A 57671-nucleotide genomic window follows, 5' to 3' on the forward strand; every position below is an offset into this window, starting at 1 on the left:
GTGCCCGATGAACCAGGGCAGGAAGGTCTCCCACGGGACCACATGCTGCGAGGCGCCGGTCCCCAGCCGCACCTGCGGTGCGTCCAGCGTCACCGAGCCGCCGGTGACCTTCACGGGGCCGGAACCGGCGCTGATCTCCACAGAGCCGTCGGCGGTCACCGTCACCCTGCCGCCGGACGCGGTGCGCACCACCACCGAGCTGCCCGCGTCGTCCAGTTCGATGCGGTGCCCGGCGGACGACGTGAGCCGTACGGCTTCGTTGCCGGAGCTGTCGTCGAGAACCAGTTCGTGGCCGTGCTTGGTCCGCAGCAGCTTTTCGTCCCGGCCGCTCGCCCGGTGTGTGGGCGGCTTGTCCACGCCGTTGTAGAGACTGCCGATGACGACGGGGAACCGCATGTCCCCCTGGTCGAAGGCGACGAGCACCTCGTCGCCCAGCTCCGGCACGAAGCTCGTGCCGTATCCGTTGCCCGCGTAGGGCTGTGCCACCCGGCACCACTCGGTGATCGTGGCGCTGTCGAACCACGGCAGTCTCAACCGCACCCGGCACTCCTTCTCCGGGTCGTCCTCCACTCGCTCCACGACACCCGTGGCCACACCGAAATACCGCTTGTCCGCGGTCGATCCCGGCATCCCCGTCATAACTTCGTCACCGCCCCTCGGAAGTACGCCGTGCCTCGAACGAGGTCAGGAATCCGGATGAGTTGAAGGAGTGCGTCACCTTGGTCGTGTAGTAGGTGCCGCCGAACCTGCTCCCCACCCCGCCGATCCGGAGCGAGTCGCTCGGCACCAGGTCGGGGAGGCCGGCCAACTGGCCCGCACAGGTGACGAATTCATACGACTTGCCGCGCAGCACGCTCACCGCCAGCGCCCGCGCCTCCTGCTCCGAGCTCACCGGGCGGTCCACGATGACCTCTTCCCTCTCGCCCATCTCCTGTGCGGCGGCCGCGGGACCGCTGCGACCGGCGTCGCGCTCCGCCTGCAGATCCGCCTGTGTCGCACTGCCGACGATCGCCTGCTTCGTCCGGGGATCCCAGCCGCGCACCGTCACTTTGGCGACCTGCCCCGACAGGGTCAGGGTCGGGCGGAACGAGATCAGGTTGGGTGCGGGGGAGGTCCCGGAGGCCTCGCCCTGTTCCGGGCGTCCGGAGCGGGCGCCGCGGGCCAGTACCGCGTACCAGAGGTCGAAGGTGCGCGGCCGGCGGGCCGTCGAACCCGCCCTGCCGTCGGCGGGGGAGACGAAGTACAGCTGCTCCACCCCGCTCTTCGGGTCGGGCGCCACGTAGCACTCCCGGTCGACGCCTTTCGCCCGTTCCAGCAGGAAGGCGACATCGTCCTGGTTCTTCTGCATCACCAGCGGATGCACCACGCCCTCCTTCTCGGCCACCAGCTCCAGCCCGTGCCGCTCCGCGACCTTCTGCGCGATCTGCCAGTCGGCGAGGTCCAGATACTTCTTCACCTCGTCGGCCCGTGGCTTACGGGCCTTCATCTGAGCCGTGCGGTCCTGGCAGGAGATCTGCAGCGTCGGCGGCCCCGACGAGGGGAAGTCCGGCTGGATCGTGGTGATCTGGCCCTTGGCCACTACCGGCGGCCGGGGCTGTGAGGTGTAGCCGAGCCGGACCTCCACCACCTGGCCGGGGGCGAAGTGCTTCGGGTCGTCGAAACGCAGCCGCAGATTCAGCTCGTCCCAGTTGCTCAGCGCCAGCGAGAACGTGCCGGTCTTGTCCAGCTCACGGACCACCTGGATGTCGAGAACGCAACTGCGCATCTGCTCGGCGATCTCGGATCCGTCCAGGGCGACCTCGAAACACGGGGCGTAGATATCGGCCGGCAGCGGTGTCACGGTCGTGTTCCCCAGGAGCGCCATCACACCTCACCCCCGGTCCAGCGCGGGGACGACGAGCGCCATCCCCGGGGCGAGCGCCCGCGGATCGGCGAGGGCGTTGGCGGCCGCCAGTTCCCGCCAGCGCCCGGAGTCCCGGTACACCGCGGCGGCGATGGAGGAGAGCGTGTCGCCGCGCCGCACCGTCCAGACCTTCTGCACGGTCGGTGAACTCAAGGGCGTGGTGAGCTTCTGCTCCTCCGCCGTCCTGAACTCCTTGAGCGACAGCGACACTTTGGCCCGGGTCGGTGTGCCGTCCCGGTCGAAGAGCACGTAGGTGATGGAGAGGCTGTCCACCACACCGGTGAACGACGGATTGGCGCCCCAGGCGAAGGTCACCACCGGCGGTGCGTGGGTGGTGCCTTGACGGACCGTCAGGAACTGGAAGTCATCGAGCCACCGCTTCTGTACATCGCGGCGCCCGCGCACCGGCTCCTCGGCCGCGTCGACCAGCGCGTCCAGCTTGAGGGTCCGCGCGCCGCCCCGTACGAACTGCAGCGGGGGCGCGTCCAGGCCCGGGACGCCGATCTCGGCGAACGTCACCGCTTTGGAGACGGCGTACTCCGTCGGATTGACCGGCAGCGTCAGCAGCGGGGTCACCGGCCCCGACACGGAACCGGGCGGGTGCACGCTCAGGGTCGCCTGCGTCGCGGCGGCGTCCCGTCCCGAGAGGCCGGGCAGCGGAAGCATCAGGCACCCCCGAAGCAGCCGGCCGCGGACCCGCCGGAAGGGTCCTGGCCCGGTTCGCAACCGGTCAGGGAGGCTTCCCTGGCCAGCAGTCGGCCGCGGGCCCTGGCATCCTCCTGCCGCTGCGACCACTCCCGGATGTGCTGTGCGAACAGCCGGGCGAAGACCGCCGTGTCATCGCCGCCGACCTCGAAGTCGACTGAAAGGTGATGGATCGTCAGCATTGTTCTCTCCCGAACCGTGATCACGACATGCGGTGCTTTTCCCTACGGCCGTTGCCGCGTGCGTCAGCCCAGCCCCGGCACCGCCTGCTCCACCGCCACGAGACCCTCGTGCGCGATCTCCAGCTGCTCCACGGCCACTTCGCTGCGTTCCGCGTGCAGATCGGGGCCTGTCCACTTCGAGGCCAGGCCGCCCCGGAAGGCCCACACCGCGCCGGGCACACCGGCTCCGTCCAGCAGCAGCACCGCCCCGCTGCGGCGCGCGCCCAGCGGATTGCCGAGCCCGGCCTGGTACCAGGACCACAGGCCCGTGCCCCGGGCCACCCCGCGATGCAGCACAATCCGGTTCCAGGAGTGGCGTACCGGGAACTGCCGGACCCGGTCGTTGACTCCGCCCTCCGGATACGAGGTGACCTCCAGTTGCGCGCCGAGTCCGGTGATCTGCTGGAAGGCGCCCTGGGCGGTGAGCGGCAGCAACGCCGTCTGCGCGGGTGGCAGATGGGCGGCGGCCGGGCCGAGCACGACCAGGAACCGGTATTTCGGCAGCGGCTCGGCGAAGAACTCCAGCGCCTGCTCGGTCATCCCTCCACCACCTCCAGCCGGTCCCGTCCGCCCATCAGCAGCCGGATCGCGATGAATTCCATGGGGGCGGCCGGAGCAACCTCCACCTGGCAGACCACCTGCCCGAGCGCCGCCTGCTCCGGAGGGTTCAGTCCTTCGTCGCACCGCACCCGGAAGGCCTCCGCGGGCCGGTCCCCGGCCAGCGCGCCTGCCTCGAACAGGCCGAGCAGTACTTCGGTCAGCCCCTGGACGAGCAGCAGCCGCAGACCGGGTGTGTCGGGCTCGAAGAGCAGCGGCCCGGCCACCTCGCGGGACGCCCGCACCAGCCGGTGGACGAGCCTGCGGTGGGCGATGAACCAGCCGTCGCCCACCCCTTGCGCCTGCGATTGCGGCACCGCTGTACGACCGCCCCACACGAGGGGGCCTCTGCCGGGCGGGCAGCGCAGCAGATTGGCGCCCGATCCGTAGACCGACACCTCCTGATCGGAGCGCAGTACGTGGGCGAGGTCGACGACATCCTCGAGCGAGGCGTTGGCCGGGGTCGCGAACACGCCTCGCTCGCGGTCCAGCCGCGCCGCCACTCCGGCGACATGGCCGGAGGCGGGCACCGTACGCAGCGCCGGGAGCGCGGTCGCCAGTGGGTCGGGCACCCGCAGCGGTGGCCAGTGGACGGCGCACGCCTGCAGGCGCGGTATGTCATGCCGCCGGCGCAGTTCTTCCATCCAGCCGGTGACCTGCCGGGTGGCGGCGGCGGGGTCGGAGGTCCTTGCGCCCGTGAGCGGAGGGTCGAGCAGGGCGAGCCGGTCGAGCGCGTCCGCGCACCCCTCGATCAGCAGATCGGCCAGCTCGTCGCGGTGGGTCTCGCCGACCCCGCCGCGGTCCAGGTCGGGCAGCGACAGCAGGGCGGGCTCCGGTAGTTCCACCATGGCCCGTACGGCGTCGGCGTAGGCGTCGGCGAGTGTCCCGGTGTCATCGGGACTGCCGGGGGCGGGAGTTCCTCCGCCCAGGGTGGCCGTGTGCGTTCCCGCGTGGGCGCCCGGTGCCCGGCCGGTGGGCGCGGGGCCGTCGGGGATCAGCCGGATGAGCCGGGAGACGGCTGCTACGGCGTCGGGGAGTTCGGTGGGGCGCAGCCAGCCGAAGGACTCGGGGGACTCGCCGGGGGCATCGACCCGCACCAGCACCTGGGGGTGCCCGGCGGATCCCGTCAGACGATGACGGACCGTCACCCGGGTGCCGTCGGCCCAGCCGCCCGGGGACACTGCATCGATCCGGCAGCCCGCCGCGGGTGCGAAGGGTGAGGGTGCCCCGGCGGGCCAGGCGGCCGTGGCGGCGGTTGTGCCCGCCGGTTCTGTCCGCAGGACCCACAGAGCGGTGCCGCCGTTGGCGAAGAATCCGCGGACCGCGTAGGGCAGATCGAGTGCGGCATCCAGGCCGCCGAAGGCTGCGGTGTAGGCCGCCCAGTCCGTAACGCGAACCGGGGTGGCCACCGGGCCGCGCCGGGTGCGCCCCGCGAAGCAGGCCACATCGGTGCGCAGCGGCTGGACGGGATCCGCCGCCGCGGCTGCCGTCGCGGTCAGTCCCGGCAGCAACGGTTCGGCGGGCAGGGGTGGTTCGAGGGCGGATGCGGACACGGCGGTCTCCCGGTCACACGTCGATCTGGAGGTCTTCGACGCAGAGTTCGAGCGTCTCCATCGCGATCTCGTTCTTGGTCGCGCCGAGCGAGGGGCCGGTGTACTTCACCGGCCAGCCGCGGTCGAAGTTCCAGCGCATGACCTCCTGGCGGTTCTCGTCGAGGAGGAGGATCGCCCCCGGAGCGCGCTGGGTCTGGCCGTTCATCGACTTCTTGATCCAGTTCCAGAACTCCGGATGGCCGGTGATGCCGCGTTTCAGCGTCAGGTTGGAGAATTTCTTGAGGCCGGGGATCTTGCGCACCCGGATGTCCTCGCTGCCGTTGCGGTAGTCGATCGGCTGGATGTCCACGGTGAGCCCGGAGACCTCGGTGAAGGACGCCTGGACGTCCTGGCCGTTGGCGGCGACGCCGGTGACCTGCACGAGGAAGTTATAGGCGCCGTACGGATCGTCACGCTGAACGGGTGGCACAGCCGTCCCCTTTCTTTTGCGGCGGTTGAAGCGTCGTGATTGGTCGCTGCGGTGTGGGTGTTCAGGACGTGTTCGACTCGCGGGTCGCCTGCTGGATCCGCACGATCACGAACTCGGCGGGAAAGACGGGGGCGACCCCGACCTGGCAGACCAGGCGGCCCTGCGCGAGGTCGTCCTCGGTCATCGTGGACCGGTCGCAGACGACGTAGAACGCTTCTTCCGGTGTGGTGCCGGCCAGCGCGCCGGCCCGCCAGACCTCGGTCAGGAAGCTGCTGATGCTCTGCCGGACCGAGGCCCACAGCTGCTCGGCGTTGGGCTCGAAGACGACCCACTGCAACCCCTCGTCAAGCGACTCCTCGATGAAGAGGAAGAGCCGCCGGACGTTGACGTACCGCCACCGGGTGTCGTCCGACAGGGTCCGCGCGCCCCACACCCGCTGGCCCAGATTGGGGAAGGCCCGCAGCACGTTGATCCCGACGGGATTGAGGGTGTCCTGCTCGCGCCGGGTGACGTCGGAGGCCAGACCGGCGCCGGGGACGATGCCGCGCAGTACCGTGTTGGCCGGTGCCTTGTGGACCCCCCGCTCCACGTCGGTACGGGCGTAGACGCCGATCATGTGCCCCGACGGGGGCGCCTTCGCGGTGCCGGCGCCCGCCGGATGCGGCACCTGGAGCCAGGGGTAGTACAGAGCCGCCCGGTCGGTGGACAGCGGCTGGCGGAAGTCCCTGATGCCTTCGAGATCGGCGGTGGGAGGCCCGTCGAACACGGCGAACCGGTCGCCGAGGATCTCGCAGTGCGTGGTGAGGCCGTCGAGGACGGTCGGCTCCCAGACGCCGGGCACCGCGCAGATCGCCACCTCGTCGATGTCCTCGAGGGCCTGGATGCCCGTACGGTTCCCGCTGCCTCCGTCCACGCCGATGTAGTCGGCGGGCGTGAGACCTCCCCCGCCGCTGACGCCGCCGACCAGATCGAGTGTGGCGAGCGGCCGGCCAGGGTCGGTCCTGGAGATGCCCCTGCCCAGGAACGGCAGCGGATCGGCGCCGATCGTGAGCGAGAGGAGCGCGTCCGGGTCCGATCCGACGGCTGTGGCGAGCATCCCCAGGTCGGCGGCAGGCGGGTTGGGCGCCGAGGGGATCGTCCGGGTCTGCCTCGCGACGCCGGGCGGCGCGTCGATGATGTCCAGCCGGAAGCCGGCCAGGACGAGAGTGTCACCTGCGACGGCCGCGGCTGCGGGCGGGCGGTCCAGGGTGAGCGTGTGGTTGACGCCGTCGGGGGCGTGGCTCAAGACCGTGTGCAGACTGGGCTGCTGCGTACGGTCGGCGGGGACGAGGATGACCGTGCTGCCGTCTTCGATCGCGCCCAGGCCGGCGATCGTCACGGCGGCCGGGGGGTCGCCCGCGGGCGGGGCTGCCGGCGCCACCACGGTGAAGGTGGCGGAGCGCGCGATCCGGAGCACGGCATGCAGGCTGTTGCCTCCCTCGCCCGCCTGCGCGGCCTGCGCACTGAGGACCGGTACCGGCGGGGTGGCATCGTCCAGCAGCGTCGCGGAAGCCGCGGTGCTTGCCACGGCCGGGGGCACGATCCGCTTCACGTAGAGCCGTTGCCCGCCGTTGTCGAAGAATCCCTTCACCGCCAGCGGCAGCAGCCACCACCGGATGCCGTTCGTGTCGGCCGTGGCCACGTCGGCGTCGCTCGGCCGGGGCAGAAAGCCGCCGAAAAGCCGGTGGAAGTCCAACAGGCTGGTCACCAGCTTGGGTTTGCCCGAGTCAGGACCCCGGGCGGTCACTCCGACCATGCCGGCGGTGCTGGTGGCCACCCCGGTGATCGGCCTCGGGCCGGTGGAGATCTCCTCGACAAAAACGCCTGGGCTGAGATATTCGGGCATCGGGGCTTCCTCCGCTACGGGATCTCGATGAGCTGCTCGGTACCGCGAATGTCCTGCGCGGTCAGATGGATCGACGCCTCGGGGCCGCCGGCCCGGCCGGGCTCGGCGAGCGCCGTGACCGTGAACCACTCGGCCTCGGGCACGGCGGGATCCGGTGCGGGCAGTGGCGGCTTGCTGCCGGGCCGCCGCAGCGGCAGCCGGAAGGCGCCGTCCCATGCCGTCGCCGCGTACTCCACCCACTCGGCGACCCGCGGCACAGAGCCCGCGTCCGCACGTGCCCGGCCGCTGACCGCCGCTCCGGCCACCGCCGCACCGGCGGGCCCGCCACGCCGCACCCGCCCGCGCAGCAGCCGGGTTCCGGGCGGGAACGGATAGGCGGGCAACGGATACAGCCGTACGCGCGTCACCGCGGGTGCCGTCGACGCCGGGGCGTCGAACTCCACGCCGCCCGGATGCTCCGCGTCCAGCAGGTACGGCGAGACGAGCCGGATACGCAGCCGCTGCACGGCGCCCGGCACGGGAGCCGGATGCGCACTCGCCAGGGAAGGCAACACGATCGCGCCGCCCGGAGTCGTCACCACCGGTACGTCGTCCTCGGCAGCCCACTGCCCGCCGGCCAGCCGCCGCTCGACCACAGCGGTGACCTGCAGGACGGGCGCGCGTCCGGTGAAGGCATCCAGCGGCAGCAGGCAGACCGGTCCCGGTGCGATCCGTACGGTGTCCACCGCCGCGCCGCCGGCCGTCACGTGCGGGCTCCCACGCGCTGTCCGACGCCGACGCCGCCACCGGTTACGGCCGTTTCAGCGGTGATGTCGCGGGAGGCCAGATTGACCACCCGCACCTCGTAGTTGAGGGAGAGCCGGTACGGCTGCGAGATCGCCCACCACACCTTCGCCCGCTCGTCGAGCGACAGCGGGGCCAGGCGCAGCTTCAGCGACTCCCCGGCCTCGGCCACGCTGTTGCTCTCCGCGGCCGGCACCAGCAACGGACCCTGCAGGATGGCGTCGTCGTACAGCGCCCGCATCGCCCGGCCGAGCATTCGCTGCTGGGCGTCCGGGGTCCCGCCGGTCGGGACGAGCAGATAGCGCAGCAACAGGGCCATGTCGGCCCTGCGGAGCTCTTGCCGGACCACGCCGGTGACCGGGTCCTCCACCACGGTGTGGCGGGGGCCGCGGTTGCGTGCGCTGGGGTCCTCGGCGACCTCGTAGAGGAAGAGCTCAAGACCGAGCCCGGCGTTGCCGCCCTGCTGCTGACCGATGAGGTCGACGAGACGCACCTGGGCCTGGGAGCCGGACTCGCGCACGGCGGCGGCGAGTACCTTCAGCAGGATGTCGGACACATCGGCGATCACATCGGGACTGCCCACTGCGATCACCCCCTGATCGTGCGGATACGGCGCGGACGCTGCCCGACAGTTGTGTGCCGGACTGGTCAACACCTGTGAGGCTAGGGCCGGGTGACGCCCCGGGGCTTCCGGGAAATCCCTGGTTCCCTCCCTGGATCCGCACGCCGCTGCCAGGCCGGGCGGGAACGCCTGGTTTCGGCTTCGCCGACCGGAGTGCTCCTACTGACCTGTGCGGAGCGTTGGCCCCGGGCGCCGAAGCGTTGGCCGGGGCGGGCGCCACAGTCGGTGATCCTGTTCGAGACGCGCGGGCGAAGCCGTCTCACCCCGGCGGGTGATGACCGCCGTGCACATCACCAGGGCACTACGCCGGCGTCCTCGAAGAATTTGCCGGTCGGGCCGTCGTCGGGCAGGGTCGCGAGTGTGATGGCGATGCCCGCGCCCTGTTCGGGGGTGCGCACCCCGCGGAAGCCGTTGAGGTCGGTCGCGACGTATCCGGGGCAGCCGGCGTTGATCAGGATGTTCGTGCCGCTCAACTCCCGGGCGTACTGAAGGGTGACGGCGTTCAGGAACGTCTTCGACGGCGCGTACGCCACGGCCACCGGACCCGTCGTCTGCTCAGCAGCGGTTCCTGACTGCCGGGTGAGGGAGCCGACACTGCTGGACATGTTCACGATCCGCGGCGAGGCGGAGCGGCGCAGCAGTGGCAACATCGCGTTGGTGACGCGTATGACGCCGATCACGTTGGTCTCCACGACCGTCCGGATGGTGGCGGGATCGACCCGGGTGGGTTCCTGCGGCATGCCACCGGAGATGCCGGCGTTGTTGACGAGCACGTCGAGGTGCCCGGCCTGCTCCTCGATCAGCCGTGCGGCGGCGGTCGCGCTCGCGTCGTCGGTCACGTCCAGCGGTACACCGAACGCGTCGACGCCGGCCGCGCGCAGCTTCTCCACCGCGGCCGTACGGCGCTGATCGTCGCGGGCGCCGACGCCGACGCTCCAGCCGAGGGCTCCCAGGCCCGCCGCGATCTCGTACCCGATTCCCTTGTTCGCGCCGGTGACCAGCGCAATCGTTCGTTCACTCATAGGGACAATGCTGGCCCGGACCCTGGCGAGGGGTCCAACACTGATCGGGTGGGCAACGATACCTCCCAGGTATTGATCCGGGGATACGATGGCTGCGTGGAGACCCGAGAACTGCGATATTTCGTCGCTGTCGCTGAGGAGCTGCACTTCGGGCGCGCCGCGCAGCGGCTCGGCATCGCACAGCCGCCTTTGTCACGGGCGATCCAGCAGCTCGAACGCCGGCTCGGGGCAGCGCTGCTGGACCGGACCAGCCGCACCGTCACGCTGACCGAGGCCGGCTCGGTGCTCCTGGCCGAGGGCCGGGCGGCCCTCGACGCGGTCGACGCCGCCGACCGCCGGACCCGCCGCGCCGCCCTCGCCGCGACCGGCCGTCCCGGCCTGGTCCTGGTCACGAAAGCCGGCGCGTCCAGCGAACTGCTGGCGAAACTGCTCGACGCCTACGCCGCCGAACCCGGCGCGGTCCCCGTCGACGTCACCCTGTGCGGGCCGGGCGAGCAGGAACGACACCTGCGCGAGGGCCGGGCCGACGTGGCGCTGCTGCACCGGCCGTTCGACTCGACGGCCGGGTTCGACACCGAAGAGCTCAGCACGGAGAGCCAGGTTGTGGTCCTGCCGGCCGGGCATCCGCTCGCCGGCCGGGCCCACGTGCACATGGCCGACATCACCGCGCTGCCAGGCCTGCCCCTGCCACGCTGGCCCGACCGCGACGGCACCTACCCGCCCGGCCCCGGCCCGCAGGTCCGCGACCACACGCAGTTGCTACAGCTGATCGCGCTCGGCCGCGCTTGCGCGATCTCACCGGAGTCGAGCCGAGCCCAACTGCACGGTGACCTCGCCGCCGTGCCCGTGCTGGACGCGCCGACAGTCACCACCGTGATCGCCTGGCCACCGCACAGCCGGTCCAGAGCCGTCGCCGACCTCATCCGGACTGCGACACGTCTCTAGCCCCCCGCGCGCCGCGGTGATGACCAACCGGCCGTCGACTGCCGCGACCAACTCGACTACCACGAGCCTGAGTCGAGCGGGCGGAGTTCGGACCTGACCTGTCCGAGCCGCTCGTAGCCGGTCACGAAACCCCGCCCAGATAGGCCTCGGCCACGCGGGGGTCGGCGGACAGTTCGGCCGCCGTCCCCTCAAGTACCGTTTCACCGTTCTCGATCACATACGCACGGTGCGCGATCTTCAGCGCCCCGTTGGCGTTCTGTTCGACGAGGAGAACGGCCGTGCCCCCGCGGTTGATGTCCCGGATCACCTCCATCACGGCGGCGACCATGAGCGGGGCCAGGCCCATCGACGGTTCGTCGAGCATCAGCAGGCGGGGGCGGGCGACGAGGGCCCTGCCCATGGCGAGCATCTGCTGCTCGCCGCCGGACAGCGTCCCGCCGTGCTGGGTCCGCCGTTCGGCCAGCCGGGGCAGCAGTTCGTACACCTCGTCGACCCGTCGGGACAGTTCTGCGCCGTCGCGCACCAGATAACCGCCGATCAGCAGGTTCTCGTGCACCGTCAGCGTGCTGAAGATCCGCCGCCCTTCGGGGACATGCACCACCCCGCGTGCGACGATCTTCGGCGGAGCCGTCCTGATGATGTCCTCGCCCTCGTGCACGATCCGGCCCGCAGCGGGTCTGACCAGACCTGACACGGCGGACAGCGTCGTGGTCTTGCCGGCGCCGTTGTTGCCGAGCAGGGCGACGGTCTCCCCTTCGCCGACGGTGAGGTCGAGCCCGCGCAGCGCCTGCACTCCTCCGTAGCTGACTTCAAGGCCGTGGATCTCAAGCATTCTGTGCTCCGTCCCCCACGAGTTCCGCGCGAGCGGCGTGTACCTCGTCGTCGTCGGCATCCCGGCCGAGGTAGGCCTCGATGACTTCCGGGTTGCGTCGCACGTCGTCCGGACGGCCGTCCGCGATCTCCTTACCGAAGTTCAGGACGACCACCCGCTCGGACACCTCCATGACCAGGCCCATGTCGTGTTCGATCAGGGCGATCGCCATGCCCAGTTCCTGGATCCGGCGGATCAGGGTGAGCAGTTCGGCCTTCTCGCCGTGGTTGAGCCCCGCGGCCGGCTCGTCGAGCAGCAGCAGCTTCGGCCGCCGGGCAAGGGCGCGGGCGATCTCCACGCGGCGCTGCTCGCCGTACGGCAGGTTACGTACGAGACCGGCACGGTCGCCGCGCAGCTCGACGAAGTCGAGCCACCTGTGGGCCTCGTGGGTGGCCTCGCGCTCGCTGCGGCGGTAGCGGGGGGTGTGCAGCAACGCGTCGACGGCTCTCTGCTTCAGCCAGAGGTGAGTGCCCGCCCGTACGTTGTCCAGCACCGACAGCTCGCCGAACAGCCTCAGGTTCTGGAAGGTACGGGCGAGGCCACAGGCGGCGATCGCCGACGGGCGCCGGCCCGTCAGGTCCTTACCGGCCAGCCGGACGGTACCCCCGGTCGGCTTGTAGAACCCGCTGACGCAGTTGAACGCGGACGTCTTCCCCGCACCATTGGGGCCGATGACCGAGACGATCTCACTCTCGCCGACCGAGAAGGTGAGGCCGTCGACAGCGCGGACTCCTCCGAAGGCCAGCCGCAGATCATTGACTTCGAGCATCATTCGTCTTCCTTCGCCGACAGTGCTGTCGCTGGTACGCCGGGCGTGCCGCGGGCCGCCGTCTCGTCAGGTTCGCCCGCGCGGTGCGGCCACAGGCCCTGGGGGCGGAGCAGCATGACGACGATGAGGAGCATGCCGAACACGAAGAACCGGTAGTCCGCCAGGTCCCGCAGCAGTTCGGGGAGCAGGCTGATGACAACGGCGCCGACCACGACACCGCGGGTGGAGCCCATGCCTCCGAGTACGACCGCCATCAGGACGAGGGCGGACTGCAGGAACGTGAAGCTGGCCGGGGAGACCGCCGACAACTGGGCGGAGAACAGGACGCCCGAGAGACCTCCCCAGACCGCGCCCGCGACATAGGCCGCCAGCTTGACCCGGTACGTATTGACTCCGCTGGCTTCGGCCGCATCCTCGTCCTCCCGGACGAACCGCCAGGCACGGCCGATACGGGAGCGGCCGAGCCGGGCGGCGAACAGCACCGCGACCGAGACGATCACCACGGTCGTGTAGTAGAAGACGACCGGATCGGAGAGCGTGTTGCCGAGCAGCCCTGGTATGCCGTAGATCCCCGAAGGGCCGCCGGTGATGTCCAGGTTGTTGGCGACGATCCGGATGATCTCCCCGAAGCCGAGGGTGACGATCGCCAGATAGTCGCTGCGCAGCCGTAGCGTCGGGCCTCCGATCACCACTCCGGCCACCACCGTCACCACAACGACGACCGGCACGGTGGCCAGCAGCGGGACGTTCAGCCGCGTCGCGAGTATGCCGCCGGTGTACGCGCCGACGGCGAGGAAGGCGGCGAAACCGAGGTCGAGCAGGCCGCAGTAGCCGACGACGATGTTCAGACCGACGGCGAGCATCACGAAGACCGCCGCGCTGGTCATCACGTTCAGGGCATAGGGGGTGGCGGTCACGAACGGGGCCAGCAGGCCGATCGCGAGCCCGGCCCAGCCGAGCCTGCGGCTTTCGAGCAGCCGCGTGATGACCGAGGGGCCGCGGCCCTTCGGCTTGGCCGGTGGGTTCTGGTTCTGGACGGCGGTCATCACACTCGCTCCGTCACACGCGCGCCGAGCAGGCCGGTGGGCCGCACGGTCAAGAAGAGGATGAGGAACCCGAAGGCGAACACATCGCGCCATTCGCCTCCGAACCAGTCGGTGCTGAAGGACTCCAGCAGACCGAGGACGAGGCCGCCGAGCATCGTGCCCTTCAGATTCCCGATACCGCCGATGACGGCCGCGGTGAACGCCTTGAGCCCGATGATGAAGCCCATCAGGAAGTCGATCTTCCCGTAGTAGGCGCCCGCCATGACTCCGGCCGCTCCGGCAAGGGCCGAACCGATGAAGAACGTACGGGAGATGACCGCATCGACGTCGATGCCCATCATCAGACTGCCTTTCGGGTCCAGCGCGATGGCGCGCATCGCCCGGCCCTGGCGACTGCGCATGACGAGCGCGTTGAGCGTCACCATGAGACCGAGGGCGACCACCATGAGGACGAGCTGCTGAACAGTGATCCTGGCGCCGAGCACCGACACGGCGGTGCCGTCGAGGCGTACCGGATACACCCGCGGGTTCGGCCCCGCGATGATGCGGACCCCGTACTCCAGCGCGAACGACGCACCCACCGCGGTGATGAGCAGGGACAGCCGCGGTGCCCCCCGCAGCGGCCGGTAGGCCACCCGCTCGAGCGCGACGCCGCTCAGGCCGGTCACCAGCATCGTCAGCACGAGCACCACGAACAGGGCGGCCAACGAACCACCGGGGACGGCGCCGAGCGTGCCGAGCAGCGCGAATCCCGAGAACGCTCCGAGCATGTAGAGGTCGCCGTGGGCGAAGTTGAGCAGCTTGATGATCCCGTAGACCATGCTGTAGCCGAGGGCGACCAGGGCGTAGAACGAGCCGACGAACAGCCCGTTCCAGATGAGCTGTGGCATGCGAACCCCTCCGGTTACTTGAGGGAGTCCTGCAGGACGAACTTGCCGTTCCTGACGCCCAGGATCACGAATCCGCCGTTGCTCAGGGTGTGGTCATCGGTGAACTTCAGCGGGCCGGAGAACATGTCGAAGCCGTTCAGGCCCTCGAGCGCCTTGATGATCTTGTCGCCGTCGGTGCTGCCGGCCTTCTTGATGGCCTCGGCCGCCACCCGCACGGCGTCGTAGGACTGCGTCGAGTACGGGCCGGGTTCCGAGCCGAACTTCTTCTTGTAGGAGGCGATCCAGCTCTCGGCGCCCGGAGTTGTTTCGGGGGTCTGGGTCATGGTCGCGTAGACGCCCTTGCCGTTCGCGGCGCCCGCGATCTCGACGAGCTTCGCGTCGACCGAGCCGTCGCCGACGAGGAACTTGCCCTTGTAGCCGGCCTGGCGGAACTGACGGATCAGCAGGCCGCCCTCCTGGTAGTAGCCGGTCCAGTAGATGTAGTCGGGGTTCGACTTCAGCACGCTGGTGACATTCGGGCTGTAGTCGCTCTCACCGGGGTTGACCGAATCCTCACCCGCCCTGGCCGGAGCGCCGCCCACGCCCAGCTTGACCGAGGTGAGGTCGGCGATGTCCTTGGAGTAACTGGTGTTGTCGTCCATGACGGCGACCTTCTTGGCCCCGTCCTTGGTCAGCCACTTGACGGCTGCGTCCGCCTGCTGGCTGCCGGTGCCGTTGATGAGAAAGACGTGATCCTGTTGCTGCGCGACCAGTTCGTTGGAGTTGGCCGCCGGAATGATCATGGGGATCTTCTGCTTGCCGAAGACCGGCAGTGTGGGCAGCGTGGCGCCCGAGCAGTAGCCGCCGACCGAGACGACCGTGCCTGCCGCAAGCAGCTTGTTGGCCGCCGCGACCGCGGTCTTCGGGTCGCAGGCGTCATCCTCGGCCTGCAGTTTCAGCTTCCGGCCGAGCACACCGCCCTTGGCGTTGATCTCGTCGATCGCAAGCTGCGCGCCGTTCTTCATGTACGGGCCGATGTCCGCGCTGCTGCCGGACATCGGGATGTCCATCCCGAGCACGATGGGGCCCTTGTTGTCACCCTCGGAGCTGGAGCCGACCAGTCCGTTGCAGCCCGTGGTGGACAGTGCGGCCACCGTGAGGAGCGAGGTCAGCGCCACGACGCGGGACGTGGTGCGGGCGGTTGAGGGCAGGACGGGGCTGGTGGGTCTCTTCACGGGGGGACGCTCCTCTGCGAGGCAATGCGGACGGTCGGGTGGGAGGACCTGGGGCGGATCGGTCACGGGTGCGAGGACCTGGGGGATCCGTCAGCGGGCGACACGGTGAGTCGCAGCCGGCTCAGGACGCGGCTCTTCCCCTGGTCGGGACATGAGCCCTGTGGCGCCATGTGGCGTGTGACATTTCACATCGCACTAGGGTGATCGGTCAATGGCTTGAACCCGACCGTTGTCGTCCGGTCGGCCAGGGCGTCATCGGCGGCGCGTATCGAAGACAGCGCCATCGAACCGGGCGGCTCCCGTCCGGAGTGCCGCGGGACGTGAAGGGGCGGGAGTTCCAGCACCGTGCAGCCGAAGCCAGTGATCCGCCCGACGATTGAGGAGGCCTCTGGATCATGTACGGAGAAGACGAACGGCCCGGGTATCAGCAGCACGTTGTAGACGCCGCAAGCCACCAGATCCATAAGCCTTTCCAGGCCGGGCAACGGCCCCCGGGAGCGCAAGCCGTTGTCCAGGTAGATCGAGGGCTCAGGCAGTCCGAGTTCTCCGGCACAGCTGCGAAGTGCGATCCGATGCGTTTCCATTCCCCAGGCATCGAAGGGAAAGCACCGAAGGTATCCAGCGATCCTGACCGTGCCGTACTGGGTAATGTCGAGGCCCGCGAATTTCTCCTCCGCCATCAGACTCTCCAGTCATAACGGGATTTCCCCGGATGTATGTGGCCGGTTAATCCAGGAGACGGAGAGAAGGCGGCCAAGTCCATGGCCGGACGAACACAGTCCGGTTACCGATGGCAGCCCGTACCGCGGATCGCTGGGTATGGGGTACCCCCCCGTGGCAGGGAACGCTGCGTAGTTCAGACCCCACGTGTGCCTATTGCGGCCGGCCGTACCGATTGAGCCAGGGGGCCCGTTGGCACCCGCATTCGCCACCTCGCGGCGGCCTATGGGTTGTTGGTGGTCAGCGCGTCGCGGACGGCGTGGCGACTGGTGACGCCGAGTTTCTTGAGGACGCTGGCCACGTGGTGTTCCGCGGTGCGGGGGGAGAGGAAGAGGGCGTGGGCGATGTCGCGGTTGGAGGCGCCGGTGGCGAGAAGGCCGGCGACTTCCTGCTCGCGGGGGGAGAGTTGCTCGCCGTAGCCGCGGCGTCCGACCGGGGGGCGGGCTTCGCCCAGGTCGCGCAGAGTGCGCTGGCAGCGGGCGGCGTCGAAGGTGGCCCCCAGGTGCCTGTAGACCTCGTCGATCTCTGTCAGGTCCCGCGCGGCACGGTGGGGCGTGGTGGGGATCAAGGTGCGGGCGGCGTGTTCGGCGGCCTGGGCTGCGGGGTAGGGGCGGCCGATGCCCTGGAAGGTGGCGCGAGCACGGTCGAAGTGATCGCGAGCCCGGGCCGGGTCGTTGTCGCGCAGAAGCAGTCCGAGGCAGAGGTGAAGGTGGGCGATCGCGGCCGGCGCGTCCTGGCCTTCGATTGCCCGCTCGAACTCCTTGGTCAGCTCCCTGGCCGACTCGGGCCGCCCGGTTGCCAGGGCGGCCTCGACCGCGACCGGAACCACGGCTGAGGCTCTGAGCCAGGGCCCGTTGTGGCGCAGGCTGTCCGCTGCCGGGGCGCTGATCGCCCACGCGGTCTCCGGCTCACCCTGGGCAAGCCTCACCCGGCCGATACCGGCGGCCGCATCGGCGCTCCAGACCGCGTAGTCACTCGCCTCTCTCGCGGTGGTGTACCTCTTCAGAGCCTGGCTCCACTGTCCTCGGGCCTCGGCGAGCGCCCCCAGAACCAGCGATCCCTCGATCTCCAGCATCTGGATGTCCGGGATCTGGGCGAACAAGGACGCGTAGGCGGCCTCCAGGTCGCTCCAGGCGCCCGAGTACCAGGCGAGTTCCTGGCGCAGTATGCGGCAGGTGGCGTCGAGTTGCGGGGCACCGGTGCGGTGGGCGAGGTCCCGGCTCTGTTCGAGCAGCGGGCCCACCCGGTCGTCGTGGCCGAGATCCAGCGCCGCATCGGCCGCGTTGTACAGCGCCCTGGCGGTCTGCCTCAGTACGGCCAGGTCTCTGCCTTCCCGGGGCAGGTGGTCGACCAGCTCCCATACCTGCGGATGCCCGATCTGGGCCAGCACCGCGATCTTGTTGGCGTCCACCGTGGCCCGCGCCGCCTCATCGGGACTGGCCTGCACAGCGCGTTCTGCGCGCTCGATCCAGGCCAGTGCTTCCGCGGCGGGCCGGCCTCTGAACGTCGCCCACAGGGCCAGATGACTCATCGCGTGCGCGGCGGTCTCGGGCCGCTGGTCGCCCAGCTCCTCGATGGCGCTCTCCAGCTCCCGGATCCCTGCCGGGGCGCCGGCCTGACTGGTGAGGATGAGACCGAGTCCGACGCGGATCTCACCGCGGGTGGCGGCGGGCAGCTCGGGGTCGGACAGGATTCGTTGCAGGACCGCCACCGACGCCGTGTACTCGACGCTGTAGGTGGCGGTGCGGCTGAGGGCCAGCGCCACGCGGGTACGTACCTCCTCATCCAGCCCGGGTTCGGCGAGGATGGCGTGCAGAACGGCGGCGGCGGTGCCCTGGTCACCCAGCGCGAGCGCCTGAGCGGCGGCCGCCTCGGCCTGGGTGAGCCAGCCCTCCCGGTCGCCCAGGGCACGGAAGTGGTGGGCGATCTGCACCAGCGGGGGGCTGTCCAAGATGCGCAGGGCCGCGATCGCCCGCTCATGCAGGCGGCGACGCTGCGGACCCGGGATGGTCTGGTAGACGGCCTGCTGGGCGAGCGTGTGGCGGAACCCGTACTCCATCGGCCGGTTCTCGCGCAGCACCGCGGCCCCCAGCACCTCCATCAAGGCATCCATGCCCTGGTCGGGGTCGAGATCGGCGACCTGGGTCAGCACGGGTTCGGCGGTGGGCACCGCCAGCACCGCGGCGGCCTCCGCCACCGCCACCGCCTGCGGCGTCATGCCCCGCACCCGTGTGGTGACCGCCTCCCGCAGTCCTCGAGGCACCACCGCTTGGCCGAGCCTGGTCACCGGATCGACCACCTCAACGCTCAGGTGTGCCCGATGGCCCTGTTCACTCAAGGTGATCAGGTCCTCCTCCACCACCAAGGGCAAGCCCGCACTGCGGTCGAACAGGATGCGGCCCAGTGCGTGCGTGGCGCGCGGGCCCAGGACGGCAGCGGTCAGGTCATGGATGTCGGATTCGGTCAGCGGAGCCAGGTGGATCTCCGCGCCGCTGGTGCCCGGCGGTCGGCGATAGGCCGCGCCCAGGACGGGGGCGCGCGGCGCCAGCTCTTCCTGCCGGTATGTGAGCACCAGGCCCAGATGCGGTGGCAGGTCACGGGCCAGGAGCAGCAGCAGCTCGCGGGTGGCTTCGTCCACCCAGTGCAGATCCTCGATGACCAGGACCGCGGTGCCGCACGCCTCCAGGACCGCGCGCACCGCCCGTACCAGCTGGTAGCGCTCAGCCCCGGTCTCCTGCACCTCGGCGGGCGCGGGAGGCAAGTGGTCGGTCAGTTCCGGCAGCAGCGGCGCCAGGACGCCGGCCAGCGGAGACATCTCGGGGGCCGGTGGCAGGTAGGGGCCGGCCTGACGCAGGGCATCGATGACCGGCCCATAGGGAAAAGGTTCGCGCAGCGGGTGGCAGCACCCGTACAGGACCCGCCCGCCCTGGCCGACCAAGTCCGCGGTCACCTCGCTGACCAGGCGTGACTTGCCGACCCCGGCCTCTCCCTCGATCAGCACCACCGCGGGTGGATGCTGCAGGGCGCCCCGCAGCAGGCCGGACTCCCGCCGGCGGCCCACAAAGGCGAAACCTCCGCCGCCCGCGGCGCGGGGGCTGGGATCGGGACCAACCTTCATGACGCACCCTGCCGTTCACCACGGCCACGGGCCGGGTGGCTGCCCGTACATCCCGCGTCACACCCGCAACCTCGTACACCCCACGCTAATCCCGCTCCGGCGAAGCGCGAAAGGACCACCCTCGGATGATCGTGGCCACCTTGAACGGCTGTCGCTTTCGGCCCGGCGCAGTGTCCTCGCGCTTGCATCGGGCGTCTGCATGAATTACATGTGACATTTCACATAGGACTGAGGGTTTCCCGCCCCTGTTCGGGAGCTCCCGCCGGTCTCTACCATCCGCGCCATGGATCTCGAGGTACGGCATTTGCGAGTGATCTGCTCGATCGCGGAGGCCGGTAGTCTCACCCGCGCCGCTGCATCGCTGGGCATGACCCAGCCAGGGCTCAGCGCCCAGCTGCGGCGCATCGAGATCATGCTGGGCGGGGCGATCTTCGACCGTGGACAAGCCGGTGCCGTCCCCACCACGTTCGGCGAGCTGGTGCTCACGCGCGCACGTGCCATCCTGCCGGGTGTCGACGGCCTGCTGGCCGACACCGCCCGCGCCGCACGCTGCCGAACCACACCCGACCGTGTCCGCCTGGGATCGGTGGGCGCCCCGATGCTTGCCGATCTCGTCATGGCGGTAAGGGAGTTGTCGCCCCGATCGGAAGTGACGGTCCGCTGCCAGTACTCCCCGTCCCCCCTGCTCGACGACCTCGCCGCGGGACGCCTGGAGGCTGCGGTCCTCGGTGACAACCCTGGCCAGGAGCTCCCGCCACGCGATGAAGTCGTACTGCGCCCGCTGGCCACCGAGCCCGTCTTCGCCCTGCTCCCGTCCGCCCACCCGCTGGCAGAGCAGGAAGAGGTGAGCCTGAACCAGCTCATCGAGGAGGACTGGGCCGTGCCCCACCCGGACACCGACCGCACCCGGGAATACTGGGCGTCCGTCTTCGCCCTGGCGGACCGCCAGCCGAAAACGCCCTACGAGGCGGAGGGCCGGCAGTTGATCGAGCTCGTACGGGCGGGTCTGGCCGTCAGCCTCTGCCAGGCCACGTTCATCGCGGTGCCAGGCGTCGCGGTCCGCCCTCTCGCCGGGAATCCGATCTGGTACCGCCATGTGCTTGCCTGGCGTCGCGACGGCCCGCTCGCCGCGCACGGCGACGAGATCTTCCGCAGGGTCGGCAAGGGCTATCTGGCCACCTGCGCCGCCACCCCGGCGTACGCACGGTGGCTCGAACGCCATCCGCGCTCGGCGCGGCTGCTGGACTGAGCGGCACGCCAAGGCGGTGTGGTCGGCGCATGCCGCGCCGACCACACCGCCCGTTGACGAGAAGCGTCCCGTGCTATGCGGTCACCACTTGTAGGTCCAGACGGTGTCGTTGTACGTGTCGGAGCTGTTCACGTAGATCCGGATGCGGGCGGTGTCGTCCTGGAACCACTGGCCGGGTTTCCAGGTCTGCATGTCCAGCGTGGAGCAGTTCCCGGTGGGTGCGGCGGCGTTGGGGTTGCTCACCACGCGGACCGGTCCACTGCCGCTGGCGACCGAGGTGTCGACCTTGTAGATCAGTACGCCGGTGGCGCAGGCGTTGGAGTCGTTGTTGGCGGCCTTGCGGGACTCGGCGACGTAGGCCGTGGTGGCGCTGGTCTTGATCACCGCCAGCTTGTAGCCGCTGCCCCCGTACTCCACCCCGTTCAGGGTGGTGGAGTACGTGCCGTTCGTTGACAGACAGGAGACCTGGCTGTCGGTGATCCAGCCGAACTTCCATGCGTGCCAGCCGAGGAACTGCGGGGCCGGGCCGCTCACGTTGCCCATGACGTCCCAGCCGCCGACGTACTGGTGCTGATCGCCGTTGAAGGCGTAGAGGTCGGGCAGGCCGAAGGTGTGGCCGGTCTCGTGGGCGGCGACCTTGTAGCCCCAGTTCCACATGTCCTGTCCGAAGGTCACCGCCCACTTGATCGTCACCCAGGCGTTCGTCGCCTTGTTCCAGACCCAGGTCGTATTGGCGGGGTCCTGGACCCAGGTGGGGGTGTGAGTGATCGCGGCCGCGGTGCTGGTCGGCACGATGTAGAACGTGTCGTAGTTGGCGAGGTTGACGCCTGCGTCGGCGGCACCGGCGAGCGCGTCCTTCACATATATCCGGTGCGTGTCCCAGGAGAACCCGCGCGCCCAGTTGTAGTCGGTGGAGTTCTTCGGCATGCGCACCCAATTGCCGTGTGGGGCCTGCATGTCCAGCCAGGTCTTGCCGTTGGAGGCATTCCACAGCCAGTTGGCTGCGCCGGAAATCTGGTTGTAGTAAGGGGTGAGCGGCAGGGTGGTCCCGACGGCGTCGGGGAAGTCCACGTAGATCACTCCTACGCGCTTGGTGCCGACCGGGTTCTGGAACCGGTTGTAGTCGGTTTGCTGGCCCTCATCGGTGTAGCCGGTCGTCCCCTGGAGCGCACACGTGGAGGTGCTCCCGTTGAATGCATGGGCGGGGCCGGTGGGGACGGTGACCAGGGCAAGCAGAGCGAGCAGGGCGGACAGGACGATCAGGAGCGCCGCGGGGAGTGGGCGCCGCGGCCTGGTCGAAGAGCGCAAGGTATGCCTCCGGGGGAGAGTGGTCCGGGCTCGGGCGCGGCAGCTGCGACCCTCCGGCAGGCGACGTGGCGGTTGCCGAGGGCAGGTGGGCGGGTCGCAGACTCGGCTCGCCGTCGTTTCGCAGCTGTTGCGCTGTGGCGGAGGGCAGGTCGACAGCTCGTTCTGAGGAGCTCTCACCTGCCCCGGGGATCGCGCCGGCATCGGAGGTTCACCCTCCGGATCCTCCGGGCGATCGCGGAGCGTACCTGCCGGTCCAGGCCGGGTGCCGCCTGGAATTGCCGCTGAGCAGGATCCGCTTGAATGTCGGTTCGAGGACATAGTGCGGGCCGGTCAGCGCCCCGGGCAGCTCTCACCTGTTCATCACATGGCGTTATGAACCCGGAAATCCGGGGCCGGTGGGGCTACCCATCGTTTCCTCCACTTAATGGGTGCGCTTACGCGTTGATCTCTTGGTGGCCGCCGGCGTTCTGTGGAGACAGATGTTCAAGTCATCCGGAATGCGAAAAGGGCGGCAGATCATGACGATCAATGACGTGGACGGCTCGCTGATCGGCCGCCCGGCCCATGGCCTGGCCCACCCCACCCGCCTGGTTCCCAGGCCGTACCGAGGTGAGACCAGATCTCAATGGTTCGATCGCCACCCGGCTTCCGTGGCCGCCGCACGGAGCTTCACCCGCGACGCCCTGGTCGAACAGCCCCTTGAGGAATCGGAAACCGTCGAGCTGCTCGTCAGCGAACTGGTTACCAATGCCGTACGCCACGGAGCCGGCCCGATCCTGCTCAGTGTGACTGTCCGCGGCACGTCACTGCGGTGCGAAGTCACCGATGCGCATCCGGCTTTCCCCTGCCTCATGGCGGCCGGCGCCGACGACGAATCCGGTCGAGGCATGCGGTTGCTCCATGAGCTGTCCCACCGCTGCGGCGTCCGTGCGGCTCACCAAGGAAAAACGGTCTGGTTCGAACTGCGGGCTCCGGGCCTGGCCGAAGCCTCCGTCCCTGCTTCCGTCCCCGCCCCCGCTGCTTCGGCCATGCGCAGCGGCCCGGCGGCGCCGCTGCAGTGCTGGTCGGCAATCGCATAACTCGGGGTTATGGGCTTTCGAGATCTTCCCGACGGCGAACCGGAGCCCGGATGCTGAGCGAGCCACGCAGCTCGGACACTGTGCTCCATGGTCGGCCGGGACGCTCATACCACCTCGTGACGGGAGTACCGATGAGCATTGCCTGCGATCCCGCAGAGACGGCCACGACCGGCCCTGGCCCCGACGGACAGCGGCTTTTGACGGACGTTCGGAACACAGCCGATGCACCCCGGTCCCCGGACACGCACGACTCCGCATGCCATTGCGGGCAGTCGTTGGTCCGCTGCGACGGTTGCGGTGCCCTGCGTTGCCTTGATTGCGATCCCTACCGTTCCGATGACTGCACCTTCGGACTCTGAGCGTTCGCGCGACGGCGGCGCTACCGAGGGGGACCCGGTCGCAGGCACGCCTCCCGGCGGGAGGCGTGCCGAGGAGTGCTTCATCGTCGTCGGGAGCGACGTGGCGCGCAGGGTCTGCGGCTCGCTGAAGTCGGCCGGTCACCAGGTGCGCCACCTGGCTCAGCCCACGGACGAGGATCTGCGCCGGGCGCTGGACCGGGAGGTGGCAGGCGTCGCGATCCTGCTCGATGACGATGTCGAGTCCCTGCGCTATGCCCTTGCGGTGGAGCACATTCGTCCGAACGTCTCGCTGGTGGTGACGATCTTCGACCGGACGGTGGCCGAGCAGCTGATACGTGTGGTCCCGAACTGCCGGGTCACCTCCCCGGCGGACGTCGTCGCACCGACCTTCCTGGCCGCATGTGTCGAGTCCGACCTGCTGGCCCTCACGCGGACCGCTTCCGGCCACGTCGCCGCCCGCCGGGAGGGGGACAGTGTCCGCCTCGAGCCCTACAGGCCACCGCGCTCCCTGAGGTACACGGCACGGCTCGGGAGGATGCGGGGGCAGCTTCGGCCGCACGACAGCAGCTCGCGGATCACGCTGACCGGCCTCGCCGGGCTTCTCCTGGTCCTGTTCCTGGACTGGCTCTGGTCCGTGACTCTCCATCACCGACGGCCGGTCGAGGCTCTGTTCGAGGCGGCGCGAACGGTGTCGGCCGTCGGCCCCGTGTCCGCGCACGGTTCGGACGCGTACATGGTGTTCGCCAGCGTCGCGATGCTCCTGACCATCGTGTTCACGGCCGTTTTCACCGCAGGCCTGATCGATCGTCTCCTGGCTCCGCGTTCGGTCGGCATCGTGGGTCCCCGGGCCCTTCCTCGGGCGGGGCATGTGGTGGTGGTCGGGCTGGGACAGGTGGGGCTGCGGCTCTGTACCCAGGTGCAGGACCTGGGCATCGGCGTGGTCGCCGTGGAGCGGGACCCGGCAGCTCCCAACCTCAGGCTGGCCAGGGCGCTCGGCGTGCCCGTGGTCGTCGCCGACGCGACGGACAGGTTCGTGCTGCGCGAACTCGGCCTGAACAAGGCGCAGGCGATGGCCGCCGTCGCCTCGGACGACTTGGACAACATCGCGGTCTCCGTGGCCGCGCTGGCGGTCGCACCTGATCTTCGGGTGGTCATACGCGCAGGTGACCACGAGGCCATCGCGGAGACCCGTTCGTTGTTCAGGATCGGCCTTGTCCACGACCTGAACAGCATGTGCGCCGCGTACACGAGCGCAAGCCTGTGCGGACTGCAGCCGCGCGGTGTGGTGGCACACGGAAAGCGGCTCCTGGTGGAGCGTGCGGACGGAAGCTTCGTGCCCTGGCCGCACACGGACCGGTGCGGCCATGAGTAGTTCTCAGACACCGGAGGCATGACGCACGGGAGCAGTCCGCCGGTGCTCCGGCGGACTGCTCCCGTTCACGGTGGTCAGTGCCGGGTGTTGGTGTGCCAGATGGGGTCACCCGTGCTGGTGTAGATCACCACGTTGCCGTCGGCCTGGACCGCGAGCATGGCGCCCGGGTTGCCGGCCGTCGCCGACGCCCACACCGGCTGGTTGTCCGGCGTGTAGATCACCAGGTTGCCGTCCTCCTGGAAGACGGCGCGAGCGCCCCGCGTGGCCGGGTTGTTTGAGGCCCAGCGGGGGTTCTCCCTCTCGTCGAAGACCACGAGCCTGCCGTCGTCCTGGAGGGTCAGCTTCGCCTTGCCCGCGTCGACCTCGTCACCGATGTCCAGGATGGAGACGGCGGAGATCTCGTGGTTGCCGTCCTCCGTGACCCGGACCTTGATCTTCGGGGCTTCGTCCGACAGTTTGCCGTCAGCCAGGCGGTCCAGGGTCGACAGTGACGGCGTGAACGCGTAAACCGCTCCCTCGGTCCGTACGAACTGCTCGAACCGCACCTGCTTGCCGGCGAAGGAGACATCGGTCGTCGGGCCGATCATCGGATCCGCGCCGACCTTTGGATCGCGCTTCGGGAAGCCGGTCTCGATGACCCAGTCCTTCTGGATGAACTCGAACTGCCTCACCAGGTCGGCCTGGTAGCTGACGAAGACCAGACCGCGAGCGGCGTCAGGACCGTGCCCGCCCGCTCCCGCCGGGTCGAAGGGCAGGCCGTAAGGGATGCCGCGGCGCATGATGCGCCGGCCGTCGAGATTGCCCTTCTCCGGTACGGGCGTCTCGCCCTTCTGGAACAGGAGCCCGTCGCGGGGGTTGGTCTTGCGGAGGTGGGAGAACAGCGGGGTGATCTCCCCTTCCAGGTCGTTCGCGAAGCTGATGTCGTTGTCGTTCGCCGCCTCCGGGTCGGAAGGCATGTCGGCGTGCGGACACTTCGCCACGGGCGTGCCCGAACGCCAGCGCCCGACCATCCGGGCCGCCAGCCACTCCGTGGTGGCCTCCGGGGGCACGGCCTTCGCGTTCTTCAGCTCCTTCAGCCGCGCCCCGATCTGCGCCCACCAGCCTGGAACGTCCTGGCCGAGCCTGCGCACCACGTGGAACGAGCCGTTCCGCGCCCACTCCGGCAGACCGGAGGGCTTGCCGCTGACGGTCTCCTCACCGACGACGAACTCGCCGGCCGGGATGATCCGGGTGCCCGGGTGTCCGTTCTTCCACTCCGGACGCTTGGGGTCGGGCTCGTCGAATCCCTTGACGGCCGGCTCGCTGACGCCGTCCTTGAAGCCGAAGTGCTCCTTGCCCCTCCGGTCACCGAGCAGAGTCCCGCCGTCCTGCTCGAAGATGATCACCACTTTGTGGACGGAGGCTTCCTGCCGCTCCTGGGCGAGGGCCGCCCGAAGGTCTGCGACCCTGTCGGCCGCGATGGTGAGCACCGCATGGACGGGCTGCGCGTTGCTGTCGCCGAAGAGCCAGTTCTCCGGGGAGTTCTCCCCGGTGTCCCCGAGCATTCCGGCGCGTACGGCGGAGCCCTGCTTGAACGCCTGCTGCGTCGTGCCTTCCGCTGTACCGGGGAAGGGGTCCTTGCCCGTCAGCGTCTGCATGCCGCCGTGGGTGAAGCTGACGCTGCGCCATACGGCGGTGAGCGCCTTGGGGTCGTCACCGCCGGTGTTGCCGCGTGCCTTGCTGAAGGCCGCGTTGAACGCGGCGACCTGCCGGGTCGTGGCGATGCGCGGCTTCAGGCGGCGCAGCCAGGTGCGTGCCCGTGTCGCGTCGTCGAACTTCAGGAACAGTAGCTGTACGTGGTCCTTCTTGAAGCCGGCGATCACATCGCCCTGGATCTCCGTGCTCTCCCGCAGTGTCAGGTCTGTCATCGTGTCTCCAGTTCCTCGGGTTGTTGGGGATGGAATTCCTGCGTCGGGAAGCGGGCGGCGTCAGCCTGTGTTCGGCGGGCCGAAGGACACGAACTTGGCGACGCTCGGTACGCCGTCCTCGTTGAGGAGGAAGAGCATGTAGTAGCCCGGTGGCGCGGCTTCCGCTGTGGGCGGTGCCTGCAGTTCGAGGGATCCGTCGCTCCGGCTCTTGATGCGGACGTCGAGATGGCGCTGGCTGAAGTTCACCGAGTGGGTCGCGGTCGTCGGGGCCAGCAGGACGGCCCGCTTGACGTCCGCGGCGTCCGAGGTCAGGACCGTGAACCGGTCGTCGTAGCCGACCGTGCCCCGGGGCACCGCGGAGAGGTCGGGACGCTCGCCGTTGTGCAGATAGGCCGGCTCGTAGATCTCGATGGAGCCGTCCATGTCGTCTTTGATGTCGGGGTCGTTGGCGATCTGCTGCGCCTCGTCGCCGGTGACCATGATGCGTCCGTCGGGCAGGACCACGGCGTTGGAGTGGTAGCCGCGCGGCAGCCGCTGGGCGGGCCCGAGCTTCCAGTTGCCGTCGGTGTCGCGCATCTCGGTCTGCCGGTACTTCAGGTCGGCGTTGGGGTTGTAAAGCCCGTTCCCGTAGTCGCGGATGTCGTAGGAGCCGTTGACGGTGAACAGCGTGCCGTCGGGCAGGATCAGGGTGTCGTCCTGCGTACGGCCGAAGGCACGGGCGTCCTTCGTCTTCCACTGGCCGCCGACGAATTGGTACGTGTTCGGGTCGTCCCGGTCGCCGCCGAGGACGAGGACCGAGTCGGGGCCCTTGAAACCGGCGGGCAGCGGCACCGCGGAGCCGTAATTGCGCATGAGGACGCCGGGCCGGTCGGGCAGGCTCGTGCGGGTCTCGGTGACCGGGTTGAAGAGCCACTGCTGGTTGTGATCGCGGCCGAGGCCGTAGATCTTGCCGTCACGCAAGGAGAACAGATGCGGATAGTCGTGTTTGAACGGGGCTTCCGCCTTGAAGACGTCCACGGGCACGTTCTCGGGGACGTCGGTCTTTGTGGTCGGGACCGGGCGGCTGAGAGCCGGGAAGCGTTCCACGATGGGCGTGGGCGTGCCCCAGCCGAGCTCCGACTGCCCGGACATGATGAGGATCCGCCCGTCGGCACCGGTCACGGCGCTCGGATACCAGCGGCCCACGGACATCTGCTCGTTGATCGACCAGGTTTCTGTCCAGGGGTCGAAGACGAGGGACAGCTTGGCACCGGAGCCGTGGTTGCCGCCGAGATTGCCGCCGAAGACGCCGAGCATGCCGTTGGGCAGAAAGGCGTGACCGGCGCAGAAGAACGGCGCGGGACGTGGTTCGTCCTTGCCGTCCGGCATCATCACGGTGGGCGGCGTGACCTCCTTGAACGCGTCCGGGCCGCGGCCCTTGGCCGGGTCCCACAGATGCGCCCGGCCCGCGTTCGCCTTGCCGATGATCTGGGTGGGGGCGGTCTCCTTCGTGGGGTTGGTCTCGATCCTCTCGAAGGAGAACATCAGGACCTTGCCGGTGGGCAGTTGCGCCACGTGCACGGCGAAGTCGGGTGACGGGAAGTACTCCTTGAAGACGCCGAAATCCCGCGCGCTGAACGCGGCGTTGTGCTTCGCCTGGGACTTGGTGAGCGATTCCAGGCGTGCCGTACGCATCAGCTGTGAGTAGTCGCCGAGGTCCTCGGCTCCCCGGCGGGCCCTGGCGTGCGTCTCGGCGTGCTCCTGGCCGAGGACGGCGGCCTCGGCCGGGTCTACGGTGACTTTGCCGCCGGTGTCGCCTTCCGTCACCCGGGGGAGGGAACGCGGCTCGGACGCGCCGTCGTGAGCGGCGGCAGGGAGGACAGTGACGAGGGGGGTGGTCAGGGCGGAGATGACGGCGCAGGCGGAGATCAGCCTGGACAGTCGTGGTCGTGACATGGGACTCCTATTGGCCTGTCGGCCTCCGTATGCATGACTCTCCCCCTGGGGGCGGGTGATGAATATGCAAACGGAATAGACCGAATGTTACTGACGGTGACCATAGGAACACAGAGCGTAATCACGTGCAAACGCGGGGAGTGAGCGTGTCGACCGGGCGAGAGGGGATTGTCGGGCTCGTCAGGGGTGGGTCGACCTTCAGCGTGGACGCGGGGGACCGCCGCAATGGCCACGCTCGGACGGGATGAGCGGGTCACGCTGAGGTGAGGTGAGGTGAGGGGCTACGACGGGGCCAGGTGTCCGCGCGCGAACTCGCGCCGGTGGCACAAGCCCTCGGTCAGGGCAGCGTCCAGATCTGGGTCGTCACGACGTAGAAGACAACGCCTCAAGGTCAGGTGGCGACGGTGGTCGGGGGGCCCGTTGGGATCGGCGAACCAGACGTCGGCGGGGACAACGGCCATGCTCTGCTGGAGAGTTCGAGCATCGGGCATGGCGTCGAAAGCAATGCGCAGTCGGTCGAGGCGGGTCAGCGAGAAGCGGCGGTACGCGTGCGTTTCCTCATGGCGCGTGGCCTGCCTTGCCAAAACGTCCAGGCCGGCCCGCGCGGGCCGGCCTGGACGTCATGTTCAGGCGGGATCAGACGCGGTCGAACCGGTCGAGGTTCATCACCTTGTCCCACGCCGCGACGAAGTCGTTCACGAACTTCGCCTTCGCGTCATCGCTCGCGTAGACCTCCGCAAGCGCGCGCAGCTCGGAGTTCGAGCCGAAGACGAGGTCGGCACGGGTGCCGGTCCACTTGACCTCGCCCGTGGCGGCGTCGCGCCCCTCGAACGTGTTCTGGTCCCCGGACGTCGCCTTCCACGTCGTGCCCAGGTCGAGCAGGTTGACGAAGAAGTCATTGGTCAGGGACCCGGGCGTCGTGGTGAGGACGCCCAGCGACGACTGCTGGTGGTTCGCGCCCAGGACGCGCAGGCCACCGATGAGAACTGTCAGCTCGGGGGCGCTCAGCGTCAGCAGGTTCGCCTTGTCGATCAGCAGGTACTCGGCCGGCAGGCGGTTGCCCTTGCCGAGGTAGTTGCGGAACCCGTCGGCGGTCGGCTCGAGCGCGGCGAACGACTCCACGTCGGTCTGCTCCTGCGACGCGTCCACGCGGCCCGGCGTGAAGGGGACCTCGATGTCGAAGCCGGCGTCCTTGGCGGCCTTCTCGACGCCCGCACCGCCGGCGAGCACGATCAGGTCGGCGAACGAGACCTGCTTGCCGCCGGACCGGGCCGCGTTGAAGGACTCCTGGATGCCCTCCAGGGTGCGCAGAACCGTCGCCAGCTCGTCGGGCTCGTTGACCTCCCACCCGCTCTGCGGCTGGAGGCGGATGCGCGCACCGTTGGCGCCGCCGCGCTTGTCGCTGCCACGGAAGGACGAGGCCGACGCCCACGCGGCGGACACGAGCTGGGACACCGACAGGCCAGATTCGAGGACCTGAGCCTTGAGGGAGGCGATGTCCGCGGCGTCGACGAGCTCGTGCGTCACGGCGGGCAGGGGGTCCTGCCACACCAGCGTCTCGGACGGGACCTCCGGGCCGAGGTAGCGCACGACCGGGCCCATGTCGCGGTGGGTCAGCTTGAACCACGCGCGGGCGAAGGCGTCCGCGAACTCGTCGGGGTTCTCCAGGAAACGCCGCGAGATCTGCTCGTACGCCGGGTCGAACCGGAGCGAGAGGTCGGTCGTCAGCATCGTCGGGGCCAGGCTCTTCGACGCGTCGTGGGCGTGGGGGATGGTGCCCGCACCGGCACCGTCCTTCGCCACCCACTGGTGTGCGCCGGCGGGGCTCGCCGTCAGCTCCCACTCGTAGCCGAACAGGTTCTGGAAGAAGCTGTTGCTCCACCGGGTCGGCGTGCTGGTCCAGGTGACCTCGAGGCCACTGGTGATCGCGTCGGCGCCCTTGCCGGTGCCGAAAGTGTTCTTCCAGCCGAGGCCCTGCTCCTCGATGGAGGCGGCCTCGGGATCGGCGCCCACGTGGTCCGCCGGGCCCGCGCCGTGGGTCTTGCCGAAGGTGTGACCGCCCGCGATCAGGGCGACCGTCTCCTCGTCGTTCATCGCCATCCGGCGGAACGTCTCGCGGATGTCGCGGGCCGCGGCGATCGGGTCCGGGTTGCCGTTCGGGCCCTCCGGGTTGACGTAGATGAGGCCCATCTGCACCGCGCCGAGGGGGTTCTCCAGGTCCCGGTCGCCGGTGTAGCGCTCATCGCCGAGCCAGGTGGTCTCGGGACCCCAGTAGACGTCCTCGTCGGGCTCCCAGACGTCCGCACGGCCGCCGCCGAAGCCGAAGGTCTCGAAGCCCATCGACTCCAGGGCGACGTTGCCGGCGAGGATCATGAGGTCGGCCCACGAGAGGTTCTGGCCGTACTTCTTCTTGACCGGCCACAGCAGGCGGCGGGCCTTGTCCAGGTTCCCGTTGTCCGGCCAGCTGTTGAGGGGGGCGAAGCGCTGCTGGCCGGCCCCGGCGCCGCCGCGGCCGTCGCTGATCCGGTAGGTGCCCGCGCTGTGCCACGCCATACGGATCATGAACGGGCCGTAGTGCCCGAAGTCGGCGGGCCACCAGTCCTGCGAGGTCGTCAGCACTTCCTCGATGTCGCGCTTCACTGCGGGGAGGTCGAGGGTCTTGAACGCCTCGGCGTAGTCGAACTCCTCGCCGAGGGGATTGGCCACGGCGGGGTTCTTGGCGAGGATCTTCAGGTTGAGCCGCTCCGGCCACCACTGGCGGTTTCCGCCGCCCTGGGTCGGGTGCGGGGCGCGCCCGTGCGCGACCGGGCAGCCACCTCCATCCTCCGTTTTCGCGTCTGTGACGATTGCATCGTGGTTCTCAGACATGGGAATCCTTCCGGACCAGGCGGATCATGGTGCTCAGGAACTGCGGGCGGTGGAACAGTCGGGGCACGGGCCCCAGTAGGTGACCTCGGCCTCGTCGATCGAGAAGCCGGGGTCGTCGGACCGGGTCAGGCAGGGGTCTCGCCGACCGCGCAGCCGACGTCAGCGTCGATACGACACGTCCCTCGCACCGGGCCTGGCGGCCGGCCATCACGTCTCTCCTGCCGTACTGGAGTCTTCCTGTCCCTTGGCTATCACCGGAACCGATCCTACAATGGACAGAATCCAAGTCAATAAGCGCGCCAAACCCGTATCCCATCGGAACCCGGATGTCCACCGGTAAACTTCGGGTATCCCACCGAACCTGAATAGGTGAACCGATATGAGCGACCTGCTGGAGCGACTGCGGGGGCGTGGCTGGCGGATGACCTCCCAGCGGCGTGTCGTTGCGGAGGTCCTCGACGGCGACCACGTGCACCTCACGGCCGACGAGGTGCACGCCCACGCGGCACAACGGCTGCCCGAGATCTCCCGGGCGACCGTCTACAACGCCCTGGGCGAGCTGGTCTCCCTCGGTGAGGTCATAGAGGTCTGCACCGAAGGCCGCGCCAAGCGCTACGACCCCAACGCACACCATCCGCACCAGCACCTGGTGTGCTCCAACTGCGGCACCATCCGCGATGTCCACCCGACCGGCAATCCGCTGGCCGACCTCCCGGCAGGGGAACGGTTCGGCTTCACGGTGTCCGAGGTCGAGGTCACCTACCGCGGACTGTGCCCATCCTGCGCCTAGGCCCTGTCCGGTCGATCTTGCCGGGCTCGCGTGCCCTGGCACGCACGCTCGCTGCGTTGTCGTCAGTCGCCGACGCTCCGCGTCGGCTCTCCCCCTGCCTTCGGCGGGGGGACCCCCATCCTCCGGCCTGCGATCGCACGCACCACAGTGACATCAGCCGCTCCGCGGCGGGCCGCTCACTGATCCGGCCTGATCGACCGGACAGAACCTAGCTCCGAAGTGTCTTCGTCACTTCGGACGACCTGTCGGGCCGACCCGGCAGGGGCCAGGAAGCGCTGAGCGGACCGCTCACACCCGGATGACCTGGGGGCCCAGCTGTGCATAGCGCTGGGCCTCCACGGCCGAGAGCGAGGTGTCGGTGACGATGGCCTCGAAATCCGTTACCTCGGCGAACCGGCAGAAACTCACCGCGCCGAACTTGGTGTGTATGCCGGAAAATATCCGGCGCCGGGCCGACTTCATGGCCTGCGCCTTCACATGCCCCACCGCCGGATCGGGCGTCGTCAGCCCGTGCTCCCGGGAAATGCCGTTGGCCCCGACGTACGCCAGATCGATCACCAGGCCCGCCAGCATCCCGGTCACCCAGTGATCCACCGTGGCCAGCGTGTTGCCCCGCACCCGCCCGCCCAGCAGTAATACCTGTGTGTGCTCCCGCCCGGCCAGCGAGCCCGCGGTGGCGAGTGACGCGGTGACGACGGTCAGTGGCCGGTCCTGGGGCAGCGCCTCGGCGATCAGCTGCGGGGTGAAGCCCTCGTCGACGAAGACGGTCTCCGCCTCGCCGAGCAACTCGACGGCTGCCGTGGCGATGCGGGCCTTCTGCGGTACGTACCGGGTGGTGCGGGCTGCGAGCGTCGTCTCGAATCCGGCGCTCTCGACAGGGTAGGCCCCTCCGTGCGTACGCCGGACCAGGCCGTACTCCTCCAGCACCCGCAGATCCCGCCGCACGGTCTCCGGGGAAACCATCAACTCCGCCGCGGCGGCGGCGACTTCCATCGATCCATTGCGTCGGGCAACCGCGAGAATGGCACGTCGACGCTCCTCGCCGTCCAGGGCTTTCTCCTCACTGTGCATCTACGCTCGGGTGTGGAGCGCTCTCAGGGCGCCCCGACGACCCGTCGGCGCTGGTCAAGCGCGTCCATCAGGACAAGTGGTGTCAGGTTGCGGTTTCGAGGTTACCGTCGCGCCGAACGGCAACGAGGACTGGGTGGTTGGCGGGCATGAGGGCTGACGGGAATACCGGTCCGGCTCTGTCTTCAGGTGTCAATTTTCTTCAGAAGTGGACGAGTTGACGATCCATCCGGACGGATCCAGTCAGACCCTGGCATAGCGAATACAGCCAGACCTATAGTCCAGATGTGGCCGTTCCGACCGGAATCCGGCCATGGCCCGTGCCTGCGCCCTGCGCCTGGTGCACACGGGGCAGCACACCAGCCTTGGGGGAGGCTTCGTGGGGCACGAGGGTTTACGGGAGACGCTGCCCGACCTGCTCCTGGCCGTGACGGCGCGGATCAGTTGCGGCGGCCAGAACGGGACGGGGTTCTTCATCGCGCCCGGGACGCTCCTGACGGCCGCACACGTCGTACAGCAGGACGACTGCACCGTCCACTGGCGGGGCGAGGCCCGGCCCGCAACCGTAAAGCTGAGACTGCCGGAAGAGTTGCCGGCGCCCGCCCAGCGGGGCAACTACCCGCTGCCCGATCTGGCCGTCGTCGAGACTCCGCACTTTTCCGGGCATCCGTTCGCCGACCTCGATACGGAGCCTGCCGGCACCCGGAGCGGGCCTGGCGAGCTCAGCACGGTCGGTTTCACGAGCCGGTTCGACGGCACCCGTCGCCTGCAGGATCGGGCCGACTACCGCGCCCTCGGCACCACAGTCCTGGATGGGGTGGAGCTGCTCCAGGTCAGCGAGGGAGTGATGCTGCCCGGAATGAGCGGCGCACCCGTCCTCAACACCCGGACCGGGAGGATCTGCGCCGTCATCAAGCGCACCGCCGACGACCGGCGCCTTGCAGCGGGAGGATGGTCGGTCTCGCTCCCGCCCCTCATCGAGCGCGACCCCACCCTGGCCACACTCGTCAACCGCGGCGGACGCTGGCGGGCGGCGCGGCGCCGCTCGCTCTTTCCCGAACTCGACGACTTCCTGACGATGCCGCGGCGCATGCCGAAGCCGGACGAGGCGGACAGCCCTTCGTGGCCCCTGCGCCCCGAATACGGAGTCGTCCCCTTCCACGGCCGCGACCAGTGGCAACGGGATCTGATCGGCTGGTGCGAGTCGGCCGAGGACGTATCCCTGCGGCTCGTCACCGGACAGGGCGGGGCAGGGAAGACCCGGTCGGCTCTGGAACTGCTGGACGACAGACGGCGCGCCGGATGGATCGCAGGATCCCTCGGCGCGGCCGTGACCCACCAGTCGCCCGAGCGGCTGGCGTACATGATCAAGCGGCTCGCCGGGCTGGGAGAGCCCACCCTGGTGGTGATCGACTACGCCGAGAGCCTGTCCAACCTCGGCACACTGCTTGATCTGTGCGGCCAGTACTTCAAGGAGTCCTCCACCCTGCGTCTGCTGCTGCTGGCCCGGAGGGCGGGAGCCTGGTGGACCAAGGCGCTGCGCGAGCAGCTCGCCGACCGCGCGATGCGGCGCCAGGCGGATGACAGCCGCCATGTGCTGGGGCTGGCCGGCCTCGCGGACACCGACGAGGACTGGCAGGCGGAGTTCACCTTCGCCCTGGAGGCGTTCGCGAAGCGGCACGGTGTACCCGTGCCCACCCAGGTTGCCCTGGAGACGTGCCCCGACGACCACCCGCCGGTACTCCAGGTACACGCTGCGGCCCTGCTCGCCCTCCTCAAAGCGCGGGAGAACCCCCTGGTCGAGCACACGGTCACGCCTGGCACAGAGGTCATCAAGGAACTCCTGCTCCGGGAGCGCAGCTACTGGACCCGCAGCGGAAAGAACCGGCTGAGTCAGGAGGTCGGACCCTCCGAACGGGATCTGGCCGTAGCGCTGTCCGTACTCGTCGGTGCGGACGACCAGGAGTCCGCCGTCGAGCTCATCAGCCGGGTCTTCGGCTTCCGTACGGGAACGAGCCTGGAAATCGCGGAGTGGCTGAGCTCGCTCTACCCGGTGGGCCAGGCCGACGGATCGCGGTACTGGGCACCCCTGCGCCCCGACCTGATCGGAGAGCACCATGTCGCCGTCGAGTTCGGACGGCAGCCGTTCATGGCGGACAAGGCGCTCACCGGACTCGACGAGCACCGGCTGCGGCACGCCTTCACCGTGCTCGCCCGCGCCGCACAGCACAGCCCCAAGGAGGCACAAGCGCTTGCCGTGACCCTGCTGAGCAAGCGGCAGTTGGAACGCCTCCCCGTCGCCGTCCGTCTCGCGCCGAGCGTGGGCCGAGGCCTCGGCTCCGTCATCAAGGAAGTCCTCGCCGAGAAAGCACTCGACGAGGGCGTCATCGAAGCCGTCGTGGAGGCCATGCCGGTCAGCAGTGTCGAACTGACGCCGGTGTCCAGCTTCTTGATGGGCCACCTCGACGCGTCCGAGCTGGCTCCCTGGCTGCTGCTGGAGTACGGGGCGGATCTGATCTCCACGGGCAGCCTCGCCGCGGGGGTCGCGGCGCTGCGCGACGCGGTGGTTCAGTACGAGGAACTGGAGCGCGAGAACCCGGGCAGCCAGACCGACGACATCGTCGTCGCATACGGCGCCCTCGGCGTGGGACTCGCCCATTCCGGGCGGGCCGAAGAAGCCGTCGCGTACTGCAAGAAGGCGGTCGGGATCTGCCGCACGGTCGAGGAACCGGGACGCTCGGGGGTCGTCGCCCTGCTGTCGGCGGCGGAGGCTCTGCTGGTCGCAGGGCGCGCGGCGGAGGCCGAGAACCTCGTGAACCAGGCGATCGCCGCCATGCGCACGCTGCCGCCCGAGGTCATCGACAACGCGGCCATGGTATCGGCGGCGCTGGCCACCAAGGCGCAGATCCTCGTCGTGATGGGACAGGTGGAACGGGCGCAGCGGGCGGCGAACGCCGCACACGATTCCCTGCCGCCCGAAGCGCTGGAGAACCGGGACCTGTACGGCCTGGAACTGGGCGCCGTCGCATCCGCGCGGGCGATCACCGCTTTCGCCGCCGAGGACACGCGCAACACCGAGCGACTGCTGAACGAGGCCCTGGCACACCTGACATGGCTGAACGGCCAGGGAATCCGGGCACTGAACACGGCTCTGTGTTTTCTTCTGGTGGCTCGCGCACACATCGCCTTCGAAGCCGGGGAGACGAAGCGGGCGCGCGAGATGAGCCGCAGCGCCGCGGCGATCGCAGCCCAGCATCGCGAAGCGGGCTACGGACGTGCCGGATTTCTGCTTGTGCACGCCCTGGCCTCGCTGCGCGACATGGGTGCCGCACTCCCCGAATCCCTCCTGGAACTGCTGCCCCGTCCGGAGGACTTGGTGGCCGGCGAGGGCCACGAACTCGAGCCGACAGCCGACTTCGCGCTGCGCCTGGCGACCAAGACCGTGGAGATCGCGGAAGGCGTCTCGCCCGACACGGTCTCCCAGGTCCTCGTACGGCACCGGCTGGCCAAGGAGTGCGCGGACACGGACCGGCAACGGGCCGTCGAACTGGCCAGGGAGGCGCTGGCCCTTGCCGAGCCCGGCGACAACCAGGACGGGGTCACGCTCCCGGGCGAGGCCGCCGATCTGCTGCACGACCTCAGCCTGTGGGTGGTGCCCCAGGAGGACGCCGAGAAGACACACTGGCGTGAGGCACGCGATTACGCCCGCAGAACGGTGGAGCTGCGCCAGTCGCTCGCCGACACCGACCCGGGAGCCAGCCAAGTGGCCGCGCTTGTCGATGAGCTGATCGGCCTGGGCGGTATCGAGGCCGCGTTGGAGGAACAGGAAAACGCCTTGGCGGCGTACGCGCGGGCTTCCACGGTGGGTGCCGAACTGCTGGAGACCCGGCCCGGACGGCTGCTGTCTCCGGTGGCGCGCGCCATGTCCCAGCAGATGGTCACCCTGGTGGAACTGGAACGCGTGGTGGAGGCCTTGGGAGTGTCCGAGCGGCTCCAGGCACGCCATCTGCGCTTTCGCGGGGTCCTCGCGGAGACCAACCCGGGCCTGATCTCCACCACCCTGGTCCAGCACGGCCAACTCCTTGTGCTGCGGGAGAGGTTGACGGAGGCGATCGAGTTCGTCGCCGAGGGCGTCGAGAGGGAGTTCTTCGGGGCTCCGGAGGTCTGTGCGCCCCTGGCGCACGCGCCGCATCCGATGCTCTACCTCGTCGAGTTACGTATCCGCGCCGGGGACACGGAGGGCGCCCTGCGCGATCTCGCCCGCGTCGGCGAGGTGTGCGGGAAGATCGACGATCCGGCGCGCGCGCTGGCCCGGGGGTTGCGGCTGCAGGGCGAGGCAATGCGGCTTGAGGGACGGCTGGACGACGCCGTGGTTCCGCTGGGACAGGCCCTCGCCTCCTACCGGACGTTGGCGGGCCCGGCCGCCGGGGATCCGCAGGTGCTCGACAGCCTCGGCGCTCTGGCGTACACACATGTCGCCGCCGGCCACCAGGAGATCGCGCTGCCGCTGTGCGACGAGCTGGTGGCGGCCTACGAGGGCTCGGCGGACAACAGGGGGTTCGCGGCGGAGTGGCGGCTGCGCCGCTCGTACGTACGGAGTTTTCTGGGGGACCTGCCTTTGGCCCTGGACGACTCCGTGGTGGCCGAAGCGGAGTTCCGTACGGCCGGAGCACAGTGGGGTGTCCGCGATGCGCTCATCGCCCAGGCTCTGCACCGGCTGGCCGCCGGGTGCCCCACGGATGCGCTGGAGGCGGCCGACGAGGCGGAGGCGCTGGGGCATGAACTGCTGCGCGTGGACGCCGACACCAACGCGCTGTGGCTGGTGCACGCCATGAATGTGCGGATCGCGATTCTTCGGGAGCTCGGCATGACCTCCACCGAGGATGAATCATTGGCCAATGCTTTGCGGATCCGCTATGCCCTGGAGATGGATGGACTTATGGAATTCATTCAAAGAGCTGTCGGCAGTTGCCGTATGACCTATGATTAATTCCAGTTTCCAGTAAGGCTGTTTGTCTTGCCGGATGAAAGAAGTGGAACGGGGGGTGTTCCTCTTGGTTTCTCCCGCGCTCAATGTGGCTGCTGCGGCGACGACCACCGTGCTGGGGCCCGGGCTACGGGGGGTGGTGTGGGTTCAGGGGTGTCCTTTCGACTGCCGTGGCTGCATGGCGCCCGAATGGATCCCGGACCGGCCCGCTCAGGTCATCGATCCCGGGGAACTCGCCGAGCGGCTGCTCGCCGACCCGCGGGTCACCGGCCTGACCTTCTCCGGAGGGGAGCCGATGCGCCAGGCCGAGGGCCTCGCTGCCCTCGCCGCCCACGCACGCGCTCGTGCCCTCGCGCTCGGGCGCCCCGAGCCGGACATCATCTGCTTCACCGGCTTCCGGCTCTCCCGCCTGCGCCGTCGGCCGCCGTACCCCGGCGTCGCCGACCTGCTCGGCCGGCTCGACGTGCTGATCGACGGACAGTACGTCGCCCGGCTCGACGACGGCCGGGGGTTGCGCGGCAGCGCCAACCAGACCGTTCACCATCTGACCGGCAGGCTGCGCCACGCGGCGTCCGCCCTCGCCGACGGGCCGCGCTCCGCCCGGGTCACCGTGCGGGGCAGCGAACTGACGATCATCGGAGTACCGCCCCCCGGGCTGCTGTCCTCCGTGCGTCATCCGGCGGCGGCCGACGTGGCCGCCGCGAGGGCCCCTCGTACTTCCTTACATTCCGCCGCGCGGGGAGAGACAACATGAGCCGAGGAAAGCGCATCGTCGTTGACGAGGCCGAATGGCAGCGGTTGCACCAGGCCGCGCGTTCCCTACGGGAGTTGAACCAGAGTCTGCCGTCGCTTCTCGACGACGTACGCCGCACCACACGACGCGACTTCGAGCGGGGATTCGCCACCGTGGAGGCCCGGCAGCGCGAATTCGAGAAATCGCTTTCCGCCGCGGGAAAGCAGATGAACGATCTCGAAAAGCGGACCGCCAAGCGCCTGGAGGAACATGCCCGACGCATGGCGGAGCAGGAAGCCGAACTCATCGGAAGGATCGACGCGGGCATCACCGATGTACGCGCGGAAACCCACGCGCTGATCGAAACGGAACATCGCTGGACCGAGGAGGTCCTCGCGGCCGAACGGGCCGAGCGCACCCGTCAGGTCAGCGAGCTGCAGGAAGGCATGAGCGAACTCTTCGGCGACCGGGACCGGGCGACTGCCCGGGCCACCGAATCACTTCAGCAGGCCGTCCTGGTGGCCGGCCACATCCGCCGCCATCTGCCGCACGAGCGGTTCGCTCCCGGCCGGCTGGCCCAGCTGGAACAGCGCATCGAGCGCGCCGAGGCCAATCTGGGCGCCGGATTCTCCGAGGCCACCCTCGCCGCAGCCGAAGAGTGCTGGCTGCAACTCGGTGAGCTGCGTGTGGCGTTGGAGCTGCGGGACCGCGAATGGCGCACCATGCGCAGTCTCGCCGACGGGTCGCTGCGCAGGCTTGCCGACCAGGTCGATCACAACCGCCGCCGCTCCGGCGTCAACATCGACGGCTCAGTCAACGATTCCGAAGTGGATGTGGACCGGTGGAGCAGCGGCAGCCTGACCCTGCTCGACCGCCAGATCGAGGCGGAGCTGCGCCGGGTCAGGGAGGAGTCGGGTCCCTCGTCCGTCGAGGACATGCGCCAGGTCTTCGAGCACCGCGTGCCGCGGATGTACGAACACCTCAAGGACATCAATCAGCTCGCGGGGGCCGAGCAGCTCGCCTCGCAGGTGCGCGCCGATGTCGCCAGTACCGCCGTTGACGTACTGATCGAGAACGGCTACCAGATGGACGGCTGGACCTATCAGGGCGGTGACGAACGAGGCGCCTTCACCGCCAAGGTGAACCACGAGGACGGCAGCGAGATCGTCATCACCGTGTCCCAGCTGCCCGGCGAACGGCCCGACTGCGTACTGGAGATGGCCACCTTCCACGACGCCGTCGGTGCGGACGAGATCCGGCTCGGGAGGGCCCGGTCGCTGGCCGCCCGGTTGCGTGACGCAGGCATTCAGGTGCGCGAACCGGAAGCGACCGGCGAACCGGAACCCGGCCTCGCCGACCTGCGCCGGATTGAGCAGACGGCCTATGTGCCCACCCGCTCCCCGCTGCGCATCGAGGCGGAATGACCGCCGCCGCGGCCGACCGGGCGGCAACTCTGGCACCCGCCACCGTGGAACGGCTGGAAGAGGCCCTCCATCTCGAATCCGGCGACCCCGTCCTGGTCCTGTACGGAAGCGGCACCGAGGACTCCTTCATCTGCACCGACTACCAGCAGCGGTCCCTGAAGGAGGCGCTTCTGCTGCTCCTGAAGAACGCGGGGTACCGGCGCGTGGTCTTCAGTTCCAGTACCGAGCCCCTGCACTTCCTGGACGCCGAATCGCTCAGCGTCCGGCGGCCCGGCGGCCCAAGCCGCTCGCGCGCCATCGTGGGCCCCCAGGGCCGGCGTGTCCAGTTCGGCAGGGGAGCCGGACAACAGGCCGACCTCGCCCACGGGCAGGGCGACGAGGCACCGGCTGCGACAGGCCGCACGGGCGGCACCATCACCGACGCCGCTGCCGTGCAGACCCTGAATGCCTACATGCGACGCACTGACTTACGCACGGCGGTCGTCGTCGAGCTGGCCGAGGACTTTCTCGCCCGCAACGAAGCCGGGCGAGAGTTCGCCGGACGCCTCGGCGAGTGGGTCCAGGGCGCGGCGGGCACCAACCTGTGCGTCCTCGTCTTCTCGGCGTCCAGCCAGGCCCAGATCGTCGAAGCGATCAGGCGGTACGGGAGCTCCGCGGCCCTCGCCGACTACGTGGAACGGCGCAGTGGGCGCAGCGGATCGAAGATCGCGGGAGAAATCCGCACGCCGGAACGCCCTGAGCTGCACCGGCTCGTCCAGCTTGCCAGGCTGCGCCACGGCCTGGTCGTCCCGCACTGGGACCAGGTGGACAGGCTCGTCAACGTGATGACCGCGCAAGGTGACGTCCTCGCCGGCTCCTGGCTCAAACGGCTGTCCCAGGTAGGGGAGTTCACCGAGGCGGAGATCGGCCACTGGCTCAGCCGGAAGCGCGACGACCGCAGCGCCCTCGAACGGCTCGACGCCCTGACCGGCCTGCACAGCGTGAAAGAGCACGTACGGGGACTCATCGCGCTGTCGCCCGTGGACGAGCAGCTGCGGCAGAAGGGCGTCAAGGTGCCGCCGCCCTCGCGCCACCTCGTCTTCCGGGGCAATCCGGGAACCGGCAAAACCACAGTCGCGGAGATCATCGGGCAGCTCTACCGGGAACTCGGCGTTCTCAAGCGAGGCCACCTCGTCAGCCCCGAGCTCAACGAACTCGTCGCGGACGTGATCGGCGGTACCGCAGTGAAGACCAGCGCGGTCATCGACTCGGCGATCGACGGGGTGCTCCTCATCGACGAGGCGTACCGGCTCACCGCCAAGGGCCGCGGCGGATTCGGCCAGGAAGCCGTGGACACCCTCCTGAGCAGACTGGAGAACGAACGCGAACGCCTCGTGGTGATCGTTGCCGGCTACTCGCAGGAGATGGACAGATTCCTCGCCAGCAACCCGGGACTGCGGCGGCGCTTCAGCCGGGGCAACGAACTCGACTTCGCCGACTACACCCCCGAAGAGCTCCACGCCATTCTGCTGGGCATCCTCGCCACCATCGGTCACACCCCGGACCTGGCGCTGAGCGACCACCTGCTGCGTCTGGTCACCCATCTGTACGACAACCGCGACGCCAAGACCTTCGGCAACGCGGGAGAGATGCGCAACCTCGCCGAGGCGACCCATCAGCGCTGGGCCGTGCGTATCAGCGAAACCGCCGAGCGCACCCGCAGCCGGCCCGACATCACCGCTCCGCTCACCGCCGACGATGTACCGACGAGTTACCGGGAGCCATCGGTATGACCGCACCACCCTCTCTTCTGCCGGGACGCGGTTCCGGCACCGGCCCCGGAGCCGGGGGCCTTCCCGCGTGCCCGGTCTGCGGTGTGCCCGGAACCTCACCCGACACCGCGCACTGCGGCTGGGACATCACCGGCCCGCTCGTCGCCGGTCCGGTCACCGGTGAGTCTCAGGCTGCTCTGCGTACGGAACTCGACCGCGCACGGCGGGGGTTGGGCATCCGGGCAGCACTGCGCGCCGCACACGGTGCTCCTCGGGATCAGGCCGCCGAGTGGACCGACCGGCTGATGACATACGCCATCGGCTCCTCAGGTGCACCTGTCAGCGCGGAGGAACGCCGCGCGGCCGAGGATCTACTGGCGGCGGAGCCCGTGCCCAGGTCCGGCGACGCCGCACCCGTACTGCGTGCCCTCGCCGACGGTGAGGCCGACCGGATCGTGGTTGCCGTCCTCGGCTGTGACGGCCTGTATGCCGTCGCGGTCACCCGTGGCCCCGGCGGGCGACTGAACAGCGCGGAGTCGCGAACGATTTCCTGGCAGACGCTGGTTCCCTCACTGCCGCACGACCCCGTCCACGCCCGCTTCGTGCTCGCGGGCGGACGAACCGCGGGGGTGGGCGAACTGTCCGTCGCCGAAGAGGCTCTGGCGCCGGTCGGCCGCCTCGCGGAGGGCGGCAGGGTCGTGCTGATCTCCCAGTTGCCCGGCTGGCCGCCGGCGGAGCGCCTGATGAGCATCCTGCGCCGACGCCACCGGAACGCGGCGACACTGTTCGCCGAGCCGTCGGTCACTCCCGCCGAGGCCGTGGACCACCTGCTGGGCGGACTGCCGACCCAGCACGCCTACGCCCTCGCCCTCACCCGTCACGACGAGCTCACCGGCCTGTATGTCGTCGAACCGCTGCCGCTGTTCACCGTGACGGGTGGCGCGTCCTCACGCGCCCAGCACGTCGAGGTCCGCACACCGCCCGCACCGGACGGCTCGCACGCGGTGAATATCGCGATCGCCGTGGTCGACCTGACCGGCGAGCGGCGCGAGGAGTGGGAGCTGGTCCGCGCCGTCGAGACGGAGGTCCGGGCGGACGCCTCGGTGAGTCTGGACTTCACCCTGGAAGGGGAGGGAGACGTACGCATCTCGGTGGACGGCAGGCTCCAGCAGCAGACATCACCGCTTACCTGGCGAGAACTGCTCGACCGGATGGACCGCGCACAGCGGGAGCTGCCGCTGGACGTGGTCGTCCTCATCGAGATCGGCGGCGAGCGCAACGCGCTGCGCATCGAAGGAGCGCTGCGGCTCCTGGAGCACGTGAGGGAGGGAAGACCGGCCGAGTTTGTCCATGTCAGCGTGCGCCCCTACTGGCGCCATGACCACGACCGCAGCGGCCGGACCGACCCCGGTGCACGGCCCTTCGCGCCCAAGCGTCCGCTCAAGTCCTTCGACGCGGCGCTGGAAGAGCTCAAGGATCTTGAGGAGTTCGACGCGCCCGTGCTCTATTACGCCGCGGCACTGGAGGACGCACTGGACGGTATGTCCGAACTCGGAGGCTGGCACGACGGTGACCGATCCCTGCTCGTCGTCGCGAGCCGGGCACCCTACAGCGACCCGGACGGGAAGTGGGGCGGCTACCCCAGGCCCTGCCCGGCGGGCCTGGACTGGCGGACCCTGGCCCGGGAGGCGGGCGAGTGGCTCGGACGGACCGTACTGCTGGTCGAACCCGAGCCGGGGGACGGGGACTACGACGACCGGGAGGCCGCGCGCAGCGCGGCCCAGACCTGGCGGCAGGCCGCCGACGACGGCTGGGACGTCATCGAGCTGACCGTCGAGAGCGGCGAGCAGCAGAGCAGCGCGGTCTTCGGCACGGACGACGACCCCGACCCCGACCCCGAGTTCTTCGCGGACGCCGCCAACACGCTGGCGCCGTCGGCCCGCACGGCGAGGCCGGTCCCCTTCCCGCTCGCACCGCTCACACCCTCGGCGTAAGGACAGGTGGACCACCATGACCACATCAGAAGGACCTGACCTCAATTTCGGCCAGCGGGAGACCAAGACGCCGGGCACACCGCCGGACGAGCTGAGCTGGCCCGACGACGGCGGGGTGAAGATCGCCCTCTGGGCGCCGACCCAGGCCGGGAAGACCACGTTTCTGTGGGCGCTGCTGCTCGCATCCCTGCGCACCGAACTCAAGGGCAACTGGCTCATCGACGCCCAGGACGAGGAGTCGCGCCGGCTGAAGCAGGCGGTCATCGACGCCATGACTTCCGGACGCTCGCTGCCCATAGCGACGGTGAACCCGGGGCAGCCCACGAGCTGGACCGTCTTCGGCACCCCTGAGCCCGGACGGCGCAGGCCCCGGGACATACCTGCCTCCCTCCTGCGGCCCCGCAGCAAGGCCGAGCAGTCGATGCAGTTCACCCTGCACCTCCAGGATCTGCCGGGAAGCATCTTCGACTTCCGGACCCCGAGCCCCCACCGCCCGTCGGTCGCCCGGCAGTTGGCGCGGGCGGATGCGTTCGTCTACCTCCACAACCCACTGATCGACCGGGACGACCAGGAGGAACAGACGATGGGGTTCTTCCAGCACATGCTGGACGAGGTGGTCGGGCGCAGCGAGGGTCTCGTGGGCGGGAGACTGCCCCAGCACGTCGCCGTCTGCATCACCAAGTTCGACCATCAGCATGTGTACGAACCGGCGCTGGACGGGCACTTCGTGATCCCTGCCGCAGACTTCCCGCACACCCCCACCATCAGCGAGGCCAATGCCCACGCCTACTTCAACTGGCTCTGTCAGCACCATGCCCAGGACAAGGCATCCGATCTGGTGCGCGCCTCACTGGAGCGGAGGTTCGACCAGCGACGGGTCCGCTACTACGCCACGTCCGCAATCGGTTTCCACCGGGAGAAGGACAAGCCCTTCGGCCGACGAGTCAACAACGGCGACCTGTTCCGGTACGACAGCGAGGGCAAGCGGGTCAGGGGGATCGACGGCCCTGTCTTCCCGGTAAATGTGCTGGAGCCGGTCATCGATCTGTCCCTGGCCGTGCTCCGGGGCCGCGACACGCCCGGGAGGCGCTGACCGTGAAGGAGGCCGCCGCCGACAGCAGACAGGTCGCAGCGGCCTGGGCCGTCTTCGGCAAACTCCCCGGGGACATGCGGGACTACCGGGTGCTCTCGGCGAGCTACAACCAACTGGACTACTTCGACGAGCAGATCCGCCCCTATGTGCCCGAGGCGCCGACCGCCCGCGCCGAGGCACCTCCGAGGCCGTACTACGTCTTCTGGCCGGGCCCCGACACGGTGGCGGGAAAGCCCACGCTGAACTGCGGCCGTGCCGACGAGTCGAACGTGCGCGACGCTTCCGGACGGCTCAGCGACCGGCTGCGGTTCTTCAACGCCGAAGTACGGCACCTGGTCGGCGGCGGTCCCGCCGCCCAGACCGCGGCCGGATACCGGGATCTGGCCGCGGCCATGGACGCGGCCGGCCGCTCGATGCCCGCCGACCCCGAGGAATGGGCCTATCTCGACCTCGCCGGGGCGGCTTTGGAAGCCGCCCTCGATGGTGTGCGGGTGCGCGAGGTGGACTGGCTCGCGGCGGGGGCCGCGGCTCTGCTGGCGGGGCGCGTGGTGATCACCGGCGCAGGACAGGTACCGGTCGAGCAGAAGCTGCTCTGCCTCGACGCCATCTGCGGTCTGCTGCCGTACGGAGTCCGCGCGACGCTCTCCGCTGCCACCTACGCCCGGGGCACCGGGCTGCACGGCATCCGGCTCTTCTTCGGTGATCCCCCGCCCCCGGGCGCCTTCGAACTGCCCTGGGCCGCGCCCCCGCCCGCCCTCGCGGCCGGAGCCGCAGTGCGCTACCGGCAGCAGCTGACCCGGGGGAGCGGCAGGGGTGAAGGCGCGGCGGAAAGGATCCGTGAGCTGTTCGCCGCGCTGATGGACGAGGCGGACCCCTGTGCGGTGGACGACGCCGAGTCGGTCATCCGCCGGGCCGGACGGGCGCTGCCCAGCCTGGCCGGCCTGGAGGACGATCTCGCGGAAGGAGCAGGCGCGGTGCACCGGGCCCGTGCTTTTGTACGCAGGGGGCCGGTCCCTGCGCGGGGGGCGGAGGGAGCGCGCGCCCGGTTGTGGGACCGTATCGTGCCCGGCTGGCCGGACGGTGTGGCTCTGGCTCCCGTCGATCTGCGTCATCTCGAACTCCCGGTGACCGAGGAGAACCTGGAGCGGCTCACGGCGGGTTTGTACGCCGTGCTCGGCAGCTCCGACGGCCCGGAGACCGTCCTCCACTACGCTCGGCAGGCACGGGCCGCGCGCCTTGTGGACCGGTTGCTGGCCGGACTGCTGAGGCGGCTCACGCCGCGCTGCGAGGCGTCGATGGACGGGTTCGCCGAAGTGCTCGGCGGGCTGGGAGACTTGACGGCCGACGAGCCACGAGAACTGCGCGCCGAGCTAGCAGATCCCTCGCCCGTGCCGCTCGCGCTGCTGAGACAGCAGAGCGCTGCGTCCTTGCGGGTTCTGCTGGGTGCCGCCGTCCCCAGGGGCCGGATTGCCCCCGACTGGCTGAAGGCTCCGTATGCGCTGGTGCTCGGCGGGCCGGGGCCGGGCGGCAACCTGCTCGCGGACATGGAGCGGGAGCACCCCGGCTATCTGGATGTCGTACGCACGATCGCCCGTCGGCTGGGGAAGGCAGCCGAGCCATGGCTGCAGCCCGAGTTGGCGCGCGCTGCCCGGCGGCGGCGCGTCGAAGACACGCACGATGAACTCGACGCGCTGTTCTGTGGGTTGGAGGACGCGGCGGAGGCGCAGGTCGCAGATGCGGCGCGCGAGGCACTGCGGTACGAATGCCACCCGGGACCACTGGTGGACCGGCTGGCCGCGTGGCACGGGTCCGGTGACGCGGAACGGCTTCGCGAACTGCTCGAAGGCATCGCGGACGGTGACCCCTGGCTGCTCAGAACGCTGATGAAGCGCGTCGTGACAGGAGACGGGATGCGCTCCGCGTTCCCCTGCGACGTCGTCGCCGGATTCCGTGACCATGCCGAGAGGCGCAGCAGCGAGGAGGCCGGCCTGCACGCCGAGATCGCACGAGCGCATGCCGGTCTCCAGCAGGTCGGATGGTTCAAGGCCGTGTTGAACCGGCTGCACCTCGGACGAGGGGCGGCACGATGACAGAGGGAGACGTGTCGCGCTACATCGGCTTCAGGTTCCTCAAGCCCACTCTGACCCCAATCCCTGACGGCGTGGAGCGCTTTCTGATCGGTCCGGGCCTGAGCGCCGACGTCATCGTGCGGGTGGCGATCGCCGGCCAGGATGCAGCGCGCACGGTGGAATTGGCGTACGAGGAGACCGCCCGCAATGGCGTGCAGTCGTTCTGCGGATACCGGGCGCTGTACGACGCCGTGCGTGGGGCTCGGCAGGACATCGAATGCGTGCGACTGCGACTCACCTCGTGGAGCACGATCGCGGAGGCACTGGCGGACAACGTCGAGCACTACGTGCGCTGCGCCGCTGCCCTGCTGGGCCGGACGAGCGTCGCACTGAACGGCTGCAGGCTGGACAGCGGGGAAAAGCTGGACGAACTCGACCGGGTGCTTGCACTCATGCCCTTCGGCGTCCGCGCGAAGCTCACCGTTGCCAACGAGTCGCGCTCCGACAGCGGACTGTACTTCGAGGACACCGAGCCGGCGCTGCCCCAGTCGGTGATCAGCGACGGCTACCGCGCCCGGCTGCTGGAGTGCTTCGGTCCCGCGGCCGGCAACCGTGCGGAGCTGCTGAAGCGGATCACCATGGTCGTCTCCGGACTGGGACAGGAACAGGCGGCGCTCGACCTCCGTCACAGCCCCGAGGCCGCCCTGCCGCTCCTCGAGAAGGTGCTGGCACCCGGCCCGGCCCACGGTGAACCGGCTCCCAGGCCCGCAGCGGAACCGGTAGGCGGCTCTCCGAAGCACGCCCGGCCGGTCCCGCAGCGGCAGATCACCGCACTCGTGGACGCACTGGACGGCGCCCCCGATCAGAGAGCAGTTCTGCTGCGGTCCTTCCTCGACACGGCCCGGCCCGGCGACCGCAAAGACCTCGTGGCGGCTGTCGGGGACCGCTACGGCGACCCAGCCGCGCCCTGGTCGGCCCTGCCCTGGCTGCTGTGCCTCGTGGGCGAGGACAACCGGTTGGACGCGCACATCGCATGGAAGGTGGGTGCCCTGGTCAGGCAGCCACCGGCAACGCAGCCCGGCAGGCAAGCCCCGCCGACCGGTCCGCGGCTGGGCGCGGACCTAAACCGGATGGCGAGCATCCTCGCTCTGCTCGACCGAGCGGTCGGCGACGCCGAGGCCCCCCAGGAGATGTCGACGGTGCTGTCCGGCCTTGGCTCGCAGATCCACGCCGAACTCGACCGGGCCGAAGAAGAACACAACAGGCAGCTGCGGCAGAGCACCGAGCGTCTCGTCAGAGCAGAAGCGCTGAGGGACCTACTGAACGACGAGGGGGAGAAGCCGAGATGAGCGGCGCGATGAGTACGGGCAGAAGCGTGGGTGTCGACATCGGTCACGGAGGCATTCGCGTGGCCGTGATGGGCGGGGAAGGCGCCCCCATATTCGAGCAGCAGGACACACCCGTGGACGCCCGAGGACCCGGGCGCGGCACACTCGACACGGATGCCGTACGCGGCGCGCTCCGGGCCCGGCTGGGCAACGCGGCCCGCGTCACCGCCGCCGTACCGCAGTCCTGGCTGGCACCCGGTGTGGAAGGCACCCCGCTGGACGCTCACACCGCCGGGCTCAGGGCACTGCTCAGCAGCGTCACCAAGGCGCCCGTGGACGTCGTGTCCGCACCTGTCGCCGCCCTCGCGGGACTCCTCGACGGAGACACGATCTCTGCCGAAGGGCGCTGGGTCGTGGTCGCCGATCTGGGCATCACCCACAGCGAAGTGGTGCTGTGCGAGTTCACCGACAACGGGCCCCGGGCACGCACCTGGGCGAGCACCGGAGCCCCGGACCCCGCCCATGATCCGCTGTGGGCCCTGGCCGAACTGGCCAACCCCCGTGCCTCTCACCCGCAATTGCTGTCATTCGCACGGGAGTTGCTGCTTGACCTGAAATACGGTCAGCTGCGGCACGCCGACGCCGCCCTGCGGCACGCGAAGGAGAAACGGGCGGCGGGCGATCCGGAAGTCTGGCAGGACTTCCGCCTCTACGCGCAGCCGGATCTCCCGGTCGGCCCCGCGCTCGACATCCTGGAGAAACGCGCGGACGCCATCGAAGCGGTGGCAAGCCGGCTGCATCGGGCATGCCCGGAAGCCGGCGGTGCTCAGCTGGTGCTGCTCGGCGCGGGCGCCTGCTTCGGTCCGCTCCGCGAGGCGCTGCTGCGCGGCCTGGGCCGCACCGGCCCCGTCGCCGGGCAGGCCGACGGTTCCCCGGAGCCTCGGCCCGCCTACGACGATCCGGTCAGGCAGCATGCGGCCGCCAGGGGGGCGGCGCTCAGCGCGGCAGGCCGTATCACCCTGAACGACGCGTTCCAGCACCTCCTCGCACTGCTGGTGCACCGAAGGTCGGGAACGGAACTGGTCGAGCGGCTGGCGCCACTCGTCGCCGATCCACACACCGGTGAGGCCGCATTCGTCTACGACCCCGACCGGGACCGGGACGCCGAGATCGAGCTGTCGGGCAGTGCCGCGCTGGCGCTGTGGATCAGCCGTGGGGGAACAGCGCCGTACGCACCGCTGCCGGTGGACACCGCCGGGCTCACGCTGACACCCGGGCGCTACCGGATCGGCCTGCGGCTGGACAGCCCGGCCGCGCCGGTCCTGGTTTTCGTGAGCGTGAGCGACGGAGCGACCGTTTCGCGCCCGCTGACCGAGGTGGCGCCGCTCGCCATGTCGGCGTCCGCCGCGCCCCCTTCGCCGGGCGGCTCCCGTGCGGGACACGGCCTATGACCGGCACGTTCGCCGAGGCGCTTCAGGCCCTCGACACGGCATACCGGACACTGGAATCCGCACTCACGGAGGCGGCCGAGCGCCCCGACACGGCCTTCGAGGCGGTCATCGCCCTGAGCGAACCGATGGCCGCGATGCCGCGGGTCGGTGCCGGGATCTCCCGATTGCTCGACGCGGCCGCCCTCGACGACCGGTTGCGAGCCGAATTCCGGAAGAGGGCGGAGGAGAACATCACCCTCGCCCGTGGGCTCGCGGAGCTCAAGAGCGCGTACGACGCGAAGTACCCCGCCCAGGACGAGGCTGCCGTCGAGGCGGAGCACGCCCGGCTGATCGCCGAGATCGCCTCCATGGAGCGGCGACAGCAACTGGCCCAGGAACTGCCGCACGTTCGGGAAACGGCAGCCCGGCTGAAGGAAGCGGCCTCAGCACTGTCGGACGCCGACGCCGAGGCGGAGGAGGACACCCTCGCGGTGGCCCTGGACTCCTGGCTGGAACCGGCCGAAGCACTGGCAGGGGCGCTGCGGCCCAAGGTGGAGGAGACGTACGACCGCGCGCGGCAACTCCGTACCGAACTGCGTGAGTCCCTGGCCGGGCTGCGGGACACGGAGGCCAATCTCACCAGCCTCACCCACAAGGCGCAGGACGTCGCGGAGCGCCATCGCGCGGCGGCGGAGAAGACCGAACGGACCAGGGAGGATCTGCGGTTGTACGCCAAGGCGGACGCCGAGCTCGTGAGAGCCGTCGCGGCAGCGCGCTCCGATCCGGACACCACCGACGTCCTTGCGGCACTCGAACGGCATCGGCGGGGTCTCGCCGGGATCGACGACGCGCTGCGGATGCACCTGGAGGCACGCGCGGTGCGTACGCGCAGCATGCGGCTGGGAGAAGAGCCGAACCAGTCGGCGGGAGGGGCGCTGTGACACGTAGGAGACGAATGGCCGCCGGCCTGACCCGGTTGGCGGCCACGGGTTTCGTCGTCGTCGGCCTGGCCGCTTACTCGCAAGCGAGCGTGTCCGGGGCGGACTGGTCCCGCACAGCGGCGGCATCCCGCACGGAGGCATCACCTGCCGTGACAGCAGTGGAGCCGCCCCAGGCGAGCTGGGAACAGGCCAAGCGGTCCATGGGCCTGACCGCCGGGGGCGACTATGTCGTCGTCGTGGACAGCTCCGGTTCCATGGCACAGCACCGAGGCCAGGTGAAAAGCGCCCTGCGGGCGCTGCTGTCCGGCCTGACGGACAGGGACCGCGCCGCTCTTGTGTCCTTCCGCGCGGCGCCCGACCGGGCCACCGCGGTCTTCCCGCTGCAACGGGTGACCGACCCGGAAGCCGTCGTGAGCCGGCTGCCCGTCGAAAGCGGCGGTACGGACATCAGCGGTGGCTTCGCCGCGGCCCTGTCCGAACTGGAGAGCAGCAACGAGATCAGGCCCGCGGCCGTCATCTTGGTGACCGACGCGCAGCAGACCGAGCACACGGCGACGACAGCCCGGGCATGGGACGCCATCCGTGAGCGCATCAAGCGACTGCGGGAGCGCCAACAGGAAGGCAGGATCCACCCGTTGGTACGCAGCGCGGTGCTCGCCTGGGGCGGCTCCGACACGACCCGGCCCTTCCCCGTCGGCTCCTCGGGGTGCCGGGCGTCCGACAGTGTGGCCATCGCCGGGTGCCTCTTCTCCCGCGAGGAGACTCAAGAGGTGCGTCCCGAGGACGCGGCGAACTTTCTGCGCCGGCTCCCGGACGAGTTCGGGCACCGCCAGTTCGAGGCGGCGCTCGCGCCGGACGCGGCGAAAGTGAGGGCCGGTGACGCGGTGGAGCTGAAACTCGGCCGTCCCGAGATGGCGGACGACGGCTTCTCGGCACGGATTCCGGCGACCTTCACCTCCCGCACCGACGCGCTGCCCCTGTGGGTCAACGACTTCACGGTGAGCAGCTCCGGGCTGGGCGGGCTACGGGTCAGAGAGGTCCGAGGCCGCGACCACATCGAACTCGGCGAGGGCAAGAACGGCGCCTCCGTCTCCACCGCGCTGGAGGTGACGTGGGACTCGGTCCCCCAACCGTGGTACGCCCTCGCGCCACCGTCGCGCGACGAGGAACTGACGATCGGTTACCGGTTGACCAGCCCTTACAGCCGGCAGATGTCCCGGGCCGAGAAGCCCGCGAACCGGTTCGAGCCGAAGCGGCACACGGAGACGGCGAACCTCGGCATTCCCGCGGCCGCGACCTGGCTGGCCGAACTCGCCGTCCTGGCGGCTCTCGCGCTGCTCCTGCTGGTCAGGCTGTTCGGCCTGCCCTCGACGCTGTGGATCGTACAAACGGGCCGGCCACCGCTTCCCCTGCGTGTGTGGTGGCCCGCGACCACGCATCGGCCGGGCTCGGCGGCGTACGAGAATCTGGTGGTCACTCACTGGTCACCGCTGCGCGCACTGCGCGGTGCGGGCCCCCTCAACGTGACGGTCTGGCCGAACGGCACGTCGGGCCGCGGTGTCGTGACCACGCCGAGCCATCCGGTCGAGCTGCGCCGCCGGGGGAAGCGGGAGCCACTGCCGGGATACCCGGGGTCGTCCATCAGCCGTGGTGGCCTGCTGCGCCCGGCGGGCCGGACCCGCACGTAGTCCGTCCGCTCACGCATCGAAGAAATCGAAGAACCTGACCGCGAGACACGAGAGGTGCAAAGGAATCCCATGGACGAACTGGGCCTGAATACGACGCAAGTCCTGCTGCCGAACGACGCTGTCATCGAGGTGCGGAACGACATGGGCGGGGGCGAGTCCAGGGACGTCGCCGACTCGACCCGCCATTTCCGCGACGTCATGGATTCGCTTCAAGGTATCTCGCAGGGGGTGCTCAACGCAGTGCGAGCCGTCAACCCGGCCGAGGTCACCGTCGAGTTCGGCATCAACGTCTCTGCCAAGGCCGGTCACCTCACCAGTCTGCTGGTCTCGGCCGACGCGGCGGCGGATCTCAAAGTCACCTTGACCTGGCGAAAGGACGAAGGGGCCGACGGCACGGCCCCCGCGGGCGCGCCCGCGGGATGAACCAGGAGGCAGTCCGCCGGCCGGCATCTCTTCCGCCGGCGGACCGTCATCCCGTGGCGAGACCTGTCCTCAGGCCTTCGGCTGGGTGAGGCGGATGTGGTTGCCGAAGGGGTCGCGGAGGCCGCAGTCGGTTCCGTAGGGGCGATCGGTGGGTTCCTCGGTGAACTCGACGCCCCGGCCGAGCAGCGTCTCGTATGTCTTGCGGCAGTCGTCCGTGCTGAAGATGAGATGGCCACCCATGACGCCCTTGGTGACCAGCTCGCGGACCTGCTGCGCCGTCTCGTCGGACATCGCGGGAGGGCCCGGCTTCTCCAGCAGGATCTGGCGCTCGGGGTGACCGGGGATGCTGACGGTCAGCCAGCGCATGAAGCCCATGTCGACGTCGGCGCTGACCTCCAGGCCGAGCTTGCCGACGTAGAAGTCGAGGGCCTGGTCCTGGTCGAGGACGTAGATCTGTGAGTGCGTGATGGCGTTCAACATGTGCATCACGCTAGTGGGAAGGCGGCACGAAAACTTATCCAAAACTGCTCGGTCGACGGACGGTACGGGCAGTGCGGACGGTCAGCCGCTCGGCCGCGTCCACGCCATCGTGAAGCACGTCGGTACGCCCGTGGCCGCCGCCTCCTTGCGGTAGGTCCTCGGTGACCGGCCGACGATGTCGCGGAACGTGCGGCTGAAGGTTCCCGGGCTGCCGAAGCCGACTTGGTAGCAGATGTCCGTCACACTGCGGTCGGTCTCCCGCAGCAGGAACATCGCACGCTCGACACGGCGGCGCTGCAGGTAGCGGTGCGGCGTCTCGCCGAACGTGGCCCGGAAGGTACGTGTGAAGTGCGCCGGAGACACATGGGCGATCCTGGCCAGGGCAGGGACGTCCAGCGGCTGCGCGTAGGCGCGGTCCATCGCGTCCCGTGCCCGGAGCATGCGGCGGTTGGTCGCTTCTGCGGCGCGGCTCACGGCGCCATCCCACCACGTTCTGCGCCGTCCGTGACAGGTCCGACGGCCTGCTGCGCGGCCTGCGGAGCGACTACGGTTGCGTACGGGGTCACACCAGCGCCCCGTCTGCGTTCGGCGGCCGGAGGAATGATGGGCAGGGAAGGGCACACGGGGGCCGAGCAGCTGCCCAAGCTGCGGCTGGACGAGCTGCTGGAAGAGCTCCAGGTGCGCATCGACGCGGTGCGTGGGACGCGCGACCGGGTGCGCGGCCTGCTCGAGGCGGTGCTGTCGGTCGGGCGGGAGCTGGATCTGGCGCAGGTGCTGCGGAGCATCGTCGAGGCGGCCGTGGTGCTGGTGGACGCCGAGTACGGCGCGCTGGGCGTGATCGGCGACGAGCACAAGCTCGCGCAGTTCCTGCCGGTCGGCATCGACGACGAGCGGTGGGCAAAGATCGGGGCCCTGCCCAGCGGGCACGGGATCCTCGGGGAGCTGATCCGGCACCCGCAGCCGCTGCGGCTGGCCGAACTCGCCGATCACCCGGCCTCGTACGGATTTCCGGCGCACCATCCCCCCATGCACTCGTTCCTCGGTGTACCCATCCGGGTCCGCGACAGGGTGTTCGGGAACATCTACCTCACCGAGAAACGCAGCGCCAAGGAGTTCGACGCCGAGGACGAGTCGGTGCTGTCGACGCTTGCCGTGGCCGCCGGGGTCGCCATCGAGAACGCGCGGCTGTACGAGGAGGCCAGGCTCCGGGAGCGCTGGCAGCGGGCGAGCGCGGAGGTCACCAGCACCCTGCTGTCGGGAGCACCTCGGGGTGAGGTGCTGCAGCTGATCGTCGAGCAGGCCCGGGAGATCGCGTCCGCGGACATGGGGATGATCGCGGAGCGTGACGCGGGGGAGAGCAGTCTGCGGCCGGCGCTGGCGGCCGGGCCCGCCGCGGGGCGTCGTAGCGGGATGGTGCTGTCGACTAAGGACGGTTTCATCGGAGCGGCGTTCGCAGCGTCGCAGCCGGTGATCAGCGCCCACATCGGGCAGGATCCGCGCACCGGCCGTGACGAGCCGCAGTGGGCCGGGCTCGGGCCCGTGGTCGCGGTGCCCCTCGGCAGCGGCGGAGCGGCACGCGGTGTGCTGCTGCTGGCCCGTACGCCGGACCGTGCCTCCTTCACCGAGGCGGAGGCGGACCCTCTGCTCGGTTTCGCCGGGCAGGCGGCGCTGGCGATGGAGCTGGCCGAGCGGCGCAGTGACGCGGAGAAGATCGCGCTGCTCCAGGACCGCGACCGCATTGCGCGTGATCTGCACGATCTCGCCATCCAGCGGCTTTTCGCGACGGGCATGACGCTGCAGAGCGCACAGCGCTTCGTGGAGCATCCGGAGGCGACCGAGCGGCTGGCCCGGGCCATCGACGACCTGGACGACACCATCAAGATCATTCGGTCCACGATCTTCGGGCTGCGGACGCACGCCGGAGGCGGCGGGGAGGGCGGGCTGCGAGGCCGCTTCACCTCGGCGGTGAAGGCCTCGGCAGCCTCGTTCGGCTTCTCTCCCGGGCTGCGGATCGAGGGGCTCGTCGACACCGACGTCCCCGGCGCGGTCGCGGATCACGCGGTCGCGGTACTCGGAGAAGCCCTCAGCAACGCGGCCCGGCACTCCGGCGCAGGGGCCGTCGATGTCCATCTGCGGTGCGCCGACGGGGAGTTGACGCTCACCGTGACGGACGACGGCTGCGGCGTCCCGGCGGACGTCGTACGCAGCGGACTGAAGAACCTGCAGGAGCGTGCCGCCGGACTCGGCGGCGGGCTGTCGCTCGGTGAACGGCCGGAAGGCGGCGGCACCCAGCTGCGCTGGCGGGTGCCGGTGCGCCACGATGGATCGTCGCGGTAGGTCCGACCGCGCGCTTCAGCGGGAGGGGCGGTCCGTGGCGTCGGGCTGTTCCCATTGGGTCGCGAGGACCGCGGCCTGGACGCGGCGTTGGACGCCCAGCTTGGACAGCAGGCGGGAGATGTGGTTCTTCACCGTCTTCTCGGACAGATACAGCCGCTTGCCGATCTGCCGATTGGTGAGCCCTTCCCCGATCAGCGCGAGAATGTCCCGCTCGCGTGGAGAGAGGCCCGCCAGCGCGGGCGCCACGGTTTCCGCGCCGGTGGGCTCCGCGCGCAGGCTGCTCATCAGCCGGGCCGTCGTCGCCGGGTCGAGCATGGACTGGCCCGAAGCGACCGTACGCACCGCGGTCACCAGATCGGACCCCTTGATCTGTTTGAGTACGTAGCCCGCCGCACCGGCCATGATCGCGTCGAGCAGGGCGTCCTCGTCGTCGAACGAGGTCAGCATCAGACAGGCCAACTCCGGCATACGGCTGCGTAGTTCGCGGCACACGCCGATACCGTCGCCGTCGGGCAGGCGTACGTCGAGCACGGCCACGTGCGGGCGCAGTGCCGGACCGCGCGCCAGGGCCTGTTCGACGCTGCCCGCGTCACCGACCACGGTGATGTCCGCCTCGGCGTCGAGGAGATCGGTCAGTCCACGGCGTACAACCTCATGGTCGTCGACGAGGAACACCCGTACCGGATCCTCCGCCGTGAATGTCCGTGCCTCGGTCATGACGCGCCCCTCGGTCGTGATGTCTCCCGCAGTGAGCACTGCTGAGACGATCATCGCCCTGCCCGGGCAGGAGTACCAGGGCCGACCGGCCCTATGTGCGTCCGGTGGAGGTCCCGATCGGCCTCGCCGGGGTGCGCGGTCATCGCGGGCTGCCGCTGCCGTAGGGGGCGTACAGGTCGAGCAGCCGGGTCCTGGCCGCATGCAGCCGGTGGGCGATGACCTGCCCGACCCACTCGGCGACCGCTGCCCTGAGCTCTGTATCGGTCTGGCACATCAGGCGCACCGCAGTGGCGTCGAACTCGTACGCCCGCACCGGGCTCATCGCCTCGGCGCCCAGCTGCCAGGTGTGCGGCGGGAACAGCCAGGACCAGCCGACCAGCTCGCCCAGGCCCAGATTCTCGATGATGGCCGCCCGGCGGCCCGGCACATGCATGTCGAGGGTGACCGTGCCGGAGCGGATGATCCAGAAATTGTCCGCCCGGCGGCCTTCCTCGAAGATTCGGGTCCCCTGAGGGAAGTTGACCTCGCGCGCGATGCGCAGCAGCTGGTTGCGGTGCTCGGCGGGCAGTGCCTGCATCATCGTGGTCGTATTCATGGCCGTGCCTCTTGTTGGAGTCCTTCATGGGGTACTCGAGGGCGGGTCATACGAAGTCCAGTACGTCCCGCACGGCCCGACGAGGGCTCGTCGGGCCCACGGGGCCGTAGCCGAGGCGGAGCGTCAGATGGACGTGCGCCATCGTCGACAGCGGTTCGCGTGCCGCCCAGCGCAGGTCGCGCCATTCGAGAGCCTGGGTGGTGACGGAGGCGACCAGCTCGTGGCTGGTGGCCCGGAGCAGCACTCGCTGCAGGGCCTGGCCCGCGCGCAGCCAGTCGCCGGGGCGGTCCCTCTCCGTTCCCAGCAGGGCGAGCTGGGGCTTCTCTTCGAAGTCCGTGGTGCCCAGGTCCGCCGGGTGGCGCCGGCCCGCGAAGTCACGGACGGGTGCCCCGCCGCTGCGCCGCCGCGGCCCG

46 protein-coding genes and 1 pseudogene (2 of these 47 only partly in view) are annotated in these 57671 nt (G+C 69.8%); 18 read left to right on the forward strand and 29 right to left on the reverse strand.

Annotated features, from left to right (window positions below):
- The 11 genes from OOK40_RS21205 to OOK40_RS21255 form a co-directional block, all read right to left on the reverse strand.
- Positions 1-630 carry the 5' portion of a phage baseplate assembly protein V gene (locus tag OOK40_RS21205; protein ID WP_266484085.1) on the reverse strand. 93 nt of this gene lie to the left of the window's left edge, so the window shows 630 of its 723 coding nt (coding positions 1-630); the start codon lies at positions 628-630; its stop codon lies beyond the left edge, outside the window.
- Positions 631-646: 16 nt separating this feature from the next.
- A complete protein-coding gene (locus OOK40_RS21210) occupies positions 647-1864 on the reverse strand; it encodes a phage late control D family protein (RefSeq protein WP_266484088.1) in 1218 nt (405 codons plus the stop codon).
- A 6-nt stretch (positions 1865-1870) separates the two neighbouring features.
- Complete coding sequence (locus OOK40_RS21215) at positions 1871-2569, reverse strand: LysM peptidoglycan-binding domain-containing protein (protein ID WP_266484091.1); 699 nt, start codon at positions 2567-2569, stop codon at positions 1871-1873.
- Complete coding sequence (locus OOK40_RS21220) at positions 2569-2790, reverse strand: putative phage tail protein (RefSeq protein ID WP_266484100.1); 222 nt, start codon at positions 2788-2790, stop codon at positions 2569-2571. The genes OOK40_RS21215 and OOK40_RS21220 overlap by 1 nt, the downstream gene beginning before the upstream one ends.
- A 63-nt stretch (positions 2791-2853) precedes the next feature.
- Positions 2854-3369, reverse strand: coding sequence for a phage tail protein (locus OOK40_RS21225; RefSeq protein ID WP_266484103.1), 516 nt, complete (start codon positions 3367-3369; stop codon positions 2854-2856).
- Complete coding sequence (locus OOK40_RS21230; RefSeq protein ID WP_266484105.1) at positions 3366-4979, reverse strand: phage tail sheath subtilisin-like domain-containing protein; 1614 nt, start codon at positions 4977-4979, stop codon at positions 3366-3368. Before OOK40_RS21230 ends, OOK40_RS21225 begins: the two co-directional genes overlap by 4 nt.
- Before the next feature lie 13 nt (positions 4980-4992).
- Entirely contained in the window at positions 4993-5448 is a 456-nt protein-coding gene (locus OOK40_RS21235) for a phage tail protein (protein WP_266484108.1), read from the reverse strand.
- A 61-nt stretch (positions 5449-5509) separates the two neighbouring features.
- Positions 5510-7333 carry a phage tail sheath C-terminal domain-containing protein gene (locus OOK40_RS21240; RefSeq protein WP_266484110.1) on the reverse strand — a complete coding sequence of 608 codons (1824 nt, stop codon included), beginning with the start codon at positions 7331-7333 and terminating at the stop codon, positions 5510-5512.
- 14 nt (positions 7334-7347) lie between these two features.
- Positions 7348-8079, reverse strand: coding sequence for a hypothetical protein (locus tag OOK40_RS21245; RefSeq protein WP_266484113.1), 732 nt, complete (start codon positions 8077-8079; stop codon positions 7348-7350).
- Positions 8076-8708: a DUF4255 domain-containing protein gene (locus OOK40_RS21250; RefSeq protein ID WP_266484115.1), complete on the reverse strand. Its 633-nt coding sequence runs from the start codon at positions 8706-8708 to the stop codon at positions 8076-8078. Before OOK40_RS21250 ends, OOK40_RS21245 begins: the two co-directional genes overlap by 4 nt.
- Before the next feature lie 320 nt (positions 8709-9028).
- Entirely contained in the window at positions 9029-9760 is a 732-nt protein-coding gene (locus OOK40_RS21255) for an SDR family oxidoreductase (RefSeq protein WP_266484118.1), read from the reverse strand.
- Between the two features lie 96 nt (positions 9761-9856).
- On the opposite strand from OOK40_RS21255, the gene OOK40_RS21260 reads away from it, so the two are divergent.
- Positions 9857-10705 carry a LysR family transcriptional regulator gene (locus OOK40_RS21260; RefSeq protein ID WP_266484122.1) on the forward strand — a complete coding sequence of 283 codons (849 nt, stop codon included), beginning with the start codon at positions 9857-9859 and terminating at the stop codon, positions 10703-10705.
- 121 nt (positions 10706-10826) lie between these two features.
- Here OOK40_RS21260 and OOK40_RS21265 read toward each other — a convergent pair whose 3' ends face one another.
- From OOK40_RS21265 to OOK40_RS21295, 7 genes are all read right to left on the reverse strand, one after another.
- Positions 10827-11537 (reverse strand): ABC transporter ATP-binding protein, encoded by a 711-nt coding sequence (locus tag OOK40_RS21265; RefSeq protein WP_266484126.1) that lies wholly within the window; start codon positions 11535-11537, stop codon positions 10827-10829.
- Complete coding sequence (locus tag OOK40_RS21270; RefSeq protein ID WP_266484129.1) at positions 11530-12345, reverse strand: ABC transporter ATP-binding protein; 816 nt, start codon at positions 12343-12345, stop codon at positions 11530-11532. The genes OOK40_RS21265 and OOK40_RS21270 overlap by 8 nt, the downstream gene beginning before the upstream one ends.
- A complete protein-coding gene (locus OOK40_RS21275; protein ID WP_266484131.1) occupies positions 12345-13391 on the reverse strand; it encodes a branched-chain amino acid ABC transporter permease in 1047 nt (348 codons plus the stop codon). Before OOK40_RS21275 ends, OOK40_RS21270 begins: the two co-directional genes overlap by 1 nt.
- A complete protein-coding gene (locus OOK40_RS21280; protein ID WP_266484133.1) occupies positions 13391-14281 on the reverse strand; it encodes a branched-chain amino acid ABC transporter permease in 891 nt (296 codons plus the stop codon). The genes OOK40_RS21275 and OOK40_RS21280 overlap by 1 nt, the downstream gene beginning before the upstream one ends.
- A gap of 14 nt (positions 14282-14295) precedes the next feature.
- On the reverse strand, positions 14296-15495 hold the full coding sequence (locus tag OOK40_RS21285) for a branched-chain amino acid ABC transporter substrate-binding protein (protein WP_266484135.1): 1200 nt from the start codon (positions 15493-15495) through the stop codon (positions 14296-14298).
- Positions 15496-15680: 185 nt separating this feature from the next.
- On the reverse strand, positions 15681-16175 hold the full coding sequence (locus OOK40_RS21290; RefSeq protein WP_266484137.1) for a hypothetical protein: 495 nt from the start codon (positions 16173-16175) through the stop codon (positions 15681-15683).
- 263 nt (positions 16176-16438) lie between these two features.
- Positions 16439-19333, reverse strand: a complete 2895-nt coding sequence (locus tag OOK40_RS21295; RefSeq protein WP_266484139.1) for an AAA family ATPase — start codon at positions 19331-19333, stop codon at positions 16439-16441.
- Between the two features lie 283 nt (positions 19334-19616).
- Between OOK40_RS21295 and OOK40_RS21300 the strand changes: the two genes are divergently transcribed.
- Positions 19617-20582 (forward strand): LysR family transcriptional regulator, encoded by a 966-nt coding sequence (locus OOK40_RS21300; RefSeq protein ID WP_266484142.1) that lies wholly within the window; start codon positions 19617-19619, stop codon positions 20580-20582.
- Between the two features lie 81 nt (positions 20583-20663).
- Here the strand turns inward: OOK40_RS21300 and OOK40_RS21305 are convergent, their stop codons facing one another.
- Positions 20664-21890, reverse strand: coding sequence for a M6 family metalloprotease domain-containing protein (locus tag OOK40_RS21305; RefSeq protein WP_266484144.1), 1227 nt, complete (start codon positions 21888-21890; stop codon positions 20664-20666).
- 452 nt (positions 21891-22342) lie between these two features.
- Between OOK40_RS21305 and OOK40_RS21310 the strand changes: the two genes are divergently transcribed.
- Positions 22343-22969 (forward strand): ATP-binding protein, encoded by a 627-nt coding sequence (locus OOK40_RS21310; RefSeq protein ID WP_266484146.1) that lies wholly within the window; start codon positions 22343-22345, stop codon positions 22967-22969.
- A gap of 336 nt (positions 22970-23305) precedes the next feature.
- Positions 23306-24700, forward strand: coding sequence for an NAD-binding protein (locus OOK40_RS21315; protein WP_266484148.1), 1395 nt, complete (start codon positions 23306-23308; stop codon positions 24698-24700).
- Between the two features lie 74 nt (positions 24701-24774).
- Here OOK40_RS21315 and OOK40_RS21320 read toward each other — a convergent pair whose 3' ends face one another.
- From OOK40_RS21320 to OOK40_RS21335, 4 genes and pseudogenes are all read right to left on the reverse strand, one after another.
- Positions 24775-26607, reverse strand: coding sequence for a Dyp-type peroxidase (locus OOK40_RS21320; RefSeq protein WP_266484150.1), 1833 nt, complete (start codon positions 26605-26607; stop codon positions 24775-24777).
- Positions 26608-26667: 60 nt separating this feature from the next.
- Complete coding sequence (locus tag OOK40_RS21325; protein WP_266484152.1) at positions 26668-28542, reverse strand: glyoxal oxidase; 1875 nt, start codon at positions 28540-28542, stop codon at positions 26668-26670.
- Between the two features lie 636 nt (positions 28543-29178).
- Entirely contained in the window at positions 29179-31410 is a 2232-nt protein-coding gene (gene katG, locus OOK40_RS21330; protein ID WP_266484154.1) for a catalase/peroxidase HPI, read from the reverse strand.
- Between the two features lie 33 nt (positions 31411-31443).
- Positions 31444-31574: pseudogene (locus OOK40_RS21335) on the reverse strand (transcriptional repressor); the annotation flags it as partial.
- A gap of 215 nt (positions 31575-31789) precedes the next feature.
- On the opposite strand from OOK40_RS21335, the gene OOK40_RS21340 reads away from it, so the two are divergent.
- Entirely contained in the window at positions 31790-32200 is a 411-nt protein-coding gene (locus OOK40_RS21340) for a Fur family transcriptional regulator (RefSeq protein WP_266484156.1), read from the forward strand.
- A gap of 288 nt (positions 32201-32488) precedes the next feature.
- On the opposite strand, the gene OOK40_RS21345 is transcribed toward OOK40_RS21340, so the two are convergent.
- The gene (locus OOK40_RS21345; RefSeq protein ID WP_266484499.1) at positions 32489-33250 is read right to left on the reverse strand and encodes a DeoR/GlpR family DNA-binding transcription regulator; all 762 of its coding nucleotides are present in this window, start codon (positions 33248-33250) and stop codon (positions 32489-32491) included.
- Positions 33251-33581: 331 nt separating this feature from the next.
- On the opposite strand from OOK40_RS21345, the gene OOK40_RS21350 reads away from it, so the two are divergent.
- The 12 genes from OOK40_RS21350 to OOK40_RS21405 all read left to right on the forward strand — a co-directional run bounded on the left by OOK40_RS21350 (position 33582) and on the right by OOK40_RS21405 (position 53129).
- Positions 33582-38258, forward strand: coding sequence for a serine protease (locus tag OOK40_RS21350; protein WP_266484158.1), 4677 nt, complete (start codon positions 33582-33584; stop codon positions 38256-38258).
- A 34-nt stretch (positions 38259-38292) separates the two neighbouring features.
- Positions 38293-39009, forward strand: coding sequence for a 4Fe-4S single cluster domain-containing protein (locus OOK40_RS21355; RefSeq protein WP_266484160.1), 717 nt, complete (start codon positions 38293-38295; stop codon positions 39007-39009).
- The gene (locus tag OOK40_RS21360; protein WP_266484163.1) at positions 39006-40412 is read left to right on the forward strand and encodes a hypothetical protein; all 1407 of its coding nucleotides are present in this window, start codon (positions 39006-39008) and stop codon (positions 40410-40412) included. Before OOK40_RS21355 ends, OOK40_RS21360 begins: the two co-directional genes overlap by 4 nt.
- Positions 40409-42184 carry an AAA family ATPase gene (locus OOK40_RS21365; protein WP_266484166.1) on the forward strand — a complete coding sequence of 592 codons (1776 nt, stop codon included), beginning with the start codon at positions 40409-40411 and terminating at the stop codon, positions 42182-42184. Before OOK40_RS21360 ends, OOK40_RS21365 begins: the two co-directional genes overlap by 4 nt.
- A complete protein-coding gene (locus tag OOK40_RS21370) occupies positions 42181-44157 on the forward strand; it encodes a hypothetical protein (protein ID WP_266484168.1) in 1977 nt (658 codons plus the stop codon). Before OOK40_RS21365 ends, OOK40_RS21370 begins: the two co-directional genes overlap by 4 nt.
- A gap of 16 nt (positions 44158-44173) precedes the next feature.
- Complete coding sequence (locus OOK40_RS21375; protein ID WP_266484170.1) at positions 44174-45250, forward strand: hypothetical protein; 1077 nt, start codon at positions 44174-44176, stop codon at positions 45248-45250.
- 2 nt (positions 45251-45252) lie between these two features.
- Positions 45253-47340: a hypothetical protein gene (locus OOK40_RS21380; protein WP_266484173.1), complete on the forward strand. Its 2088-nt coding sequence runs from the start codon at positions 45253-45255 to the stop codon at positions 47338-47340.
- Entirely contained in the window at positions 47337-48668 is a 1332-nt protein-coding gene (locus OOK40_RS21385) for a hypothetical protein (protein ID WP_266484175.1), read from the forward strand. The genes OOK40_RS21380 and OOK40_RS21385 overlap by 4 nt, the downstream gene beginning before the upstream one ends.
- 8 nt (positions 48669-48676) lie before the next feature.
- The gene (locus OOK40_RS21390; RefSeq protein WP_266484177.1) at positions 48677-50098 is read left to right on the forward strand and encodes a hypothetical protein; all 1422 of its coding nucleotides are present in this window, start codon (positions 48677-48679) and stop codon (positions 50096-50098) included.
- Complete coding sequence (locus OOK40_RS21395; RefSeq protein WP_266484179.1) at positions 50095-51018, forward strand: hypothetical protein; 924 nt, start codon at positions 50095-50097, stop codon at positions 51016-51018. Before OOK40_RS21390 ends, OOK40_RS21395 begins: the two co-directional genes overlap by 4 nt.
- 14 nt (positions 51019-51032) lie before the next feature.
- The gene (locus OOK40_RS21400) at positions 51033-52706 is read left to right on the forward strand and encodes a vWA domain-containing protein (RefSeq protein ID WP_266484182.1); all 1674 of its coding nucleotides are present in this window, start codon (positions 51033-51035) and stop codon (positions 52704-52706) included.
- 69 nt (positions 52707-52775) lie between these two features.
- A complete protein-coding gene (locus OOK40_RS21405; protein WP_266484184.1) occupies positions 52776-53129 on the forward strand; it encodes a CU044_2847 family protein in 354 nt (117 codons plus the stop codon).
- A 69-nt stretch (positions 53130-53198) separates the two neighbouring features.
- Here the strand turns inward: OOK40_RS21405 and OOK40_RS21410 are convergent, their stop codons facing one another.
- On the reverse strand, positions 53199-53609 hold the full coding sequence (locus OOK40_RS21410; protein WP_266484187.1) for a VOC family protein: 411 nt from the start codon (positions 53607-53609) through the stop codon (positions 53199-53201).
- An 81-nt stretch (positions 53610-53690) separates the two neighbouring features.
- Positions 53691-54083: a helix-turn-helix domain-containing protein gene (locus OOK40_RS21415; RefSeq protein WP_266484194.1), complete on the reverse strand. Its 393-nt coding sequence runs from the start codon at positions 54081-54083 to the stop codon at positions 53691-53693.
- Positions 54084-54212: 129 nt separating this feature from the next.
- Between OOK40_RS21415 and OOK40_RS21420 the strand changes: the two genes are divergently transcribed.
- Complete coding sequence (locus tag OOK40_RS21420) at positions 54213-55946, forward strand: GAF domain-containing protein (RefSeq protein ID WP_266484196.1); 1734 nt, start codon at positions 54213-54215, stop codon at positions 55944-55946.
- A 15-nt stretch (positions 55947-55961) separates the two neighbouring features.
- Here the strand turns inward: OOK40_RS21420 and OOK40_RS21425 are convergent, their stop codons facing one another.
- The 3 genes from OOK40_RS21425 to OOK40_RS21435 all read right to left on the reverse strand — a co-directional run.
- Complete coding sequence (locus tag OOK40_RS21425) at positions 55962-56663, reverse strand: response regulator transcription factor (RefSeq protein WP_266484199.1); 702 nt, start codon at positions 56661-56663, stop codon at positions 55962-55964.
- A 139-nt stretch (positions 56664-56802) separates the two neighbouring features.
- On the reverse strand, positions 56803-57258 hold the full coding sequence (locus OOK40_RS21430; protein ID WP_266484202.1) for a Crp/Fnr family transcriptional regulator: 456 nt from the start codon (positions 57256-57258) through the stop codon (positions 56803-56805).
- Positions 57259-57304: 46 nt separating this feature from the next.
- Positions 57305-57671, reverse strand: partial view of a nitroreductase gene (locus tag OOK40_RS21435; RefSeq protein ID WP_266484205.1) — the 3' portion only. The gene runs 617 nt beyond the window's last position; the window shows 367 of its 984 coding nt (coding positions 618-984); its start codon lies beyond the right edge, outside the window — the gene reads right to left on this strand; its stop codon occupies positions 57305-57307.

Source organism: Streptomyces sp. NBC_01481, assembly GCF_026339995.1.
In the GTDB taxonomy this organism is placed as follows: Bacteria; Actinomycetota; Actinomycetes; order Streptomycetales; family Streptomycetaceae; genus Streptomyces.

Coding starts and splice junctions, on each gene's coding strand:
- OOK40_RS21210 (WP_266484088.1), bottom strand. CDS start 1,864: ATGGCGCTCCTGGGGAACACGACCGTGACACCGCTGCCGGCCGATATC.
- OOK40_RS21215 (WP_266484091.1), bottom strand. CDS start 2,569: ATGCTTCCGCTGCCCGGCCTCTCGGGACGGGACGCCGCCGCGACGCAG.
- OOK40_RS21220 (WP_266484100.1), bottom strand. CDS start 2,790: ATGCTGACGATCCATCACCTTTCAGTCGACTTCGAGGTCGGCGGCGAT.
- OOK40_RS21225 (WP_266484103.1), bottom strand. CDS start 3,369: ATGACCGAGCAGGCGCTGGAGTTCTTCGCCGAGCCGCTGCCGAAATAC.
- OOK40_RS21240 (WP_266484110.1), bottom strand. CDS start 7,333: ATGCCCGAATATCTCAGCCCAGGCGTTTTTGTCGAGGAGATCTCCACC.
- OOK40_RS21255 (WP_266484118.1), bottom strand. CDS start 9,760: ATGAGTGAACGAACGATTGCGCTGGTCACCGGCGCGAACAAGGGAATC.
- OOK40_RS21265 (WP_266484126.1), bottom strand. CDS start 11,537: ATGCTTGAGATCCACGGCCTTGAAGTCAGCTACGGAGGAGTGCAGGCG.
- OOK40_RS21270 (WP_266484129.1), bottom strand. CDS start 12,345: ATGCTCGAAGTCAATGATCTGCGGCTGGCCTTCGGAGGAGTCCGCGCT.
- OOK40_RS21275 (WP_266484131.1), bottom strand. CDS start 13,391: ATGACCGCCGTCCAGAACCAGAACCCACCGGCCAAGCCGAAGGGCCGC.
- OOK40_RS21280 (WP_266484133.1), bottom strand. CDS start 14,281: ATGCCACAGCTCATCTGGAACGGGCTGTTCGTCGGCTCGTTCTACGCC.
- OOK40_RS21290 (WP_266484137.1), bottom strand. CDS start 16,175: ATGGCGGAGGAGAAATTCGCGGGCCTCGACATTACCCAGTACGGCACG.
- OOK40_RS21295 (WP_266484139.1), bottom strand. CDS start 19,333: ATGAAGGTTGGTCCCGATCCCAGCCCCCGCGCCGCGGGCGGCGGAGGT.
- OOK40_RS21300 (WP_266484142.1), top strand. CDS start 19,617: ATGGATCTCGAGGTACGGCATTTGCGAGTGATCTGCTCGATCGCGGAG.
- OOK40_RS21315 (WP_266484148.1), top strand. CDS start 23,306: ATGACTGCACCTTCGGACTCTGAGCGTTCGCGCGACGGCGGCGCTACC.
- OOK40_RS21320 (WP_266484150.1), bottom strand. CDS start 26,607: ATGACAGACCTGACACTGCGGGAGAGCACGGAGATCCAGGGCGATGTG.
- OOK40_RS21325 (WP_266484152.1), bottom strand. CDS start 28,542: ATGTCACGACCACGACTGTCCAGGCTGATCTCCGCCTGCGCCGTCATC.
- katG (WP_266484154.1), bottom strand. CDS start 31,410: ATGTCTGAGAACCACGATGCAATCGTCACAGACGCGAAAACGGAGGAT.
- OOK40_RS21340 (WP_266484156.1), top strand. CDS start 31,790: ATGAGCGACCTGCTGGAGCGACTGCGGGGGCGTGGCTGGCGGATGACC.
- OOK40_RS21350 (WP_266484158.1), top strand. CDS start 33,582: ATGGCCCGTGCCTGCGCCCTGCGCCTGGTGCACACGGGGCAGCACACC.
- OOK40_RS21355 (WP_266484160.1), top strand. CDS start 38,293: ATGAAAGAAGTGGAACGGGGGGTGTTCCTCTTGGTTTCTCCCGCGCTC.
- OOK40_RS21360 (WP_266484163.1), top strand. CDS start 39,006: ATGAGCCGAGGAAAGCGCATCGTCGTTGACGAGGCCGAATGGCAGCGG.
- OOK40_RS21365 (WP_266484166.1), top strand. CDS start 40,409: ATGACCGCCGCCGCGGCCGACCGGGCGGCAACTCTGGCACCCGCCACC.
- OOK40_RS21370 (WP_266484168.1), top strand. CDS start 42,181: ATGACCGCACCACCCTCTCTTCTGCCGGGACGCGGTTCCGGCACCGGC.
- OOK40_RS21375 (WP_266484170.1), top strand. CDS start 44,174: ATGACCACATCAGAAGGACCTGACCTCAATTTCGGCCAGCGGGAGACC.
- OOK40_RS21385 (WP_266484175.1), top strand. CDS start 47,337: ATGACAGAGGGAGACGTGTCGCGCTACATCGGCTTCAGGTTCCTCAAG.
- OOK40_RS21390 (WP_266484177.1), top strand. CDS start 48,677: ATGAGTACGGGCAGAAGCGTGGGTGTCGACATCGGTCACGGAGGCATT.
- OOK40_RS21395 (WP_266484179.1), top strand. CDS start 50,095: ATGACCGGCACGTTCGCCGAGGCGCTTCAGGCCCTCGACACGGCATAC.
- OOK40_RS21400 (WP_266484182.1), top strand. CDS start 51,033: ATGGCCGCCGGCCTGACCCGGTTGGCGGCCACGGGTTTCGTCGTCGTC.
- OOK40_RS21405 (WP_266484184.1), top strand. CDS start 52,776: ATGGACGAACTGGGCCTGAATACGACGCAAGTCCTGCTGCCGAACGAC.
- OOK40_RS21410 (WP_266484187.1), bottom strand. CDS start 53,609: ATGTTGAACGCCATCACGCACTCACAGATCTACGTCCTCGACCAGGAC.
- OOK40_RS21420 (WP_266484196.1), top strand. CDS start 54,213: ATGGGCAGGGAAGGGCACACGGGGGCCGAGCAGCTGCCCAAGCTGCGG.
- OOK40_RS21425 (WP_266484199.1), bottom strand. CDS start 56,663: ATGACCGAGGCACGGACATTCACGGCGGAGGATCCGGTACGGGTGTTC.
- OOK40_RS21430 (WP_266484202.1), bottom strand. CDS start 57,258: ATGAATACGACCACGATGATGCAGGCACTGCCCGCCGAGCACCGCAAC.